Raw genomic sequence first — 57,671 nt, 5'->3', positions numbered from 1 at the left:
CTAAAGAAGATGCTAAAGCGAAAGCTTTAGAAGCTGAAAAAGCTGTTAACGAAGCTCGTATTGCTGCAAAAGCTCCTGTAGTAGATAGCGAAGATGCTGCTACTGAAGAAGGTGGAGATAGCGAAGAGTAAAAAAGTATAACGATAATGCAAACTAAAGATTGTTTTTATCTTGGTAGAATCGTTAAAAAACACAGTTTTAAAGGCGAGGTAATTATTAAGTTAGATACTGATGAACCTCATCTTTATAAAAATTTGGAATCAGTTTTTGTCGAATTAGGCAATAATCTGGTTCCTTTTTTTATAGAAAAATCATCTTTAAGTAAAAGTACGATGTTTCGTGTAAAATTTGAAGATGTGGATTCTGAAGCTGATGCTGATGCGATTATGAAAGCTGGGATTTATTTACCTCTAACTTTACTTCCAAAACTTACTGGAAATAAATTTTATTATCATGAAGTGATTGGTTTTACTATTACCGATAAAAATTTCGGTGACGTTGGAACAATTACAAGTATTAATGATTCAGCTGCACAGCCTTTATTTGAAATTGATAGAGATGGAATAGAAATATTTATTCCAATGATTGACGATTTTATTATTAAGGTAGATCGCGAAAATAAAACTATAGCAGTAGAAACTCCAGAAGGACTTATTGATTTGTATTTAACTGAGTAGTTATAGTTAAAAACTATTTAAGTAATTTAAAATATCATTTAACTGATCATTAGTTAAATGTTTTTTGTCATGCTTTCCATTGGACTGATTAAATCGTTGTCTCAAATACAATACTACCGAATCTTTATCTTCTATTAAACTTTTTTCATCTCTAATAAATTTATACAGCCATTCCTTTGAAACTCTATCAATAACCACGCGAAAAAAACCATCTTTTTTATCTGGTTTATGACAACTATAACAATCTTCTTCTATAAACAATTTCTTTCCTCTTTCAATAGATAACTTTAAAGAAATCGGAATTACATCTTCTTTCTTTTCTTTATAGATACTTAGAGTATTTTGATCCGACTGTATTTGTACCATCCAAAAAATTAAGAACAATAAAACACATGACGTTATTGCTCCAAGAATAAAATTCCTAGTTATTTTCATAGTTCTTTTTTATTTAAATTTCATACAATTCAATAGGTAAATGATCAGGATCATTAAAGAAGAGGAAACGTTTTCCTGTAAACTCATCTACTCTTATATCTTGTACATGTATGTTTTTATTTTCTAAATACAACTTCCAATTTTCTAAATCTTTCACTGCAAATGCAATATGACGAAGTCCGGTTGCTTCAGGAAACGAAGGTCGACTTGGAGGATCTGGAAAAGAAAATAACTCTATCAAATATGTACTATCTAAAGCTAAATCTAATTTATATGATTTTCGTTCTTCTCTATATATTTCTTGCTGAACTGTAAAACCTAATACTTCTGTGTAAAAATACTTAGACACTTCATAATCGGAACAAATAATAGCTATATGATGTAAACGTTCAATTTTCATAATCAAAAAGTAAATTCATAAACACAATCTTTCTCTCCTTCAAAAACAGTTTCTAATCCAACATATTCAAAGCCTAATCTCTTCAATAATTGTTGTGATTTTTCATTCTCTGGAGCTGTAAAAGCTAGTACTTTTTCTTGTTGAAACTTTTTCTTTATATAGTCTATCATTAACAAAGTAGCTTCACTCGCATATCCTTTTCCTCTTGCTTTAGGTAAAAATCCGTAACCTACATCAACAAAATCTAACTTTTCACGCTGAATAGCTGAAGACATTCCTATAAACTCATTTGTTTCTTTCAATAATACCGAAAAGAAACCTAATCCGTTTAGCTTAGCATTCTTTGCTAAAATATCTTTCAAGTATATAGCAGTTTCTTCAACAGATTTCAACCCTTTATCATGAATATATTTAATCCAATCAGGATCGTTAAATAATTCAAAATAAAAAGCGGCTTCACCAACTTCAGCTTCTTTAATAATTAACCGTTTACTTTCTAATGTCATGCTATTATTTTTATCAATAATACGATTTTAAAAAAAGGTTATATCTTAAGAGTCTAATTTTTTTATCATGAAAAAACTACTACTCATCTTTATCGTAATTATTTATTCTTGTGCTACTTCAAATGAAGAACAAGATAAAAAAGAAATAATCACACTTATGAAACATCAAGAATCAGATTGGTCGAGACATGATTTAGATTGTTTTATGTTAGGATATTGGAAATCGGATTCTTTAAAATTTCAAGGTAAAAATGGTGTGACTTATGGATGGAAAAAAACACTAGAAAATTATAAGAAAAGTTATCCATATGCTGAAGATTCGGGTAAACTAAAATTCAAAATTAGAGCGATTTCTAAAATTGAAAGTAATAGTTATTATGTTATGGGAGAATATCACCTTACTAGAGAAGTTGGAAATGCAAATGGTATTTTTATGATCATCTTTAAACGAATAAAAGGCGAATGGAAGATTATTGCCGATACTTCGTGTTAGGTTCATTTTTATATTGAAAACCTATTGTTGAATTGATTTTGTGTGTATTATTTCAAAAGTTTGGATAATACGATTTCATTTAGACACAACTTTATCATAATTGATAATTGATAATTGATAATTGATAATTGATAATTGATAATTGATAATTGATAATTGAAAAAATATATACTTTCGCAAACCTAAAGCGAACCAATGAGTTTATTACAAGAATTACAAGAAAGAAGCGGACATAAATGTGAATTATGTGCAGCTACAACTGATTTAAATATTTACGAAGTTCCACCAATTTCTACTGGAGGTGTAGATGGAAGCATTTTAGCTTGTTCACACTGCATATCTCAAATTAATAATCCAGAAACAACTAATCCAAATCATTGGCGTTGTTTAAATGATAGCATGTGGAGCGAATTTACTCCTGTTAAAGTTGTTGCTTGGAGAATGTTGAATCGTTTAAAAAAAGAAGGTTGGCCTCAAGATTTACTTGACATGATGTATTTAGAAGCTGATGAGCTTCGTTTTGCCGAAGCAACTGGTGAACATTTAGATGAAAGTGAAAAGGTAATTCATAGAGATAGTAATGGAGCCATTTTACAAGCTGGAGATTCTGTAGTATTAATTAAAGATTTAAAAGTTAAAGGATCTAGTATGGTTTGCAAACAAGGTACAGCTGTTAGAAGAATTTCTTTGGATGCTGAAAATGCAGAATATATTGAAGGAAAAGTTGACGGACAAAATATTGTCATCGTGACTAAATATGTAAAAAAATTATAAAATGTCCAAGCAGCAAAAAGAAAAACACTTACAAGCAACAATTTATAAAATTGAAAACATAAAAAGAGAACAGAACTTTATATTAAAACACTTATGGAAAGTAATTATTTTAGGGATCGTATTTTCTTTCTGGGCTCCAACATACAGCGGAAGTGACGCTTTACATAGAAGAAAAGAGTCTCTTTTAGAAAAAGGAGATTACAATTACATCACATTGGTAATAATTTGTGGTTTAGTATACACTATTTTTTGTTTATTATTTCATTTTAACTCAAAATACCAAAACAATAAAAAATTACGCAAATTAAATACTTTAAAAGCAGAATTAGAAAATGAAATAAAAGAATATAACTCATAAAAAAAGCAGCTTTAATAGCTGCTTTTTATTTATTTCTCCGCGTTGTAATACACTTTATAAAACTTCATTTTCTTTTCTTCATCAAAACCTCTTTCTAAATATTCTGAAGCAGCATCTGGTGCATCAATATCTATTTTGATTTGAATATTTGTATCTAGCTTTATTTCCGTTTTAAGTTTTCCTTTTTCTTTCTTTAATACAATATCAGAGACTTCGAAATTATTTCTTACTAATACATCATTTAATTTCTCAAAATGCTTTTTGTAATCTTCAAACATATCTTTATGTTTATCATCTTCAAAAATCTCGTCTTTAAATGTATGATAATCTACACTTTCATGCTCTTTAAAATAATCAACTGTATTTGCTAAAAAGTTTCCTTGTTCGTGCTTACCATACTCAGGCTTAATAATCTCTTCAGAAAAATCTCTACACAACTCTAAATAATGTTGAGTATGTAAATTTCTATCATCAGCATACTTCACATTCAAGAAATTCTTGATCCAATATTGTGCATCGTAATTATTATTATCTACAGATAATACCACAGTTCCTTCAGTATCCGAAGAATTTAAGATTAAACAACCTTTATCTAATTTTTTAGTAGAAATTCCTTTCTGAACAACAACATCAAAACTATCATCATCTAAATATGTTTGAAAGAAATCAACTTTATTTTCAATTTTAAAAACTCCAACAGCTTCTGTTAAAACATCTTTATATTCTAGTCCTTCAAATAACACTACTAAAACATCTCCTGTTTTAATTTGGGCTGAATTTGACTGTTCATACAAATGATTAACTATATTTTTTGAATGCTCGATAAAAGTTTCTTCATCTTCGAAAATCTTTGAAGCATAGTTATTAATTTCATTTAATCGTACATCTGCATGATGATTAAAACGGTAACTCTGTGTTACTGTACCAAATGGTTTCAATAAAAATGGCATTAATAATTCATAGCTTTCTTCATCAAAACGAACTAAACTCTCTGATAATGAATTTTTACCACTATTATACTTATTAGCCACCTTGTGGATAATACACTTTGTTAGTTCTGCACGAGTTCTTTTAATCATTTTTCAAAAAATTAGGTCACAAAAATACGTATTTTAGTGTCGTTTAAAATAGTTGATATATGAAATTATTAGGAATTGGATCTAGAATTAATCATTCTGAATACGGTTTTGGTGTTGTTACTAATGTAGATAGCAAACATTATTGGGTTACTTTTCAAGAAAACGGATTAGAAACAATTGACTTAGATACAGAAATTGAAATTATTGAAGCCGTAGAAGATGAAGTAGATACAATAAGCTTTTACGAAGTAGAAAGTACACTTCGAAATATTTTAAAAAAATGGAGTGATGTTTCTGAAGTTGTGCCTATTGCAGATAAATTTAAAGGAGGAAAACTTATAATTGAACCTGCTGACACGAATTTAGCTTCAAAAGAAATCCCTATCGATACTTTCTTTCATAAAATTGTGATGGTACGTGATAGAATTCGTGTGATGGAACAAAAAATTAATTCGAGTAAAACACTTGATGATCAAGATAAAATTGATTTACAACAATACATTACAAGAATCTATGGAAGTTTAACCACTTTTAATGTGTTATTTAAACTGAAATCAGACAATTTTATTGGTGTAAAATCTAAATAACAACAAAAAAGTGCGATTGAACTTATACATTCATCGCACTTTTTGAGGGAAAAGGGGATTAACCTACGGGCTAATTGCACTGTAAAATTAATCGCTATAAGTAATTACTGTACGTATTTAAAGTTAACAAAAAGTTACCTTTCAAAATCAATTTTCAATTGCTCTGGTAATAAGCGAAATGACTTTCGATGATATGGTGTAGCACCGAACTTCCTTATAGCTTCTCGATGTTCTTTAGTTGGATACCCTTTATTTTTTTTCCAATTATATTCAGGAAACTCTTTATGAATTTTCTCCATAAAATCGTCTCTATATGTTTTTGCTAACACAGAAGCGGCTGCTATACTCATAAATTTTGCGTCTCCTTTTACAATTGTTTCATGAGGAATTTCTTTATACGGTTTAAATTTATTTCCGTCGATAATAATAAATTCAGGCTGGGTCTTTAACTTATCCAATGATCGATGCATTCCAACGATGGAAGATTGTAGAACATTTAACTCGTCAACCTCTTCGTTATCTATAAAACAAACAGCATAAGCAGTTGCATTTTCTTCGATAAAAGGCCGTAAAATGTTTCTCTTTTTCTCAGAGATTTGTTTTGAATCATTTAATAATTCATGATGAAAATCCTCTGGTAAAATAACCGCAGCTGCTACAACAGGGCCTGCTAAACAACCTCTTCCTGCTTCATCTGTTCCTGCTTCTAAAACAAAACCGCTAAAATTCATTTGTAACATAAAACAAATTAACAGTTTTCAAAGATATTATTCACATAAATTTTCGTTTTATTATTTTACATTTGCCCTTATGAAATATATCATTGGTATTCTTTTCGTTATTAGCTCTTTTACTATAAATGCTCAGATAAGATCGTTAGGAAGTGGTGTTGGTGGATTTAATCAAGGTATTAATAGGTTAGATACAATTTCGAATGATGAAATTAATGTAAAACTTAGTGGTAAAACTAAATTTACTGACTATAAAATTATTAGTTTTAAAAAAGATACAAGTTATATAGACACTACTCTAACTATTAGAAAAGATTACAAGTTTAACTTTAGAAGGAAAGATAATTTTGAATTACTTGCTTTTCAAAATCAAGGTCAAACATTTAACAATTTAGGATATAATTTTAGAAACATTTCTCAATTTCCTGACATTGGTTTTACTGGAAAACAATTTAATTACATGCAAATAGAGGATATCGATTACTATCGTGTTCCTACACCTACAACAGTAATTATGTATCGAACTGGACAAGAACAAGGTCAGGTTTTAGACGCTTTATTTACATTTAATCTTTCTAAACGTTTCAACTTAAGTTTTGCTTACCGAGGATTACGTTCTTTAGGACAATATAGACGCTCACTTTCTAGTTCGGGTAATTTTAGATCTACATTAACTTATAGCACTCCAAAAGATCAATATCGTATACGTGCACAAGTCACAACTCAAGATTTTGTAAATCAAGAAAATGGTGGACTTACCACACAAGCATTAGAGAACTTTTTAACTAATGATCCAAATTTTGAAGATAGAGGTCGTTTAGATGTTAATTTAACTGATTCTGAAAGTAACCTAGAAGGAATTCGGGTGTATGCAGATCATAATTTTAAATTATTTTCAAGTAAAGATACTACCAACACTAAAAACTTTACAAATTTAAAAGTTGGTCATATCTTACATTATGAATCTAAAGAATATAGGTTTGGACAGTCGTCTTTAGATACAGACTTTTTTGGTGATGCAAGTAAAAGTTCTGGTGGTATTGATGAGCGAGTAGATTACAACTTAATCAATAATCAGGGTTACTTAGAATTTAACTCAAAATATATTCTTGGTAAATTTAAAGTGAAAGCAAATTACACAACAGTAAACTATGGTTATGATACAATACATAACGGTAATATACTTGTAAATAGAAGTAGATTAAAGGGAAATGCTATTTCGTTAGGAGCAGATTGGAACGGTCGTATTAAAAACTTTAAAGTAAATGCAAGTGCAAATTTAACTCCTGGAAGTGGTTATTTAGCAGGAAACCATTTTAGTGGAGAAGCGATGTACAAAAAAGATAGTCTTTTTACTGTTAAAGGAAGTTTATTACTCACCTCGAAAGCTCCAAGATTTAACACTTTACTATTTCAAAGTGTATATAATGATTATAATTGGGATAATAACTTTACAAATATAGACACTAGAAATATTGGCTTTTCTTTTAATTCTAAATGGGGAAATGCAAGCTTAGACTTCACTAACATTGAAGATTATGTTTACTTTGATTCTGATAATACTCCAAAACAATTTGACGAATCTATAACATACTTAAAAGTAAAAGTTAGTAAAGAGTTTAAATTCTTTAAAAATTTTGCTTTCGATAATACATTAATGTATCAAAATGTTTCTAGTGGAAATGCTGTGTTTAGAGTTCCTGAATTTGTTACTAGAAACACTTTATATTATACTGGCGAATGGTTTAGAGGCAAACCTATTTTAGTACAAATTGGAGGAACTTTTAATTTTTTCACAAAGTATAAAGCAAATGCTTTCAATCCTATAGTAAATGAATTTACAGTTCAAAACGATACAGAAATAGGGTTTCCATCTGTAGATGTATTTTTTAATGCACGTGTAAAAAGAACTCGTATTTTCTTTAAAATAGATAACATAACATCTAGCTTTTTATCAACAAGAAATTACTTCTCAGCTCCTAATTATCCATATAGAGATATGTCTATACGTTTTGGGTTGGTTTGGAATTGGTTTATATAAAACAACTGAAACAATATATAATAAAAGCGCCTTATTTCTCAATAAGGCGCTTTTATTTCTTTTGCTTACGCACATCCACATCTAACATAATAATGATCTGGATAATATCTATTTCGAGAGCAAACTTCTCTACAAAATTCTACCCGAGAAAGTCCTCCATTAAAATTCTTTAATTGATCTTTTTCTAATTTAGTTCCTAAATTTAAAATCTGTTTTTTCATCATTTGATATTTAATAGGTTATTAATTTAAATATACAAATTATGAAAAAGAACTTGATAATTTTATTTAGATGTAATCTGTCTTATTTTGATTCTAAATGCCGCGAAAATTAGTGTCATAAAAGGGCTTAACCAATTAAACATTGCATAAAAGGCATAATCTACAACTGGTACGCCTAAAACTCCAGAATGGTATGCTCCACATGTATTCCATGGAATTAACACCGAAGTTACTGTTCCGCTATCTTCTAGGGTTCTACTCAAGTTTTCAGGAGCTAAACCTTTATCTTTATAAGCCTTGGCATACATTTTACCAGGAACAACTAATGCTAAATATTGATCTGATGCTGTTATATTTAAACCAATACAAGTTGCTACTGTACTTGCAAATAAGCCAAAAACGCTATCAAATAAGCTTAACATAAAACTACTAATCTTAGCTAAAGCTCCAATTGCATCCATTATCCCTCCAAAAACCATTGCACAAATAACTAACCAGATAGTTCCCATCATTTTCTTCATTCCTCCAGCTGTAAACAAATCTTTTAACACTTCGTTATCAGTGGCAACAGAAGTATCAACAGTGATTGCTTTCATAACTCCTTTATATGCTGAATTAAAACCTAAATCTTTTGGATCCACACCTGCTACTTGAGCTACAACATCTGGTTGAAAAATTAAAGCAAAAACACCGCCTAAAAGTGTTCCTCCTAGTAATGCTATTAATGGTGGCGTTTTTTTGATTATTAATATTACAACCGCTACAGGAACAATAAATAATATTGGAGAAATATTAAAAGCTTTATCTATATCTTTTAACATTTGCGCCGTATCTGCATTTCCTGTTGTTGATTGTGTAAATCCTAAAATTAGAAAAAACACAAATGTTACCACAAAAGTAGGAATTGTTGTATAAGTCATGTATTTAATATGCGTAAACAGATCTGTCCCTGCCATTGCAGGGGCTAAATTTGTTGTATCTGACATTGGCGACATTTTATCTCCAAAATATGCTCCAGACAATACAGCTCCTGCTGTCATTCCTAAAGAAATACCAAGTGCATCTCCAATACCAATTAAAGCAATTCCTACAGTAGCAGCAGTAGTCCATGAACTACCTGTCGCTACAGATATTACCGCACATATAATTAAACATGCTACTAAAAATATTGTAGGATTTAAAATTTGTAATCCATAATAAATCATGGAAGGTATTACCCCACTGATTAACCAAGTTCCTGCTAAAGCTCCAACCATTAACAAAACTAAAATTGCACTAGAAGTTGATTTTAAATTCTCTGCAACTTCATCCATCATTAATTGAAAACTAACCTTATTTTTAAATCCGACTAAAGCAGCTACAGCTCCACCTAAAAGAAGAATAAATTGATTACTTCCACTTAATGCATCGTCTCCAAATACATAAACATTGTAGGCTAACATACCAATAAGTGCAATTACTGGAATTAAAGCTTCTAAAATAGATAGATTCGGATTTTTTTGGATTTTTTGATCTTCAATTTTAATTTCAGAATTGTTCTGGTTTTCTTGCATTGATCGATTTTTTTGGTTGTGTAATGTTACGATTTTGTTAAGACTTACGCAAGTGGAAACCGTTTGCTACTTTTGCCTTTATATGGATTCATTAACTCAAATAGTTTTAGGTGCTGCATGTGGTGAAATTGCACTTGGTAAAAAGATTGGAAATAAAGCTTTATTATTTGGTGCTATTGGAGGTACAATTCCTGATTTAGATGTTTTTGTGGGAAGTTTATTCTATTCAAATTCAATTGACGAGCTTATTTTTCACAGAGGGTTTATGCATTCTATTGTATTTGCTTTTTTAGGTGCTTATGTATTTGGGCAAGGAACTTTCAAATTATATAATACCAAAAAGAGAATTGGAACAACAACCTCTAGAGATTGGATTTGGCTATTTTTTTTATCGATTTTTACTCATCCTCTTTTAGATAGTTTTACACCTTATGGCACACAACTATTTCTACCTTTTTCGGATTATCGTGTAGCTTTTAATACAATTGCTGTTGTTGACCCGATATACACAATTCCATTTTTAATTTCTTTAATCATTTTAATGTTCTTTAAGAGAACAAGTAGTAAACGTAGTTTTTGGTTAAAATCTGGCGTGTACTTGAGTTCTGCTTATCTGCTATTTACTATCGGAAATAAAATATACATTGATCGTGTTTTTAAAAATGCGCTTTCTGAATCTAAAATTGAATATGAAAGATATTCGGCCCAACCAACAATTTTCAACAATATACTTTGGTACGCTATTGTAGAAACTAAAGAGGACTATAAAGTGAGCTTTTATTCTCATTTTGACTCACAAAAACCAAAAAATAGTTTTATTAGTTTACCTAAAAATCATGAGCTTTTACCCATGAAACAAAATGCTGATTTAAAGAAATTATCTTGGTTTAGTAATGATTTTTATAATCTTCAACAAATCGATAATAATCGAATTCAATATAATGATTTACGTTACCCATTATTAAATCCTGAAGACAAAAACTCATCTGTTTTTAGTTTTGAGATCAAAAAAAATGGCAATCGCTGGGAAGCAATGCCATTATATGATAAAACTCCTACTAAGGAAGATTTACAAAAGTTTTGGAATAGAGTTTTAGGAAACTAATTCTAAAATTCCTACTTCTCTCATACACTCACTCATGATTTGATAAGTTCTTTCAATATCGTTATCTAAACCGATAGAGAAACGAATTAATCCGTCTGTTAAGCCCATTTCTGCTTGTTCATCTTCTGGAATTTCCGAAGATGTTGAAGTTCCAGGAGCAGAGAATAATGTTTTATAAAAACCTAAACTAACAGCTAAGTATCCTAAGTTTTTGTGTTGCATTAATTCCATTAGCTCATTTGCTTTATCTAAAGATCCAACATCAATAGTGAGCATCCCTCCGTAACCATACTCCTCATTTAACATAGAAGAAAATAATTCGTGTGAAGGATGAGACTCTAAACCTGGATATACTGTTTTTATTCCGTCTGCTTCAAACTTATTTGCTAAATACATTGCATTTTTACTGTGTTGCTTCATACGGATATGTAATGTCCTCAAATTCTTTAATACAGAAGCTGCTCTTAAACTATCCATAGTAGGTCCAAGTAACATGCAAGCGCCATCATTAACATTTCTCAGATTATCGATAAATTCTTGTGTTCCACAAATTACTCCTCCAACAGTATCTGAAGATCCATTAATGAATTTAGTTAAACTATGAATTACAACATCTGCACCTAATTGTGCTGGAGATACTGATAATGGTGAGAATGTATTATCTACTACTAACTTTAAATTATATTTTTTAGCTAAAACAGCTAAACCTTCGATATCTGCAACTTCTAATAATGGATTACTTACAGTTTCACAGTATAAAACTTTGGTGTTTTCTGTAATTGCAGCTTCAACAACAGCTAACTTCGTAGTATCTACAAATGTTGTTTGGATATTAAATTTTGGTGTAAAATTCTTTAAAAAAGCATACGTTCCACCGTAAATAGTTCTACTTGACACGATATGATCTCCTGAACTACATAATTGTAATAAAACTGGTGTGATTGCTCCCATTCCTGAGGCCGTTACAGTAGCAGTTTCAGTTCCTTCCATTTCTGCTAATGCTTCACCTAAATATAAATTTGAAGGTGATGAATGTCTAGAATATAAATAACATCCGTCTGCATTTCCTTCGAATGTATCGAACATTGTTTTTGCTGAAAGGAATGTATATGTTGATGAATCTGAAATCGATGGATTTACACCTCCAAATTCTCCGAAGTACTGTAAATCTTGAATCTTATTAGCTGGCTTAAATTTCATTAGAACTAGTATTTGTTTCCTCAAAACAAAATAAAAACTAAATATTATTCAACACTTTAGATAAAATACAGTTTTAAAAACTATAAAAAACAATTTTAAATGTAAAAAAAACTAAATTAAAACTAAATCAATTAACTTTACTGAAATTTTTTCAAAATGAAATTAGATCATATTGACAATAAACTAATTAACCTTTTACAAGAAGATAGTAAGCGAACAAACAAACAACTTTCTCTACTACTTAACTTATCTGTAACTGCTGTTTATGAAAGAATAAAAAAACTAGAAAAGGAAGGAATTATAACAAACTACGTAGCTAGAATTGATCCTAAGAAAATAGATAAATCATTCTTAGTTTTTTGTCAAGTAAAACTGATTCAACACTCTAGAGAATACCTATCAATTTTTGAAAGCGAGATATTAAAATTAGATGAAGTTGCAGAATGCTTTCATATTAGTGGTGATTACGATTACATTTTGAAAATATATGTAAAAGACATGGAAGAATATCGTGAGTTTATGGTAAACAAACTCACTTCAATAAAATATATTGGTAGCACACAAAGTTCCTTTACAATTGGCGCTATTAAAAACTCAACAAAAATCTCTATATAAAAAGCCACTGCATATGCAATGGCTTTTATGAAACTATTTAAATTGGATATAAGAGGATAATCTATTCTTGTACTTTCTTTATCGCTTGAGCTACTTCTTCTTTTGTACCTTCAACTTTTATCACTTTAGACTCTTTCTTTCCATCTTTAACAACTGTAGTAGTTATCGTTGCTACAGATTTCTCATTATCTTTCAATTCAGATTCAACTTGAACTTCTTTTATTAATTGCGTATTTGAAGCATGTGATTCAGCTGAATGTCCTCCTAAAATTGGCGCAATAACTAAACCAACTAAACATGTAAGTTTAATTAAGATATTCATTGACGGTCCAGAAGTATCTTTAAACGGATCTCCAACAGTATCTCCAGTCACAGCTGCCTTATGTGCATCAGAACCTTTAAAAGTCATTTCTCCATTAATTTCTACGCCAGCTTCAAAAGACTTTTTAGCATTATCCCAAGCTCCTCCAGCATTATTCTGGAAAATCGCCCACATTACACCACTAACACAAACTCCAGCCATATAACCACCTAATGCTTCAGCTTTGAATAAAAGACCAATAATAATCGGTGTAATAATTGTAATTAAACCAGGTAAAATCATTTCTTTTAAAGCAGCTTTAGTAGAAATATCAACACATTTCGCATAATCTGGTGTTCCAGTTCCTTCCATAATCCCTGGAATTTCCTTAAACTGACGACGAACTTCTTGCACCATTTCCATAGCTGCTTTTCCTACAGACTCCATTGCTAAAGCAGAAAAGATTACTGGAATCATTCCTCCAACAAACAACATAGCTAAAACATCTGCTTTAAAAATATTAATCCCATCAATTCCTGTGAAAGTTACGTAAGCCGCGAATAAAGCTAAAGCAGTCAATGCCGCAGAAGCAATTGCAAAACCTTTACCCACTGCTGCAGTTGTATTTCCTACAGAGTCTAAAATATCTGTACGTTCACGCACGTGATCTTCTAATTCACTCATTTCTGCAACTCCACCTGCGTTATCAGCAATTGGACCAAAAGCATCAATAGCTAATTGCATTGCTGTTGTCGCCATCATTGCAGACGCTGCTAAAGCAACTCCATAAAAACCTGCTAAAGCATAAGAACCATAAATTGCGGCAGCAAATAAAATAACTGATAAAAATGTAGATTTCATACCTACGGCTAATCCTGCAATAATATTAGTTGCAGCTCCAGTAGAACTATTTTGAACAATATCTAAGACTGGCTTTTTACCTAAACTTGTATAATATGCCGTTACTGTAGAAATTAAAGCTCCTACTGCTAAACCAATCATTCCTGAATAAAATACATGACGAGAAGGTACTTCTTGTATTCCTTCTCCGAAAAAACTCATTTTTAATGTTTCTGGTAACATCCATTGAATTAAGAACCAACTTGCAATTAAAGTAATAAGTATAGATGTCCAATTTCCTAAATCTAAAGCTTTTTGAACTTCAGCTTCTTTTGCTGAATTATCTTTAATTTTAACTAAGAAAGTCCCGATAATTGAAGCAATAATACCAACACCCGCAATTACTAATGGCAATAAAATTGGCCCCATTCCATTAAAAGCATCTGTAAATTGAGTAGTTGTAGACATATCACGAACAACATAGTTTCCAAGAACCATAGCTGCTAAAACCGTAGCTACATAACTTCCGAATAAATCTGCTCCCATTCCTGCAACATCCCCAACATTATCTCCCACATTATCAGCAATTGTCGCTGGATTTCTCGGATCATCTTCAGGAATACCTGCTTCCACCTTACCTACTAAATCGGCACCAACATCTGCTGCTTTAGTGTAGATACCTCCACCAACTCTTGCGAATAAGGCAATACTTTCAGCTCCTAAAGAAAAACCAGCTAAGGCTTCTAAAGCAACAGTCATTTCCTTATAGAAACTTCCTTCACCTGTGACAAACATAGTTACAAATAAGAAAAAGAAAAGACTTAACCCTAAAACTGCTAAACCTGCAACTCCTAACCCCATTACAGTTCCTCCACCAAAAGAAACTTGTAATGCTTTTGGTAAACTTGTTTTTGCTGCTTCTGTTGTTCTTGCATTTGCATCTGTTGCTATACGCATTCCAATGTTACCAGCTAAAGCTGAGAAAATGGCTCCAATAATAAAAGCTACAACTATAATCCAATGTGTTGTGTCAACAAGTTGAGATATGATAAAAAGTGCTATTGAGGCTATTATCGAAAAAATTAAAAGGAGCTTATATTCTGCATTTAAAAATGCTAAAGCTCCTTCTTTTATACTTTTTGATATTGATTTCATTTTTTCATCACCTGCCTCTTGCTTTTTTACCCAAGACATTTTAATGAACATAAAAACCAAGCCTACCACAGCCAAGATGACTGGTAAAAACACTGTGTTTGATTCCATAATATTTAATTAATTGATTAGTTTATTGCTTTAAATATAACAAAATCAATCTCTAAACAAAAAAAAGCTTGCTACTAAGTAACAAGCTTTGAAATATTTTTAATACTGAGATTATACTTTAAAATCTCCATTTGCTTTGTGTTCGCTGTTTTCGTAACGCTCGATACACTTATCTAAAATTGAATATGCTTCATCAGCATCTCCCCATCCACCTACATCTACTTTCTTTCTTTCTAAGTCTTTGTAAACCTGGAAGAAATGTGTGATTTCTTCTTTTCTATGAGGATTTAAATCAGAAATATCTTTGTATTTGTTCCAAATTGGGTCAGAAATTGGCACACAAACGATTTTTTCATCTGGACCTTTCTCATCTGCCATGTGGAAAACACCAATTGGTCTAACTTCCATCATACACATAGGAAAACATGGCTCAGCTCCTAAAACTAAAACATCTAATGGATCTCCATCTAAAGCTAATGTTTCAGGAATAAAACCGTAATCACCTGGATACATCATTGAAGAGAATAACATTCTATCGAAACGGATTTTCTTTAAATCGAAATCGTATTCATATTTATTTCTACTTCCTTTTGGTATTTCAATTAATACATCAACAGTTTGTTTTTCTTTGGCTGTCATATTTTTTATTTCGTTTCTAAAAATCGGAAAGCAAAACTACATATAAAATGCAGTTCGTGCACGGATTTTAGAAGTTATTTTTAAGTTAAATAATCTTTTATAAATCAGGACGTATCCCTATTCTAATTGCAAACTTCGGAGTAGGTACTGCAATACTATTTGAAGGTGGGGTGTAATTACTTCTCCATATAGCGTCAATTCTAAGAAAACGTAAGTTTCCATACCCAATATTCTCTACACCAAAACCATATTCATAATACACTTGATTTGGTGCATTATAAAGAATATTTTCTGTGTTGCTAGCGTTGCGTAAACCATCATTTATAGCTCTATTTTCGTCTGAAATTGATCCATAAGCAGCTCTAAAGGTTGCTAAACTTCTTAATTTCAATTTTCTTAATAATGGAATACGATTTAAAATGAACCCATTAAAATGATGTTCAAAATGTGTTGAAACATATTGATCGGTTACAAAATCATAAAAATTCAACAATGAAAACGTATTTGGAACTAGTGAAAAAGATTGGTTTGCTGGTACAGCATTTAACAAAGAAGATGGTACAGTTCCAAAAACCTTTCCTCCTTCAATTGTAGTATCTAGTAAACCAAATTTTCCTAATAAAATTGGCTGATTATATTTTATCTGAATTTTATCATACTCATGTGTTCCATTTAAGAAACCTTTATATCCATGACGGTAGTTTATCACAATAGACGGAAAAACATTTCTTCCGAAACGTTGTTCTACTCCTAAACCGTAAACAAAACGACCAGGTGTAAAAGTTAAATAAACATCAGAAGCCACATCTACTACTTTAGATTGTAAATTTCCTAAATCATCTAAATAACTAGCAGAAAAGTTTTCAGGACTAGCAGACTGTATACGTGAATGAGAAAAGTTAAATCCAATATGAAAGTTATTATGTACAGCATAATCAAAATTAGACGCATACTTTTCTACTTTAGACAAGAAAAAGTTATTTCCTCTTGAGAAAAGTGCAGTAGATCCAAAAGTTCTTCCTAACAATTGAGTAGTATTTAACAAAGCACTCCCTAACTGTTCGATATCATTCTGATAAGCAACACTAGTAGAAATTCTTGGTTCGTAAGACAATAAATATTGTGCTTCTAAACCGTATTTTAGTCCTTTATCTTTAAATCCGTACGCTAAATGACCAGATAATCTAAATCGATCATCTTTAGTATTAAAAGTTCTAAAACCTAATCGAGTTCTAAAACCTTCCACTTCATTGCTAGCAAAGGCTGTCCAAAACGGACCAACTTGCATATTTAGAAAAGGTAAATTAACGAAACCACTAGAAATGGTATTGATAAAACCTGTTAGTCGTTTTATTTGTTTTTTTCCTTTTACTGAACTTATTAGTTTATATGTATCTTGATTATCTTCAATATCTTGTTTTGCCCAATATTCATCCGAACGGAAATATTGATCTGGTCTTATCTTTTGAATTTGACCTTTATAAAAATCATCAGCTAGAGGTTTGTCTAAAACATAATCACTATAGTTGATTGTTTTCTTAATTGTTAAACCTTTGTTGGCTTCGTTTTTATCTAAAAATGTAAAATCTCCCTCGTAAGCATTCTTTGTTGGAATATAAATACTATCATTTCGTACTTCGAATTCTTTTTCAAACGTTAAACCTCTTACAAAATTTAAGTTGGCACCTTTAACAACTTCCATACGAAGTTTTTTTAATGTGTAGGCTTTATCTGCAATCCAAAAATTACCTTTAAATGCTAAATCTTGGTCTCTAATTGGGAAGAAATATATGTTATATAACTTTGTATTATTTTGTACAACACTATCATATAAAACGTAATCGTAAGTAGCAAAACCATCCGTAGATAATGGGCTAACAAATGATTTTCTTAATAAAGTGATATTATTTCTAAATACATCTACATTTTGAAATGTCCTAGACATACGGTCGAACACAAAACCTTGAGCTCCTAAACCTTCTGACTTTTCAGCTTCAATATCTTCACGCTCATCATTATTCTTATTATTACCGTAAACTTTAGCAATTTGTTCATTGATATAAATTGGTATATAATAATTGATACCATCAGTATCGTATTTTACTTCTTTAATTGTCTCTTTATAATCTTTTTTGAAGATTTGTTTGATAAACGCTGTATCTAAGTTATTCAGCCCAATTTCTATAGCAGTATGTTTTTTAAATTGGTAATGATCTACCAAATCTATACCATTCTTTCGTTTGCGTTTCCAAACTTCTTTTAAAATTTTGTATGCAGGATTTTCCTTTTTCTTTAATCTCTTTTTAGGTTTCGTTACTAATATTACTTCATCTAAAATATCTGAACCTTCTTTTAAAACAATATTTAAAAATTTTGTTTTAGGAGTAATTGTTATGGTTTGCGTTTGAAAGCCCACAAAAGATATTTCTAAAACTCCTTTTCTCTTTTTTGTTCGAAAAGCAAACCTTCCATCATCATCAGTAGTTGTACCAGTTGTTGTTCCTTGTATAAATACATTCACAAATGGCATTGGGTTATCAAACTCATCCACTACTTTTCCTTTCACTATCAATTGTGCATTTGCTGTTAATCCTAACAAAATTGATAGTATAAAAAATTTAAATCTCATAGGCTCTTTTACACATCAAAATCCTTTTAACACATGGTGCTAAAAGGATTTAAATGGTTGTAATATAGTTTATTATTATTTTATATACATCACTTCTTTGACTGCCTGTATAACATCCCCCGAATTAGGCAACCATTTTTCTAATAAAACTGGAGAATACGGTGCAGGTGTATCTGCAGTAGTAATTCTCTTTATTGGAGCATCTAAATGATCAAATGCTTCATCTTGAACTCTAAATGTAATTTCTGAAGACACACTTCCAAATGGCCATGCTTCTTCTAAAATCACTAATCTATTTGTTTTTTTAACCGACTCTAAAATCGTTTTATGATCCATTGGTCGTACAGTTCTTAAATCAATTACTTCTACAGATATACCTTCTTCTGCTAATTGATCTGCTGCTTTGTACGCTTCTTTTATTATTTTCCCAAATGATACTACAGTAACATCTGTTCCTTCTTTTTTAATTTCTGCTACTCCAATAGGTAATACATATTCACCTTCAGGAATTTCCATCTTATCACCATACATCTGCTCAGACTCCATAAAAATTACTGGATCATCATCTCTAATAGCTGCTTTTAATAATCCTTTCGCATCATACGGATTAGATGGTACAATTACTTTTAGACCAGGACAATTTGCATACCAACTTTCAAAAGCTTGTGAGTGTGTTGCAGCCAATTGACCAGCAGATGCAGTTGGTCCTCTAAATACGATCGGACAATTAAATTGTCCTCCACTCATTTGACGAATCTTAGCTGCATTATTAATAATTTGATCAATCCCAACTAAAGAGAAATTAAAGGTCATGTATTCCACTATAGGTCTGTTTCCATTCATTGCAGATCCTACTGCAATTCCTCCAAAACCTAACTCAGCAATAGGTGTATCTATAACTCGTTTCTCTCCGAATTCATCTAACATACCTTTACTAGCTTTGTAAGCACCATTATATTCTGCTACTTCCTCCCCCATTAAATAGATGCTCTCATCGCGTCGCATCTCTTCGCTCATTGCCTCGCAGATTGCTTCTCTAAATTGAACTGTTTTCATGTGTTTTATTAAGTAGTTGTTGTTTATTGATTTGCAAAAGTATGAAATTCTTTACTAAAGAAATTAATACAATGTTAAAATGTATGTTATTTATCAACAAAATTTATTATGCATGCATAATAAATCAAAAAAAATATGTAAATTCGTAGCACAAATTAAGCGTACAAAAAACAATCCATATGAAAATATTAGTTTGTATCAGTCACGTACCTGATACCACTTCAAAAATTAACTTCACTGATAACGATACTAAGTTTGATACAAATGGAGTTCAGTTTGTTATAAACCCATATGATGAATTCAGTTTAACACGTGCAATGTGGTTTAAAGAAAAACAAGGTGCATCTGTTACTGTAGTAAATGTAGGAGGAGCTGAAACTGAGCCTACTTTACGTAAAGCATTAGCCATAGGAGCTGATGATGCAATTCGTGTTAATGTAGAACCAACTGATGGTTTATTAGTAGCTAAAGAATTAGCTGAAGTTGTAAAATCTGGAGGTTTTGATCTAGTGTTGGCAGGTAAAGAATCTGCTGATTACAACGGTCAAATGGTTCCTGGTATGTTAGCATCATTATTAGATTTCAATTTTGTTAACGGATGTGTTGGAATTGAAGTTGAAGGAAACAATGCTACATTAGAAAGAGAGATCGATGGTGGTGAAGAAAAAGTAGCTGCTAGCCTACCTTTAGTAGTAGCTGGTCAAAAAGGTATTGTTGAGGAGAAAGATCTTAGAATACCTAATATGAGAGGTATCATGATGGCTCGTAAAAAGCCTTTAAATGTTGTTGAAGCAACAGGTAGCAATGCCTCTACAAGCACAAAGAATTTCGAAAAGCCTGCTCCAAAAGGAGAGGTAAAATTAGTTGATAATGTAGATGATTTAATTAATCTTTTACACAACGAGGCTAAAGCAATTTAAATTTAAAATCAATTCTTTTTAATGGGTGTTGAAATATACACCCATTAAAAACTTAAAAAATTAAAAATTATGTCTGTATTAGTTTTTGCCGACTCTTCGGAAGGAAAATTTAAAAAAACAGCTTTTGAAGTTGTATCATACGGAAAAAAAGTAGCTGAACAATTAGGAACTAACTTAGTAACTTTATCTATCAACGGTGGAGATGCTAGTGAATTATACACTTACGGTGCAGATAAAGTAATTGAAGTTAAAAATGACTTAAGTTCTTTTAATGCTAAAGGTTATGCCGCAGTAATAAAACAAGTAGCAGAGGCACAGTCTTCAAATGTTGTTGTTATAGATTCTAGTGTAGATGGTTTAACATTAGCTCCATTAGTAGCTGTAGGCTTAGAAGCAGGATATGCTTCCAATGTAGTTGCATTACCTGACACTTCTAGTTCTTTTGTAGTGAAGCGTAAAGCTTTTTCAAATAAAGGATTTAATAACACTGAAATTTTAACTGAAAATAAGGTTATCGGTGTTGCTAAGAATTCATATGGAGCACATGAAAGTTCTGTTTCTGGTGCAACTGAAAGTTTTGATGCCTCTTTACCAGAATTAGGAGTATCTTCAGTTTCTATAGATAAAGCAACTGGAACTGTTACTATCGCTGATGCTGATGTTGTAGTATCTGCTGGCCGTGGATTAAAAGGTCCTGAAAACTGGGGAATGGTTGAAGAGTTAGCTGGTGTATTAGGCGCAGCTACAGCTTGTTCTAAACCAGTTTCTGATTTAGGATGGAGACCTCACAGCGAACATGTTGGGCAAACTGGAAAGCCTGTAGCTTCTAACTTATATATTGCAATAGGTATTTCTGGAGCTATTCAACACTTAGCAGGAGTTAACGCTTCTAAAGTAAAAGTTGTTATCAATAACGATCCTGAAGCACCTTTCTTTAAAGCTGCTGATTACGGAATCGTTGGAGACGCTTTTGAAGTAGTTCCTCAATTAATTGAAAAATTAAAAGCTTTTAAACAAGCTTAGGAATCAAAAGATATATTTAAAAAAACTCTAGAAATCAATTGTTTTTCTAGAGTTTTTATTTTTTAAAATTAAATCTTTCCGTAGTCATATTTTTTATTAAATTGTGGCACCCTAAAGGCAGTCTAATTAAAGACCGCTTTTTTTGTATGAAGACAGATACATGAGCCTAGTAAGACTAACTATTAAAGGAATTTCATATAGCCAAACACAAAGCGGAGCATATGCTTTAGTGCTTAGCGAAATGGAAGGAACTAGAACTTTACCAATTATTATCGGAGCATTTGAAGCACAATCGATTGCAATCGCATTAGAAAAAGAAATTCGACCTCCAAGACCACTTACCCATGATTTATTTAAATCTTTTGCTGAGCGTTTTAGCATTACTGTAAAACAGATTATTATTCATAAATTAGTAGATGGAGTCTTTTTTTCTAGTTTAATATGCGAACGTGATGGTGTAGAAGAAGTTATTGACACAAGAACTTCTGATGCTATAGCATTAGCCGTTCGTTTTCAAGCTCCAATTTTCACCTACGAAAATATATTAGACAAAGCTGGTATATATTTAAAGACAGAAGAAGAGTTGGGTAGTTCTGATGAAAATGACACTGATGACATCCATATTGAACAAGAAATTGAGTTTACAAGTACAGCTGACTTTTCTGATCTTTCTTTAAATGAACTTGAAGAACAATTGAATGAAGCTGTAAATAATGAAGATTACGAACTAGCTGCTAAAATAAGAGACGAGATTAGCAAGCGTTCATAAAACATAATATTCTTTGAATGAAAAAATTAATCACACTTCTTCTGTGTGTTTTTTCTTTTGCGTTGTTTTCGCAAAATATCGATAAAACATGGAAATTTAAATCTATACATAATAACTCTGGAACATCTTTAGTAGAAATAAATAAAAATGATTATTTCACATTGAATAAAGGGGAATTTTCATACTTCCTATCAGCTAAAGATAGTTTACATGCAACTGGAAATTATATTCATCAAAATAACTTATTAATTTTTAATTATAAGACACCAAAAGATACTGTTAGATATTACAATATTGTAACTCTAAATGATTCTATACTTTCAATTTCCGAAAAGGATGTCTTATATAATTTTTCAATAAAAACCACAATAACAGATCAAGCAACAGAAACTGTTAATACTACTCTTAAAAGTGAAGAAAACAAAATCATAGCTAGTCAAGGCTTCTCTACAAATAGTTTATGGAGAGGTACTTTAGGAATGCTAGTATTATTATTGATCGCTTTTCTTTTTAGTAATAACAAAAAAGCGATAGACTGGAAAACTGTAGGTTTAGGTTTAATTTTTCAACTATTTATTGCTGTTGGTGTTCTTAAAATTCCTCTAATTCAAAAGATTTTTAATGGTGTAGGACAACTTTTTGTAAGTGTTTTAGACTTTACTAGAGCAGGTAGTAAGTTTTTATTCGAAGGCTTAGTTGTGGATATGGATACTTTTGGATTCATCTTTGCCTTTCAAGTTTTACCTACAATAATTTTCTTTTCCGCTTTAACTTCTCTATTATTTTACTTAGGAATTATTCAAAAGGTAGTAAAAGTAATGGCTTGGACACTATCTAAAATCTTAAAAATTTCAGGTGCTGAGAGTTTGTCTGTTGCTGGAAATATATTTTTAGGACAAACAGAAGCGCCACTTTTGATTAAAGCTTACTTAGAAAAGATGACTCGTTCAGAAATTCTATTAGTAATGATTGGTGGTATGGCTACTGTAGCTGGAGCCGTTTTAGCTGCGTATATTGGATTTCTAGGAGGAGATGATCCTGTTTTACGCTTACAATTTGCAAAACATTTATTAGCTGCTTCTGTCATGGCTGCACCTGGAGCTATTGTAATTTCGAAAATTTTGTACCCTCAGACTGAAGAAATTAATACTGATGTTAAAGTATCTTCTGAAAAAATAGGTTCTAACGTTTTAGATGCTATTGCTAATGGTACTACTGAAGGTTTACAATTAGCCATGAATGTAGGAGCTATGCTATTGGTGTTTGTAGCATTTATTGCAATGATAAATGGTATGTTAGGATGGATTGGTGATGTAACGAATTTAAATGTTTGGATGGCCGCTAATACTTCTTACAACGCTTTATCAATAGAAGCAATTTTAGGATATATTTTTGCTCCTTTAATGTGGTTAATTGGAGTTGCAAGTGAAGACACAGCTTTAATGGGACAATTATTAGGTATAAAATTAGCTGCTAGTGAATTTGTTGGATACATTCAATTAGCAGAATTAAAAGATATAAGCAACACTACACATTTAACTTATAATAAATCTGTAATAATGGCAACGTATATGTTGTGTGGTTTTGCTAATTTTGCATCAATTGGTATACAAATTGGAGGAATTGGTTCTCTAGCTCCCGGACAAAGAAAAACATTATCAGAATTTGGTATAAAAGCTTTAATTGGAGGAACTATTGCTTCTTTAATGTCTGCCACAATTGCTGGAATGATAATAGGATAAACTTTAATAAATTAACCTTTTTTAAAATCTGCTTTGGAATCTCTATTTATAATATTGATTGGATTTGCCGTCATTAGTCTATATGACGTAATTAGCTCTATACTATCCAGAGTTTTAAACTTTGAATATGTGTGGTTTGCTTTTGGATCATTTATTATTTATGGAATAACAGCAGTATATTTAAAATTAAATGGAACTTTTGTTTCTGCAATTATAGGTAGTTTTTTACTGGGAGTTTTCGATACTACTGTTGGACTTATTATCGCTAGAGTTTTTAAAGCTAAAATTTCTGATCAAGATAAAGAGTTAGTCAAAATAACTCCAATTTTAATTTTACAAATGGGAGTTATTGCTTCAATTATTGGAGCGATATCAATTATTGCTTTTGCTTAAAATCTCAGGTTAAAATTTATTATTGTAATTAACGTTATATTAGTAGTAATAATACCTAGCTATGAAAAAAACATTAATTCTATTATTTATTTTAATCTCTTACAAAACATATTCACAGACAAAAACTATACATGTATATGTAGCGTTGTGTGATAATGAATTTCAAGGTATAGTTCCAGTACCTAAAAAGTTGGGCAATGGTAAAGATCCTTATAATAACCTATACTGGGGAGCTGCATACGGTGTGAAATCATTTTTAAAATATAAAAGTAAAAACTGGAAGTTAGTCGCTAAACTTTCCACCCAAAATTCCAATATTTTAGAACGAGTTTTATTTAAACATATATCTAAAGACGCTTATTTACTTGCAGATGCTTATGATGGTGAAAAGATAAAAAATTGTACTCAGGATTTTTTATTAGCTTCTAATCAGCAAAAAAAAGAAACTATAAATTTTCAATCTAAAACGCTTTCCTTTGGTGGTACAGCAAATTTAATATCATACATAGGTCATGATGGTTTAATGGAGTTCAATGTAAATTTGAATTATCAGAATACAAGCCCTAAAAAAAATGATGTTATCATTTTAGCTTGTTATAGTAAACACTTTTTCTCTGATCATATAAAAAAAGCTGGTGCTAACCCAATACTTTGGACTACCAATTTAATGGCACCTGAGGCTTATACATTAACTGCTGCTGTAAAAGGTTGGTTGTCGAATGCTCCTGCTAGTACTATTCATGAAAAGGTTGCAAAAGCATATCATAAATATCAAAAATGCGGACTAAAAGGCGCAAGAAATTTATTTTCCGTCAAATTTTAAAATTTATTAATAAAAAGCGTAAAAAATATATAAATCATAAAAAACAATAGCTTTTTTTGTTATATTTACACAACCTCTAAATTAATCAAATAAAAAGAAACCTAATTTCATATTAAAATATGCTCGCATAGTTTAATCATATATTCCATTTAAAAGACGAGTTAATATCTGAATCTCTCTATAATTTCCTATCCTTCTTTTCTATTTATATTAATTTTTGGGTTTACGTTTCACGTAAAATATTAACCAAAACCTATTACATTATGAAAAACTTACTAAAACTAGACGGTGTAAAAATTTTACAACGTGAACAATTACAACAAATTAAAGGATCCATAAGAACGTATTGCAAAGGAAGAAACAGGTGTTGTTTTCAAATAAACGGCACAGAATACTGTGAGCCAGGTCGTTGTTCTATTTATGGCTGTATGTTTTATTAAACTAGAATTCTAATCTTTTTCAACCACAAATAATTTTCAAACCTTCAAAAATCTACAGCTTTATTAAGTTAAAGCTGTAGATTAAATTAAAATCTCATCATACTAAAAACTTAAAAATTTAACCAGATGAAAGAGTATTGTGTAATGCTAAGTAACTTCGAATTCTGAGGCTATAGGTATTGTGTTTGAGACAGATGTATTTGAGCATAACTTTTTTAAAATAAAAAATAACCTAATGATTCGTTTGTTACTTTCTGTCCATTAATTTTTTAATATTCTTTTAAAGTCACTAGTTCCATTTAAAAAATTTACTTTTACAAAATACATGCCTTTAGGTAAATTATTTACATGAATAGTTTGTAAAGTATCTGACTTAAAATTACCCTTAGTCATAGTTTTACCAGTAATATCAATAACCCTCCACTCTAAAGGTATTCTACTACTTTTCACATATAAAACATCATCAACAGGAATGGGATAAAACAGTAACTCATCTGCATTTTCTTTAACTATAATTTCTTCTATATCCTCTAAATATTTTGGAGGAAATACGATAGATTGGTTAGGAATAAACTTAAAATCATCATGATAAACAGTAGAACTAAATGTATTTTCATTATTAACAACTCTATTCATTTGAGAACCTGCTCCAGGATAATTACAAACAATTTCTCCTCTAAATCTATGAGTACTCTCAGTTGGTTTAAAGTAAAATCCATTCTTCATAAATATCGTATTCGAATGTGTTATATCAATATTTTCTTCTGAAGTATAATCAGTATTTAAAACTAAAGGAGCTGCACTACATGGCACATACTCTTCCCCTATCCATTGTGCAAAATACTCTCTAAGTACTTCTTCTTGTGATGGATCTTTTTGAATCAAATTATCTCGCCACTTTTCTAAAGCATGATGTCTTGAACTTTCTAAAGCATAAAAAATTTGATTATGATTAAAACCCGAAACATTATCTACAATAGTACAGGTATTATTACTCTGTTTATTATCCATTAGATCTCGAACTATAAATTTTGGATATAAATCATCTATTCTTTCATCTAAATCATTACACGCATATGGGTGTACTGAATGCAAATTAAATTTAAATTTACTCGCATAATCTGCAATACCATCTGCCCAAGCTTCTGTTGCCATTCTACTCTGCTTATAACGCGTGCTATCTGTTAGTTCCAAAAAGAGATATGCCCAATTTCCAACCCATCTCCAGTGTGCAGCGTGACCTAGTTCGTGAATTACAATATCGTATATATTATGATAAGGTTTATTCTGTTGATCTATATAAATATCACTGAAATCGCCAGGGATTGCAAAACCAAATGACTGATTATCTTGCTGATGAAACATTGGTGCGAATGGTCTTTCTATAAATGGAAAATTAAATGCTGCAATTCTTAATTTATTTGGAGGTGGCAAAATGTCTAAATTAGGAGCATATGTATAATGATAATCATGAACTCCTCTCATGATAGCACCCCATTTGTATGAACTAGTTCCTCGATGCGATCTATATTCCCAATGACCTTCTCTTCTTGGTCCGTCTAAAAAAGCTCCACCATAATATAAATACAAAGGTGAAAAAGGTCCTGGTAAAATACTTGCATGTTGATTCTTATAAATTACACCGAAATTAACTTTTCCTCTAAATTTTTTTGAAACCTGAAAATAGCCATCGTTATCAGTGATTCCTTTAGATATTTTAAACCACTTTCTAACTCTTCCAACAACATTAGGAACTCCGTCATAGCGTTCATTTTCTCTATAAATTGATCCAGAAATAGGATTACTAACTAGTATTTGTCCAGAAGGTCTATATTTTGGAGATCTCGTTGCTGTTACAGAATTTTTAGTCAAAATCAATGATTTTTCTTCTAAATCAGTATAAAAATTTACAGCTGATGAGTTATCTGGAGGTAAAAATAATTCTTCTAAAACTTGATAAGTAATATGTTGTATCGCCTCAGGAATTATATCTTCTATTTTAATAACCGTATAATACCAAGTAGGTCTATCATCAGGTATGCTTGGATCATGATAATAATTACCTTCTTGTTCAATTTCATAATCTAATGGATGATCAAAAAGTTCTAATATGGAAACATTCATTAACTCATGTAGTTCTTTATTATCTTTTGGCAGAAATCTCACATAGAGATGATTTGCAGATATGTATGTTAAAGGACTTTTAGTTTTTTTTTGTTTAGATAAACTATTAAAAGCTTTCTGCATATTCTCTACGGAATATGCATTCACTAATTTCTTTCCAAGTACAATTGGAACAATTTCAACTTTAGTTTCTTGCCCGATTAATGTGTAAAAAGAAAAAAATAAAAGAATATAACTATAAATATTTTTCATTTCTATTGCTTTTTATTTTTTTCCTCTAACGCCTTTATTCTCTTTTCTTGTGCTATTGTATAAAGCGTTAATTCCTCTATTTTTTGGAGTAATAAATTTGTCATTTCACTTACTTTAATCCCTTTTTTTTTCATTTCTTTGGCAGAGGGAACAGACGGTAAATGATGATTTTTCTTAGTGTAATCTTCTACTTCTTTTAAAGTAGGCATGATATAATCTGACTTTAATTTTGATGTGCCTTCGTAATACTTTTCAAATACATAATCGGCCGGAACATTCAAATCTATTTTTACTTCTTCTGCATGAATTTTTCCTTTCACGGTTAATTCTGCATCAGGATTGTATGTACCAATACCTATATTTCCACTAGCGATTAAATTCCCTTCAATGAGACTATTACCATCTTTTACAATAAACTTATAATTGTCTGCTAATAGATAATCTCCAAAACCACCAATTACTATTCTTGAATTTGCTTGTGGCAAATGAACAAATGCTCCAGTAGTTGAAGACTTAGAAGCTTTAAAAAATTCTTGTTGATTTTCATCACTTAACCCTAAATAAGTAGTGTTAGCATGCGAACTAAAATCCATTCTTAAAGTTCCATCAACATTAAAAAAACTATACCCAGAGTAATCGTTACTAGAACCAAAATTAAATAGTCTGTGTTCTGAACTTACAGTTTTCCCCATTTGTAAGAAACGACCTCCGTTAGCAACTGGATTTATAATTAACTTTTTTACTCTAGCATTTCCATTTACATCTAAAAGTTCTTCAGGAGATAATAAACCAATACCTACCTTGTCATTATTAAAAGTTACTCTATTTTTCCAACCAAGATCATTGATATCTTCATTCTTAACTTGCAAAGTTAAAATTGGATTTTGAGATTTATCCGTTCTATTTATAAATCTATAAGAGGATATACCAGATCTGGTTTCTCCATGAATAAATTCAAGTGTTTTACCATATCCCAAATTACTTTTTAAACTATCAAAGTTTACTGTTTGAGAAAATGATAAAGACGTAACGAATAATGTTAGTACAGTAAAAGTTATTGTTTTCATATTTATTTTGTTTTATCAGCTGGTGAAATAAATATTATTCAATTCTTAAAACAATATCAAACTCGTTAACGTCGATGACTATTTCATTAACGTATTGTCAACACTATTTTTATTTTAAATCCTCATAAAACAACTTTTTCACTACAGAATTGCTACAAACATCCACTCAAAACTTTTTATCATCGGTAAAATAAATACTTTACTAAAATCAACTTTAAATCATATTAAACATGAAAAAAATCTCAAACTTAAATGGGGTAAAAATCCTTACAAAAAAAGAATTAAGTACTATTGAAGGCGCGGTATTTGGAGGAACTGTGTGTAGAGGGAACAGATGTTATTTATCATTACCAACTGGTGAATTCTTTGTAGGTTACTGTCGTTTTGGTAGCTGTACTTATGTTTAAAAAATTCAGTTAATAACTTACTGAAAACAATTTTCAAAGCACTAACAAAACATGTTAGTGCTTTTTTATTTTTGCAGTAATAATTTATAAAGTAAATGCAACAATATTTAGATTTAGTTAAACACGTTTTAGAAAACGGAAATGAAAAAGGAGATAGAACAGGAACAGGTACTAAGAGTGTTTTTGGATATCAAATGCGTTTTGATTTAAGTGAAGGTTTTCCGATGGTAACAACTAAAAAACTTCATCTTAAGTCTATTATTTATGAGTTATTATGGTTTATAAAAGGTGATACGAATGTTAAATATTTACAAGATAATGGAGTTCGTATTTGGAATGAATGGGCAGATGAGAATGGAGATTTAGGTCCTGTTTATGGACATCAATGGCGTAACTGGAATAGTGAAGAAATAGATCAGCTTAAGGAGGTTATAGAAACTTTAAAAAAGAACCCTAATAGTAGAAGAATGTTAATTTCTGCTTGGAATCCTAGTGTTATGCCTGATACATCTATTTCATTCTCCGACAATGTTGCTAATGGTAAAGCTGCATTACCTCCATGCCATGCATTTTTTCAATTTTATGTAGCAGATGGTAAGCTTTCTTGTCAGTTATATCAAAGAAGTGCAGATATATTTTTAGGCGTTCCTTTTAACATTGCTAGTTATGCTTTATTTACCATGATGGTTGCACAAGTTTGTGGTTACGAAGCTGGTGAATTTATTCATACTTTTGGTGATGCTCACATTTACAATAACCACAAAGAACAAGTAGAATTACAATTGAGTAGAGATCCTAGACCTCTTCCAAAAATGAAATTAAACCCTTCAATAAAAAATATTGAAGATTTTACCTTCGAAGACTTTGAATTACTGGATTACAACCCGCATCCACACATCAAAGGAAAAGTAGCGGTTTAATTTTTTAACTTTCTTTTATTTATTTTAACCACTTAAGATTTATAAAATCTAATTAAATTAGTAACCTGAACCTATTAAGTTTTAACAAAAATGATAGCAGAAATCGATACTATAAAAGAGGACATCTATGATATAGTTGCTGAAATTGATGATGAAAATGTGTTATTGGCTATTAAAACCATCATACAAAACATACACTCGAACACAAAAGATAATGATGTAACCGATAAAAGAGATTTAGTAGGTTACATTAAAGAATGGGTTAAAAACATGTAAACCCAAAATACATTTATGATTACCTTAATTGCGGCTATAGGCCAGAATAACGAGTTAGGAAAAGACAACGATTTAATTTGGCACTTACCTGAAGATTTGAAACGTTTTAAGAAAGTGACTTCTGGACATCATATCTTAATGGGTAGAAATACTTTTGAAAGTATTGGAAAACCTCTTCCTAATAGAACTAGTATTATAATTACCCGAAATAATGACTATTTTAAAGATGGTTGTTTGATTGCTGATAGTATTGAAAAAGCTATTGAACTTACTGAGGGAAAAAATGCTTTTATTATTGGAGGAGCACAAATTTATGAGCAAACTTTAGAAAAAAGATTAGCCGATCGCTTAGATATCACCCTTATTCATAAAACATTCGATGCTGATGTATTTTTCCCAAAAATTGATACTACAGTATGGAAAGAGGTATCGCGTGAAGATTTTAAAGCAGACGAAAAAAATAAATACGATTATAGTTTCGTTTCTTACGAAAGAAAGTAATGGAATTTATAAAAGTTAGCACTTTACATTATAACGAAATACAATCTTTAAAAGAACTATGGAATGCTGAATATCCTGAGTGTATTCGGTACAATACTACGAATGAGTTTAATAATTATTTAGATTCTTTAATAAAAGTGAATCATGTTCTTGTGAAAGAGAATAACACTATTGTGGGTTGGTATGCTGATTTTGAACGAGAAGAAGAACGTTGGTTTTTGATGATTCTTAATCAGAAAACTCAGGGAAAAGGAATTGGAAAACACCTCATTTCAAATGCCAAACAAAATCATTCTATTTTAAATGGTTGGGTAGTAACCAATAATGATTATAAGAAATCAGATGGAACGTTATATAAATCTCCTATTGGTTTCTATAAAAAATTAGGCTTTACTTTTTTTGAAGATATTACATTAAACTCTTCAGGATTGAAAGCTATTAAAATTCAATTAAAAAGTTAATTATGTCGATTCAACTTTCAGCAATAACGAAAACTTACGGAACACAAAAAGCAGTCAATAATATTTCATTTTCAGCAAAAAGAGGAGAAATTGTTGGTTTTTTAGGCCCTAATGCTGCTGGAAAATCTACTACAATGAAAGTATTAACAGGCTTTTTACAACCAGACGAAGGAACTGTTTTTGTAGATGATATTGACGTGATTAAAAATCCTATTGAAGCTCAAAAAAAAGTTGGATATCTTCCAGAACATAATCCGTTATATTTGGATATGTATGTGAAGGAATATTTACAATTTCACGCTAATATTCATAACATATCAAAAGATTTAATTCCAGACTGTATTACTAAAGTTGGATTAGATAAAGAATCTCATAAAAAGATTGGACAATTATCTAAAGGATATCGTCAACGAGTTGGCCTTGCAGCTGCAATTTTACACAATCCTGCGGTTTTAATTTTAGATGAACCAACTACGGGTTTAGATCCTAATCAGCTAATAGAAATTAGAGCTTTAATTAAAGAATTAGGAAAAGATAAAACTGTATTACTTTCTACACATATCATGCAAGAAGTAGAAGCTGTTTGTGATCGTGTAATTATTATTAATAACGGAGAGATTGTAGTAGACAAAAAACTAACTGAACTCAAAGACAGTAATACACAAACTATAAAGGTTGGTTTTGATTATAAGATTGAAGAGCAATTCTTACAGCGTTTAGCTAATATTACAACGATTAAAAACAATTACGACAACTCTTGGACACTCACATTTGAAACAGAAGAAGATATGCGTCCGAAATTATTTGACTTCGCACAAGAATACGGATTAAAAATCTTAGAATTGAACTCTGAAAATAAAAATTTAGAAACATTATTCAGAGAATTAACAAAGTAATCTATAGAAAATGGTGGATACTGAAAAACCAAAACAGAGTAAGTAATAATACAAAAATTAAATAATGAAAAAAACGCTTGATAGTTTTAAAAAAGAAAACAAAAGTATTCTTAAGAAAAAGTCTTTACACACTGTGTACGGAGGAAACTCTTCTGATAAAGGGAAAAAAGTAGTATTTTGGTACCTTCCTGAAGGATAAAAACACCAAAAAAACACAATAGGAAACGTTAGGGTTTCCTATTGTGTTTTTTATTCGTTTAAAATTAATAATCTCCTTTAAATTAATAGATCAAAAGCTTCTTTCAAATTTTCAAAGACTTGACTACTCCCTGCTGCTTTCATTTCTTCAACTGAATACTTAGAAAGTATTCCAATCGGTTGCATTCCAGCAGATTTTGCCGCTGCAATTCCTGTTAAACTATCTTCAAAAACCCATAAATCTTTGAAATCACCTTCAGCAAAACCTAAAGCTGTAGCTAAAGTTATATAGGCTTCTGGTGCCGGTTTTGGTTTCTTATAATCTTCTACTCCAAAAACTACAGGAAAATTTAAATCTAAATGTTTTATCGATTGTCTCAAGAATAATTTTGTTGCATTACTAGCGATTCCATAAGGAATTTGATTCGTCGATAAATAATCTGTAAAATCAGTAACACCTGGTAATAAATTTGGAACTTTAAAATATAATTCTAAATGTTTATCCTTCAGAAAAAATAAATCTTCAAACTGATCTCCTTTGCCAATTTGTTCACAAAAATACCTTGCTATTTTCCTTGGAGATTTACCAACATGACTTTTCGGATACGGAGCTATTTCTTCATTGAATAATTCCTTAAATGCTGATGACCAAGCAGAATAATGACTTTCAAAACTATTTACTACTACTCCATCAAAATCAAATAAAACTCCTTTAGGCATAGGCATGTTCAACTACTTTTGCATTAAATAAATCTGTTAAATACGGATTTAAAAATTTATTTGTTGGATCTAATGTTTCTCGTAATGCTTTAAAATCATTCCATCTTTCATATACTTTAGAAAGCTCTGCATCTTTTGCTTTAAATCGTTTTCCCCAGTGTGGTCTTCCTCCATATTTTAAGAAAATTCTCTCTACACTTTTAAACGCTTCATAAGAATCGGCAGTTGCAGCATTTCTAGAAACACATCCCATAGTTACAGTATCTTGACCGTAGGCATAACTTAACCAAGATTTGTCTTTGTATACAAAACGAACATCCATAGGAATATGAATAAACGATTTGTTTGACCATTTATTAATTTCTCTTTTTAATTCTTCAAAAACTTTAGGAAAAACATCAAGACTGATGGTCCACTCTGCTAATTCTAAAGTGGAACCTCTAGACTTAGTAACTGTCGCCTGATATAAAGAACCTTTATGTTCTTTGGTAGCTCTAAAAAAGCCTCGATATAATAACTTGTTTGCTACAACGGTAAACCAAGGGAAAATATGAGTATACTTATATAGAATTTTAGAAGCTTTTCTTCTATGTTTTAAATAATCTGGACCCAAATCTTCTTTTATTTCTGTATTTGTATCGATTTTATCTCCTGTGATTACATATCCTTTATCAGTATGTGGTAACCATAACACTCTTAAAAAATCATGTTTCTTTAAACGCTCCTTGATTTTTGGTAACCACTCTGAATCACTTTCTGGATGTTCTTTAACATGAAGTGTGTAAATTTCTTCGCATGAAAAAGTAACGGTAGAAAATACTCCTAAAACTCCTAATGAAACGCGAACAGCATCCATTAACTCTTCACCTTCATTAATCTCTCTTATAGAACCATCGGCTAAGACTAACCTACAATTTGTTACATACTCACTCAATAACTTACCACTTGTACCATGAGTTCCTGTAGCTAAAGCTCCACCTACAGTTACTGTATTAATATCTGGTAAACATGGAATACACCAACCCTTTGCTTCTACTGCTTCTAATAAATCTTTCAGTAATACACCAGACTGTACTGTTATCGTTTTATCAGAATCATTAAATTCTAATATCTTATTGTAGGCAGTAATATCAATTAAGGTTTCTGTTCCTGCTGCAATATCTGCTGAGGATTGCTTACTTCCAAAAAAACGTATTTTTTCGCTTTTGGCAATAACTGTTTGCAACTCCTCTTCTGTTTTAATTGTATATAAAGATTTGTAGTTGTATTTTAAGTTTTCATTCCAACTAACCCAAACTCCGTTTTTATTTTGTTTCATGATTATATAAAAATGTTAAACAAAAATACAATGTTTTATTCTTATAAATGTAAAATTACTGTAAAACCTCAGGAGAATTACACTATTTATAATAAATGCATCTTGACTTTTTCTATTTCATAAAAAAACAGTCAAAATTCATCCATTTTTCTGTCTCTTTTTTCAATTTCTAACTTCATTAATAGGCTAATAGTTAAAACTAAAATTTCAATTTATGTTCATCTCAATAAATCATATTATTCTTTTTTCGCCATAAGGTTGGTAAATGTCAGTTCGAGTGAATTTGACGAATGTTAATGAGAACAAATTTATATCGAGAACCGTTTTGGTTACTATTTCTCGATACAAAACAAACCTTCGCTATGCTTCGATTTATTTCACTTAAAGTGACAAAAAAGCAAAAATCAAGATGGATGATATGATTTGAAAGCTTTTAGTAAACGTTATTCCGAACTCGTTTCGGAATCTTAACAGGTCATTCATTATGAGAATCTGAAACCAGTTTAGGTCTAGGTTAGAAATATAATTTATTAACTTAAACTAATAATCTATAAAACCACTTGGATCAAATTCTGAATCGACTCGAATGAAAAAATTCATATCAAAATAATCATTAACTTCTTCAAAGATTTCTAATAATAAATCAAAAGAACTTTCAAATAAATATTCAACAAAAAAAATAATCTTGAGATGAAAAATTAGATTCTATAGTAAACTTTGATTTTAAGTTTTTAAAGAACTCTGCATTAAAATTCTCTAAAAGAAAAATGTTCCCTTTTAATTGTTCTATGATCTGAATTGCTTTATCAGGCTCTTTTTCTATAAGTTCTAAAATAGTATTATCTATTTCTTCTAGCTTAGTTTTTATCAGATTTCTTGTATTATAACCTTTTTTATTATGAACAGTTCTATTAAATAAAGAAATCCAAAAACTTCTCTTATATAAACTTAAAGAAGAAAAACTATTCCGCATCATTCTTCTGTAACTTCCTTCTGTTGGAATATCTTGATATACTTCTTTTAAAAATGAGATAATAAAATAATAACTATCGTGATCTATTCTATAAGTAAAAAGCTTCTCAAAATCATGATTACATTGGTATGAAGAAAAATTTTTTCCTGTTTCAACTATTATAAGTTCTCTAACAGGAGCCTTTTTATCTGCTTGTAGATACTTCTTTTTTAAAACTAGAACTTGATTTAATAGTAAATCAAAAAATGTAAGTTTTAATAACTTTTTTAAATCTCGTTTTGGATAGATTAAGAATTCTATTTCAGCAGGTTTGAAACTAGCCATAAGTTTCAATGTCTGATCTTCTTCTAATAAATTCATATTCTTTTTTTTCTTTTTCTTTTTCAGATTGCTAATTTAATGGTATTAAAATTTGGGTTTTAGTTCCTTTTCCTTTCTTTGAATTAATTTGTAAATCTCCTTTTAAATTATCAATTCTTAGTTTCAAGTTACTAATTCCAATTCCATCAATCACTGAATCCACATCAAAACCTTTTCCATTGTCTTTTACAATGATTTCTAATGACTCTTTTTCTATTTGATTTATATTTAAATCCACTTTAGTTGCACTAGCATGTTTGATTATATTATTAAGTAATTCATGGATTATTCTATGAATATTTATTTTTATTTCATTAGAAACTTCACTCCAATTTACACTAGGATCAGCTTGAATAATACAATCGAACTTTCCTATTTCTGATTTCTTTTTAATTAAGTCTTTTATCAAATTAGAAAAATCTACATCCTCAACATCAATAGTTAATTTATGAGAGACTTCTCTTATATCTTTTTCTATATGCTGTAACTCAAAGAGTAAATCCTCGAATTTTTTTGACTCCTCTTTTTTAACTTCAAAAAAACCTAAGCCTAAACGGATTCCAAAAAGTTTCCCTAAAATCCCATCATGCAATTCTTTGGATATTCGAGTTCTTTCTTCTTCTTTTATTTTGATTCTTTTTAATTCTTCTGTTAACAATATTTTTTTCTTCTTGACTCTAAACAGTATCAGGCTAAAAACTAATCCTAACAAACTAATAATAGAAAGTAAAACTATAATTATATTTCTTTGTCTTATTTTTTCTATTTCAATCTGTTTTTTTTCTATATCAAACTTAAGTTGTTTGTTTTCTTTTTCTTTTGTTTCCCTATCAAACTTAATTTGTGCAAATTGATTTGTTATTCTTCTTTCTTTTGCTAATAAACTTGCATTAAGTTTAATGTATTCGTATAAATATTTTTTAGATTCTTCTCCTTTGGTTAATTCTGATAATGAAAAAAGAGCTTCTAAATGTCTTTTATTATTTTGAGAAATTTTAGCGTAATACAATGCTTTTTCTGCATTTTGTTTAGCTTTTTTTAGATCATTAAACTTTTTGTAATAATCAGAAATATTAATATAATTAGTTGTTAAGGATTGTAGCTCTCCATTTTTCTTATTTATTTCAACTACCTCGTAGTATTGATTAATGACATTTTTATAATTTCCTATAAAAAAATTACTACAAGCTAAATTCTCTAGCAATAACGCATAATTAGCTGAAAAACGATACTTAATACTGTCGTTTATTTCATTATAAATAGCTAAGCCTTCTTCTAAATATTTTATAGCTTCTTTGTTGAGATCTTGCCGCTGATATGTAAGAGCGACATTATTGTATATATGTAAATTACTTGTAGTTTTCCAAATATAATCTTCATACAGTTGATTTGTTCTCATTGATTTAAAATGAAAATAACGAGATTTATCAAATTGATTTAACTCTCTGTAAGCATTCCCTAAACCATTATAAACAGAGGATAAATATTTATAGGATTTTATGGGTTTTAAATAAAGAATAGCCTCTCTTAAAGCTAATTCACTACCTATAAAATCTTTAACTCTTCTTTGTAGGTTACCAATGCTTAATAACCTTCTTCCTACAGCCAGAGAATCTTTAATTAATTTAGAAATATCTTTAGACTTTACATAATAATAATAAGTACTATCTTGTTTGAATTCTAATTTTGTTTTTAAGGCTTTAAAATGGTAATACTTCGCTAGAGAAAGAGAATCATTATACTTAAGATAATATGTTTTTAACAGTTCTGTTTTTTCTTTTAACAAAACTGTATCCTTACTAAAATAGGCTTGTCTTCCCTTTTGAATAACACTATTTCTAGTCTCTTCATCAAGTTTCTTTATCTTTTCTTGACTAAAAAGAAGAATAGGAATTATTAATATTAGAATTTGTAACTTTTTCATTTAGAAAAAACTAATTCAACTTATAATTGATATGCTCTTCATCAAGCTTTGCTAAAAACTCACTAGTGATATTAATCTTCGTAGTTCTACTAGGTATGTCTATTTCTAATTTTTCTTCTACATCATAAATTACAAAACGTAGCGAATGTGAACCAGAATTTAATACACATAGATGTTGGAAATCTTTTATAAAATCTTCTTTAACATCTTTCAATGCCAATTTTATGGTTAACTTCTTACACATCTTTTCCATAATATCGTGTAAGAGTAAGAACTCTGTAAATCCGACTCTAGGATCTCCTTTTACGCCTTCTTTATTCACCCAACCTGGCTTTACCATAGTTTTTATATACAAGAAAGAATTTGGTACTAAAAAGTGTTTGAAACGTAAATATTCTTCTCCAAAGATCCTAAATTCAAAACTATCGTTATAATCTTCAATAATAAACGAAGCCCAACCTTTTCCTGCTTTAGAAACACGGTGCTGAACATCTGTAAGAATACCTCCAAAGGTTATCGCCATACCTTCATATTTCGCTAAGTCTTTAAAGTAACTCACATTACCATTACAGAACTTTAATTCGTTTTTAAAATCATCTAATGGATGCGCCGAAATATACATTCCTACGACTTCTTTCTCCTTAGCAAGTAATTCCATTGTTCCCCAAGTATCGCACTCAGGAATAATTGGCTCTGGTAAATCTACTTCACTTGCTTCTCCAAATAAAGATACCTGAGAAGAATTCTGATTTTCCTGATATTTATTTCCGAAACGAATCGCTTTTTCTAAAAACGTTTGTTCCTTTTCATCTCTAACATAATATTGCGCTCTGTGTGCATTTGTAAAAGAATCGAATCCTCCAGCTAATACTAATCCTTCGAAAGCTTTTTTATTCGCTACACGTAAATCTACACGTTTTGCAACATCGAAGATTGAATTATAATTTCCGTTTTCTTTTCGTTCATCAATAATTGCTTTTACAGCTGAAGCTCCTACTCCTTTAATAGCTGCCATTCCAAAACGAACTGCTCCTTCTTTGTTTACAGAGAATTTAGAATACGATTCATTTACATCTGGACCCAATACTTCTAATCCCATACGCTTACACTCTTCCATAAAGAACGATACTGTTTTGATATCATTCATGTTATTAGAAAGTACAGCTGCCATGTATTCTGCAGGATAATGTGCTTTTAAATAAGCAGTTTGATAGGCAATCCAAGCATAACATGTAGAGTGCGATTTGTTAAAGGCATACGATGCAAATGCTTCCCAGTCTTTCCAAATCTTCTCTAAAGCTTTTTCATCATGTCCATTTGCTTTTGCCTGATCTACAAACTTCGGTTTCATTTTTGCTAGAACTGCCGCCTGCTTTTTACCCATAGCCTTACGAAGTACATCGGCCTCACCTTTGGTAAAATCTGCTAGTTTTTGCGAAAGTAGCATTACTTGCTCCTGATATACCGTAATTCCGTAAGTCTCTGCTAAATATTCTTCCATTGCAGGAAGGTCATATTCGATTTCTTCATCTCCATGTTTTCTTCGGATAAAAGAAGGAATATATTCTAACGGACCTGGACGATATAATGCGTTCATGGCAATAAGATCGGCAAATACGGTAGGCTTTAATTCACGCATGTATTTTTGCATTCCAGGAGATTCGTACTGGAAAATACCAACGGTTTCCCCTCTTTGGAATAATGCATATGTTTCTTCGTCATCAATAGGAAAATTCTCGGGATCGAGTTCTACTCCATGACGTGCTTTTACAATCTTAACTGTATCTTTAATTAGGGTTAATGTTTTTAACCCCAAGAAATCCATTTTTAGTAATCCTGCACTTTCCACAACCGAGTTATCGAACTGTGTTACGTACATGTCAGAATCTTTAGCTAAAGATACTGGAACGAACTTGGTGATATCATCTGGAGTAATAATTACACCACAGGCATGAATACCTGTATTACGAACCGAACCTTCTAATACAACGGCTTGATTAATTGTATTCGCTTCTAATCCTGCTCCTTGTGCTATAGCTTTTAGCTCGTTTACATTCTCTTTTTCTTCTGCTCTTAAACCAGCTACTTTCCCTTTACTCTTTTCATCTTCACCAAAAATATTTTTTAGCTTGATTCCAGGAACAAGTTTTGCTATTCTATCTGCTTCAAATAAAGGTAAATCTAATACTCTGGCTGTATCACGTAACGAAGATTTCGCCGCCATAGTACCATAAGTAATAATTTGTGCTACCTGATTGGCTCCATACTTTTCGATTACATAATCCATTACACGACCACGACCTTCATCATCAAAGTCAATATCGATATCGGGCATGGATACACGTTCAGGATTTAAGAAACGCTCAAAAAGTAAATCATACTTAATAGGATCTATATTGGTAATCCATAAACAATATGCAACTACAGAACCAGCAGCAGATCCACGACCCGGACCTACGGAAACTCCCATTTCACGTGCTGCGCGAATAAAATCTTCTACAATTAAGAAATAACCAGGATATCCTGTTTTTGCAATTACATCTAACTCAAAATCTAATCGCTCTGTAATCTTTTCAGTAAGTTCACCATAACGAATTTTAGCTCCTTCGTAAGTTAAATGACGTAGATAATTATTCTCTCCTCGTTTACCACCATCCACTTCATCTTGTGCATCTTGAAATTCTTCGCCAATTTCGAAGGCTGGTAATAATACATCACGTGCTAAGGTGAATGCTTCTACTTTATCTACAATTTCTTGAATGTTACTAATTGCTTCAGGAATATCAGCAAAAAGCTTTTTCATTTCTTCAGTAGACTTGAAATAATACTCATCATTAGGTAAACCATAACGATAACCTCTACCTCTACCTTTTGGAGTAGCTTGTTTTTCTCCGTCTTTTACACACAATAAAATATCGTGTGCATTTGCTTCTTCTTTTCCTAAATAATAGGTGTTATTGGTCGCAACAATTTTAATCTCATGTTTTTTGGCAAATTCCAACAACGTACGGTTCACGGCATCTTCATCTTCTTGTCCGTGTCGCATTAACTCTATATACAGATCATCTCCAAACTCTTCTTTCCACCATAACAAAGCTTCCTCAGCCTGTTTTTCACCAACATTTAAAATCTTATTTGGAACTTCACCATATAAGTTTCCTGTTAAAACAATAACATCTTCTTTGTATTGTTTTACAATCTCTTTATCAATTCTAGGCACATAATAAAATCCATCAACAAAAGCCGTTGATGACATTTTAGCTAAGTTATGATACCCTCGTTTATTTTTCGCTAATAAAACAACCTGATAACCATTGTCTTTTCTTGTTTTGTCTTTATGATCTTCACAAATAAAGAACTCACAACCCACAATAGGTTTTAATGGTGTTTCAGCAGATTTATTATGATTGGCTACAGCAGACGTAAAATGGAATGCCGCCATCATATTTCCTGTATCTGTTAAAGCAACTGCACTCATGTTATCTTTTGCAGCCGCAGCAACTAATCCATTAATTTGAATGGTAGATTGTAATACCGAGAATTGAGAGTGGTTATGTAAATGCGCAAACTGAACTCCTTCTAATTGTGCTAAACCTTCTGAAGTCGACTGAGCATTTCCTTCACTTGAAGCAGCAGCTTCACGCTTTCTAATTTTATCACTTTCTGCTTTTAAGTTTAAATGTTTTAAACCAATAAGCTGAATCGGCATTGGATTCGTTTCAGAATACTTTGCGTAGTAATCTTCTGGAACATCTAATACTTCTAACGGATAATGTTTTAAACGTAGTAACTCTAAAAAACAACGTGTTGTTGCTTCAACATCGGCCGTTGCATTGTGCGCTTCGTTAAACCCCACACCAAATAAATGTTGATGTAACTCTGTTAAGGTTGGTAGTTTAAATTTACCTCCTCTACCTCCGGGAATTTGACACATGGAAGCTGTTAACTCGGTACACGTATCTAAAACAGGTAATTCAGTTAAATTATTTTCAACACCTAATCGATGGAATTCACATCCCATAATATTCACATCAAAACCTACATTCTGACCAACAACAAACTTTGCCTTTTTTAAGGCTTCATTAAATAAATCTAATCCTTCTGCAAGACCAATTCCTTGTTCATTGGCTAACTCTGTAGAAATACCATGTATACGTTCTGCATCAAACGGAATATTAAATCCATCGGCTTTAATTAAGAAATCGTTGTGCTCAATTAAATTCCCCATTTCATCATGCAACTGCCAAGCAATTTGTATTGCTCTAGGCCAGTTATCAGTATCAGTAATTGGCGCATTCCAACTCTTAGGTAAACCAGTTGTTTCTGTATCAAAGATTAAATACATTCCGTAAAATTGATGTGATTTTTAGAGTGTAAATTTACGATTTATTTTAGCAATAATTTTTTATTTTATTCACTATGATTTGAAAGAAATCTCATATGTAAAGTTTTTCTCTTATTTTTACTACTCCAAAATAATTATAGCCCTAATCTCATGAAAAAAGTTATTTACTTACTGTGCTCAGCAACTTTATTTTTTTCTTGTAAAAACAACGACTTTGTTAGTTTTTCTGGAAAAATAGAGAATAAGAATTCTGATTCATTAGTAGTAGCAAATCCTCAAAAAGGATATCAAAAAACAATAAAGGTAAATGAAGACGGAACTTTTAAAGATACTTTAAAAGTAAGCAACGGTTTCTTTTCTCTTTACGATGGAACAAATTATGCAACTGCATATTTTAGAAATGGAGATGAAATTACCATGAATATTAATGCTGCCGAGCCTAGAAAATCAATTTTATTTGCTGGTAAAGGAGCAGCTGAAAGCAACTTTTTATCCATCTCAGCTCAAAATCAGATTGAGTTTAATACTGGTGTAAAAGAAATGATAGAATTACCTAAGGATGAATTTGATGCTAAATTGAATACTTACGTTTCTGCATTTAATACTAGATTAGAAAATAAAGTTTTAGATACAGCTTTCGTAAACATTCAAAAGAAAAATATTGAAGGTTTAAAAGCGCAACTAGTAAAAATTCATAGTGACAAACTGTATTTTAAATCAACTTTAGGTAAAGGAAAACCTTCTCCTAAATTTAAAGATTATGAGACACCAGATAGAACGCCTATGTCTTTAGATGATTTTAAAGGAAAATATGTGTATATCGATGTTTGGGCTACTTGGTGTCAACCTTGTTTAGCTCAAATTCCTTCTTTACATAAATTAGAAGAAGAGTACAAAGGAAAAAATATTGAATTTGTAAGTATTTCTATAGACAAGAGAGATGATTATTTTACTTGGAGTGATATGATAGAAGAGAAAAACTTAGGCGGAGTTCAATTATTTGCAAATGAAAATCAAGATTTTACTAAAGCATATCGTATAGATAATATTCCTCGTTTCATTTTAATTGATCCAGAAGGAAACATTGTAAGTTCTGATGCTCCAAGACCATCTAACCCAGCTCTTAAAGATTTATTTGCTGAGAACGGAATTTAAACAACTAATAAAAATACAATATTAACACTCCATTTTTAATGGGGTGTTTTTATTTTAAAACATATTGTATCTTGAGTAATTTTCTGTGCTAATTGGTTTATTGCTTGTGATGTTAGTTGTAAAACTCTTGGATAGCCACCAGTAACTTGACAATCGCGCATTAATACAATTAATTTTCCTGAAGGTGTTAATTGTACTGTTCCTGGTATAACTCCTGACGACAACATAGCTGGAAAATTATTTTCTATTGTTTCTTCCAAGAAATAGCCCATTCTACTGTTATTTGCTGATATTTTAAAGTCTGTTTCTAAGAGTTTTTTTCTTTGTTTTAATGAAAGTAAATCGAATTCAGGTCCTATGTAGCAATTCAATATTGGACTTGTAAAATGAAGTGAGTTTATATTAATTCTTGCATGAGCCTCATAGTTTTCTTCATCACTTTCAAAAAATGGAATTTCATCTCCTTTTTTTAACACGTTTTGCGCTGTTATTCCTTTATAAAAACTTTTACTTCCTAAAACTGTATCCACATCAAAACCATTTGAAACAGCAAAATATGTTCTCAATCCGTATTCTCTTTTCCCGAAGGATAAAACATCACCAGCATTAACTGTAATTCTTTTATTTGTTTCAATAGAACTTTCATTGATTTTTGGATTAAAATCTGCTCCTGTAATACTTATTTGAGTTCGTTTTAAAAATTCAAATTTTGCGCCACCAGAGGTAATTTCAATGGTACTTGCATTCTGATTATTATTTAGAACCGCATTAGCTAATTGATGTGCATATAAATCCATTGCTCCAGAAGTTGGAACTCCATAATGTGCATAACCAAATCTTCCTTGATCTTGAATCGTAGAAAAAAAACCTGGATGTAAAACTTTAAGCATGCCATTCAGTTTTGTGTAGTTCGTAATTTCCTTCTGATATGCTTTGTTCTAGTGAAATAAATTCTTCTTTCGTAATTGACTTAAAACAAATTTTATCTCCCGCTTTTGCAAAACAAGGAATCGTTTTATTTACATTAAAAAAGTTAATCGGAGTTTTTCCTATAATTTGCCAACCTCCAGCACTTTCTTCAGGATATATTCCTGTTTGTTTTCCGCCAATTGCAACTGCTCCTTTTGGAACTTTTAGTAAAGGTGTTGCTTTTCGTTGTATGAAAAGTTTAGTATTCAACCCTCCTAAATATAGGAAACCAGGTAAAAATCCAATAAAATGTACAGTATATAATGTTTTACTATGCATATCGATTAATTCGTCAATTGATATATTTAATTGTTTACTCATTTCTGGTAAATCAAATCCGAAATCGACATGATAACACACGGGAATTTCCCATATAAATTTAATTTCTTTTTTTACTTCCCCTTTTTCAGAATAGATTTTTTGGAGTGCTGCTATTTCAGTAGAAAAATCTATAATTTCATCTTTGTATTTAATAACTAAAGAAGTATAACCTATGATAAAATCTTGAATTTGATCTATTTTTTTATCGAGAATTTCATTTTTAAAACTTGTGATTTCATCTATCAAAGAAGGTTGGACTTTGCTATTCCATTCAATTAAAATTGCTTTTTCTCCTAGTCGTTTAAATATTAAATTATCTTTCAAACTCATTCAACATAGCATTTATGTAAATCAACATTTGAATTGCGTGATCGTTATCTCCATGCACACAAAAAGTATCTGCTTTAATATTTACTACCTCTTCTTGAATTGAAATTACCTCCTCTTTCAGAATCATTCTTTCTAACTGTTCCCAAGCTTTGTTTTTATTTGAAATTAAAGCTCCTGGTAAATTTCTAGACACCAATGATAAATCATTATTATAAGTTCTATCTAAAAATGCTTCAAATTTTACTTTAATATTTCTTTCTTTGGCTAAGTTTAAAATTATAGAATTGTATGGTGCGTACAAAAACGCTTTAGGTAATTTTTTTTCTAAAGCATTTAAAACAATATTAGCATAGTATTCATCTTTAGCTGCGAAATTATATAACGCTCCATGAGGCTTCACATGATGAATTTTTATACATTGTTTTTCTGATCTTTTAATTAATAATTCAAGTTGATCTTCTATACTTTTTTGAAGTTTTTCCTTGGAAATATCCATTAACTTTCTTCCGAAGTTTTCTCGATCAGGAAATGAAGGATGTGCTCCAATTTTCACTTTATACTTTTTTGCTAAAGCAATGACATTATCTATAATTTCAACACTTCCCGCATGAGCATTACAAGCGATATTGCATGAAGAAATTAACGGCATTAATTTATCTTCATTATTTATACCTTCACCTACATCACAATTAATATCTATCATTTTAAAATACCTGAAATACTTTTAAAATACTCTTCAATCCTAAGAAAATAGTAAACGCTAAAATACATAGTCCAATAAAATTTTGGAATTTCGTGTTTTTAAACTTTCCTAAAATATTTTCTTTATTCATTACCCATAATAAGATTCCTGCTATTAGTGGTAATAATAACCCGTTTGCTACTTGTGCTACTTTAATAATTTGAATTGGTTTTACACCTAAAGAAGAAAATAGAACACCTAATATTAGAATGAAAATCCAAACTCCTCTAAACTCTTTCGATTTTAAATCTACATTCCATCCTAAACAACCTTTAGTTACATACGCTGCGGCCAAAGGAGCTGTAATTGCAGAAGTAATTCCGGCAGCAAATAAACCGATCGCTAAAAAGTATTTGGCTAAACTACCATATAAAGGTTCTAAACCTTTTGCTAAATCGGCAGCATTAGTAATTGTATTTGATTGAATTGCCGCAGCAGAAATAATAATGGCCATAGACACTAAGCCTCCTAAAAAAATAGAAATCACAGTGTCTTTTTTAGCAGCTCTAATATCTTCTTTGTTATTCCATTTTTCTTTTACCAAAGAAGCATGTAAAAAAATATTATAAGGAACTACAGTGGTACCAATTAAACCTATAACGGTAAGTAAACCTTTATCTGGAACTTTAAAAAGAAACATTCCTTTTATAATTTCAAGTACATTCGGTTTGGTAATTATTGCTGTTGTAACAAAGGAAATACTCATTAATATCACGAGAGTCACCAAAGCTTTTTCTAAAAACTTATAGTTTCCGATATATAACAGTATGAATGCTATTACACCAATTAAAACACTTATAAAATTAATAGAAAAAGTTCCGCTAGAAAACCTCCATTGCCCTAAAACTGTTTCTAATCCAAGTACACCTCCACTAATATTTCCAGCTTCATATAATGAATTTCCTACAACAATAGCCACAAGAATTAAAGCTATAAGAATATTTTTCACAATAGGATTTTCAATTTCATTTCTAATAACTTCAGATAATCCTTTTTGAGAAATGATTCCTAAACGAGCTGCCATTTCTTGCAAAAAAATAGTTGCTAGAATAGAAATTACCATAGCCCACAATAAGCTAAATCCGAAATTTACACCAGCTATACTACATAAAGTAACTGTTCCTGGACCAATAAAAGCAGCTGCAACTAAAGTACCAGGACCAATATTCTTAAACCATTTTTTAATCATGATTTACGGAGTTTAAAGCATAAATAGCGAAACTACCTAACCAATGTCCGCCTTCATAACTATCTCCAACAAGATTTGGTAATGAATAATCAATATGTTCTTTAATTAATACTTTTAAGTGGTTGTATTCTGGTAAATCTTTAATTATAGTGGATAACGCCCAAGCTCTTGAAAAATTCACACCATCTAAATGTACTAACTTTCCATCTTTTCTATCTGAAACTTCTCCAACTGGAAATTCAAAATTTTCATCTGATAATTGAGGCAGGAATTTCTGTAACCAGTCTTTGAACAAATCTTTAGATAAAACTCGTTTCATAATTGCTGCTTCTTGTAAACATGGTGATAAGAAATCATAACCACTTGGCTCCCATGTTATCGGGCAATTTTGATCTTTTAAATAGAACTCTTTTGCTCTAGTTTCAATTAATAATTTTAATTCAATATTATTTACCGTATTCGCATAATCCCATGCAAAAGTTAATCCGAATGCTGTGTTTGTGTGTTCCCCTACTCGAATTGGATATCTTAATTTTGGTAAAAATTGAATATATTTTTTTACCATTAAATTTGTTAATGGTTGTAAATTTTGTTCTAATTGTTTTGCAACAGGATCATTCCATGTATACAATTCTTCTGCAAGTTTAAGCAGCCAAGCCCAACCATAAGTTCGTTCATAACTCTTATTATATTTACCATCGAAATAAGCTACTTCTTTTTCTATATTTTCTTTGGAAATATTCTGAAGTAATTGTTGTTTGATCGATGCAGCATTTTCTAAATTCGGAAATTGTTTTAATAAAGAAACCAAACTCCAATGTCCATGAACAGAAGAATGCCAATCGAAACAACCATAAAATGCTGGATGTAATTCTTTAGGTGATTTTAAATCGTTATCACTTCCAATTGTTTGATTCAATTTATTAGGATATTCTACATTTATACAGTGAACTGGCAATGTAGCTAACCTGTTTGCTTGATTTAAATTTAATTTAGGTAATTCGACCACTACAGTTGTTTTCTTTTTTGGAATTGCTTCTTTTTTTGTATCACTTTGTGAATTGCACGAAATAAAAATTAAGAAGACACTTAAAATTATGAAGGGTTTCATGTATAATTAATTTGATTGTTATAAATGTACTGAAATCTATTTAGTTTTATTTTAAAATTGATTTCATCTTAAAAAATTAACTACATGTTTTTAATTCATTCGAGAAAAAGAACTTAGACTGAATCTTATTATTTATGGGTAATAACTGGAGTGATTTTTATGGTAACAACTTGAGACATACTAATAAATTATGAGTTACTTATGATTAAATAATAATAACTACTTTAGTATCAGATAAGGTTTTCATTATACTTTAAAACCCAAAAACAAGGTTGATATTAAAATCACTCTTTTTAAATAATTCTCTAGTCCAACGAATTTCTTTATCTATATCTTTAACGATTTGATGTGCAACTCCATCATAACTTTCTCTACCATCATCTCCAAACAAACCTTCTATTCCTTTTTTCTTTTTTTTCCAGTTTTTGAAACTATTAAATAAGCTTTCTTCTATTAAAAGCTTTTGATCAAAAAATATTCTTGAGTAAAATCTTGAACTCGCATTTATATCTTCGCTTTCCGAAGAAGCGTTCAGATTTAATTTTAGTATACCTATTTGACTTATAAATTCTTTATCTGAAGTTGTCACAACAGTTTCTTGCGCAAACAGGAATCCAGCAACAAAAAGATTTATTGAGATATTAAAAAGTAGTTTTTTCATCAACGACATAAAAATCTTTCACCTTTTAAAGCGACGAAGATACCTAGATTACAACTACATATTCTATTAATAAACTCTTAAATAATTTCAACTTTTAATTATTTATTCTAATTCATAAAGAACATGAACCATAAAAAAACCTCACCATTTGGTGAGGTTAAATTTTTATTACTTCTTTAATAATTCTTCTATTTTACTAAGTCTTTCTTTTAATTGTTGATTCTCTTTTTCTATTTTTTTGATTTTATTTTCTTGCTCTTTTAAATCTTTATTTTGCTGAATGGTGTACAATGTTAATTCTTCTATTTTCTGTAATAATTTCGCATCCATTTCTCCTAAAAAGAAACCATCTTTTTTAACCTCTTCTGCTGATGGAATATTAGCCAAATGTCCATTTTCTTTAATCTGATTTTCTACTTCTTGTAGTGTTGGTAAATTGTACTCTTTTTTGAATACATAATCCGGCCAATTTGTCTGCAATTGTACCTTTACTTCCTCAGAAATCACCTTCCCTGCTACAGCTAGTTTATATGCTGATGGAATATCTGTAGTTCCTATGCCTACATTACCACCGTTTTTATTTAGTATAACATCATTCGCTAGTTCATTAATATAAAGAGGTTTTGAGCCATGAGATTGAATCCAAGAATAATCATTATTGACCCCCATTCTTAAATTTGCCCCTCCATCTCCTAGCAATCTTATAGCTCCTATTCCATTAGAATTTTGAGATTTATACTTTACAGTTAATTTTCCTGAAGGAGAAACTGTTCCAATACCAACATTACCATTATTTAAATTCATGACCATTTGATAATCTGTTCCATTTGCAGTTCTGCTTTTATCATAGCCAAAAAAGCCAAAAACATCTCCGATTCCACCAATATTAACAACATGATCACTAGCTGTCTTTTGTCTAATTAGAGTTTGATAATTTCCTTGTTTTTGTTGTGTTGCGTTAATTCCTCTGTAATCTGTTTTTCCCATGATCCATGTGCTTTGACGTGGTTTTAAATTAATCGCATTTTCAAAATTAACTCTACTATTCACTTTAACATAATCTCTAGTTTCATTATTAGGAACAGTCATTGGTGCTGTAACTGAAATATTTTTCGTGTCGTAAGGATGTAAACTCATTCCTTTAACAGTTATATTTAAAACATTCTGCGTAGTTAATAAATGGTAAATAGGAATACGAAGATTTCCATTAACAAATTCAAATTCCCCTATCTTCCATTCATCTCCAACAGGACCAAAATTTGTTGGTACTTCAGATGCTTTTGAAAAGTGACCAGTAGCACCTGGGTTTTTTCCTATTTGAAAACGTTTGGTATACTTACCAGTTGTTAATCTGTAAGAATAACCTCCAGTAATAGTTACTTCCACCCAACCCCAAAGTTTCGGATCTCCAAAATTAACATAGACTACTTGATTTTCTAGTTCATTTCCAAAATATTGAGTTGATGCATTCCACTCAAAATTCTTCTCTTGTCCGTAAAATGTTGTTATTTTGAAAACAAACAACATTAATATTAACAATGACTTTCTCATAAAATAAATTTTAAAATAATTGTAATTAAACATAGCTAAAGAAGGAAATTTCTTTTCCACAATTAGCAATTTACTGCAAAGATAAATACTTATAAATAAAAAACTCGCTAAGTGCGAGTTTTTATCTGATCTTCAATCAATAACAAAATTAATTATGATAATTTTTGCAGTAACAACTAATATGCTAAAAGTAATTCAATGAAATTATTAACTTTTTACTTCCTAGCACTTCGATGTACTCTTAATCATCGTTCTTTTTATTTACTTTCTAATTTCTCTATTCTCTGTTCTAGCTTCTCAATTATAGAAAGTAATTTTTTGTTACTAGAGTTTTGTTTTTTGATTTGCTTCTCTTGCTTCTTCAACTCTTTCTCTTGTTGAATTGTATATAAAGTTAACTCTTCTATTTTTTGTAATAATTTCGCATCCATTTCTCCTAAAAAGAATCCATCCTTTTTCACTTCCTCTGCTGATGGAATATTAGCCAAATGTCCATTTTCTTTAATCTGATTTTCTACTTCTTGTAGTGTTGGTAAATTGTACTCTTTTTTGAATACGTGATCTGGCCAATTTGTCTGCAATTGTACCTTTACTTCCTCAGAAATCAACTTCCCTGCTACAGCTAGTTTATATGCTGATGGAATATCTGTGGTTCCTATGCCTACATTACCATTCTCTTCTATTCTTAACCTTTCAGTTCCTTTCACTTTAAAAAGTAAACTATTATTATACGATGAAAAAGAATTGGTAGTGGTATATACATCTTTATTAAAAATAACTGCTTTTCTATCTGTATAAATATGTGCCCAAGAAGCGTTCTGAGCGCCTAAGTCTAAATAGCCATGATCTGTCTTTACTCTTAAAGCTCCTCCTCCTGAATTTCCTCTTATTGCCCCTATTAAATGTAGTTTTTCTTTTGGAATAGTTGTACCAATACCAACATTCCCTTCATTATTCCAAACTCCTTTAGCAAATTCAACATCTCCTGCAAATTTATTTCTGTAAGGAACGATTACTTCATTTGTCCCTGAAGGTAATTCATCTAATATTGACCAACCTTGAAAATGACTATCTGTTAGTTTAAGTCCTCCTGAATACCCTCTAACAGCAAATCTATTATAATACTGTTTATCATTGATAAAAATAACAACCTTCCCATTTTCATTGTATAACTTTATTTCTGGAGTATATCCTCCATGTGATGAAAGTGTTGGATTATAGAAGTTATTCTTATAAACATACCAATTTAATAGTAACCCGATAGTCCTTTTGCCTCCATATTGATATCCTTCGATAATCAATGTTGGCATTTGAAAACCATTAGCATAAGGAATATTCGTTTTAATTTTAATTCCATTTACTGGAGTTCCATTAAATTCATAGTTAATAATTGGATTGTAATTTTGAGCATGTAACATTAAACCTAAAAGGAATAAAGTAACGGTGAATAACTTCTTCATAAAATAAATTTTAAAATAATTGTAATTAAACATAGCTAAAGAAGGAAATTTCTTTTCTACAATTAACAATTTACTACAAAGTTATACAATTAAAATAAAAAAAACCCCGTCGAATGACGAGGTTTTAGATATATAACGAGCTACTAATTTTTAGTATCTGTAATGTTCTGGTTTGAATGGTCCTTCAACAGTTACACCAATATATTCTGCTTGATCTTTACGTAATTCTGTTAACTCTACTCCGATCTTAGTTAAGTGTAATTTTGCTACTTTTTCATCTAAATGTTTTGGTAACATGTACACATCATTCTTGTAAGCATCAGCATTATTCCATAATTCGATTTGAGCTAATGTTTGGTTTGTGAATGAATTCGACATTACGAAACTTGGATGACCTGTAGCACAACCTAAGTTTACTAAACGTCCTTCAGCTAAAATGATTACGTCGTTTCCGTTGATTGTATATTTATCAACTTGAGGTTTGATTTCAACTTTAGTATTTCCATACTTTTCGTTTAACCAAGCCATATCGATTTCATTATCGAAGTGTCCAATGTTACAAACAATTGCTTTATCTTTTAAAGCTTCGAAGTGTTGACCTTGAACGATATCTTTATTTCCAGTAGTTGTAATTACGATATCTGCATTTCCTACAACAGACTCTAATCTCTTAACTTCAAAACCGTCCATTGCAGCTTGTAAAGCACAAATTGGATCAATTTCAGTAACAGTAACAATAGAACCAGCTCCACGGAAAGAAGCAGCAGTACCTTTACCTACATCTCCATATCCACAAACAACAACTCTTTTTCCTGCTAACATTACATCTGTAGCACGACGAATTGCATCAACAGCAGATTCTTTACATCCGTATTTGTTATCAAACTTAGATTTAGTTACAGAATCATTTACGTTAATTGCAGGCATTGGTAAAGTTCCGTTCTTTACTCTTTCGTATAAACGATGAACTCCAGTTGTAGTTTCTTCAGATAATCCGTTGATTCCTTCAGCTAATTCTGGATATTTATCTAATACCATGTTTGTTAAATCACCTCCATCATCTAAGATCATGTTTAATGGCTTCTTCTCTTCTCCGAAGAATAACGTTTGTTCGATACACCAATCGAATTCCTCTTCGTTCATTCCTTTCCAAGCATAAACTGGAGTACCAGCAGCAGCGATTGCAGCAGCAGCTTGATCTTGAGTAGAGAAAATGTTACAAGAACTCCAAGTAACCTCAGCTCCTAAAGCTTGTAAAGTTTCAATTAAAACCGCAGTTTGAATCGTCATGTGTAAACATCCTGCAATTCTTGCTCCTTTTAAAGGTTGCTCATCTTTATACTCCTCACGTAAACTCATTAAACCTGGCATTTCTGCTTCGGCTAATTCGATTTCTTTTCTTCCCCAATCTGCTAAAGAAATATCTTTAACTTTGTAAGGAACATACGCAGCGGTTTTTGTGCTCATATTTTTGTATCTTTATTTTTCTTGAATTTGAGTCGCAAAATTACAAAATAACTTTCTAAAACATGCCTCTATACAAAACAATAACTGTTAATAATACTGCTAAAGTTTTGATTTGGAAGATTGAAGAGTCTTATGATGACTTATTTCAAGGTACAAATCTTACTTCTCAGAGCTTGAAACGTGTTTCTAATATGAAATCTGATTTACATCAAAGAGGTTTCTTAAGTGTACGTCATTTACTTAGAGAAGTTGGTTATGAGGATCATGATTTATTTTATGATGAGTTTGGTAAACCGCATTTAAAAGACGGAACTCATATTTCTATTACCCATTCTTTTACTTTTTCTGCATTGATTGTTTCTAAAGAAAAAAAAGTAGGTATAGATATCGAAAAACGACGTGATAAGATTGTGAAAATTGCGCATAAGTTTACTCCAATTGAAGAATATAAATCTATTGCAAATCATGATGCTTTGGTTAGCAAATTAACTATTGTTTGGGGAGCTAAAGAGAGTTTGTATAAAATTTATGGAAAGAAAAAATTACTTTTTCTAGATCATATTTATGTAGAGGATTTCTCTTTTGAAAACGATACTACTACTGGAAAAATTCTATATGAAGGAACAACTTCTAACTTTGATATTAACTTCTTAGAGATTGAGGATTTTACTTGTGTGTATGCGTTGTGATTCAGTAATCAGTAATCAGTAATCAGTAATCAGTAATCAGTAATCAGTAATCAAAATTAATATTCTGGTGACTTGGCAAAAATTAAACTAAACTAAATTCTACTGAAGTTTGGTATGCGTTTTGTTTACACGTTACTCATCATTAAAAACTGAATTACTATGAAACTATATTACACATTATTTATTGGGGTAATTTTACTTATTGCTAGTTGTAAACGAGAAAAACTTGAACCTTTTACTCCTAAAAATCACTTAGCAAGTTTTCAAAAAGAAAAATCACAATTCTTTGATTTAGATACAATCTATAATAAGTTTATTGAAGGAAAACATGGAACCAAATTTTACTTCAGAAGAGATTTATTTGATTTAAAGGAAACTGATAAAGTACAATTAGAATTAATAGAATTGTATGATTTCAAAGAAATTTTATATCGTAATATTCAAACCTTGACTACCGATAATCAACTTTTAGAATCTTCGGGAGTTTTAAAAATTAAGTTTACTTCCAACGGAAAAGAACTACAATTAAAAGAAGGAGAGAAATTATTTATTTTTCCTCCAAAAGAAAAATTATTAAATAACGATATCTTTCTTTCTGAATCTGATTCAATTGGAAACATTACGTGGAATATTACCGATCAAAACAACTGTGATATTATACTTCCTGTTGGAGGAGGTATAACAGAACGTACAACGGTAGCCTGTGATTCTGTTCAGTTTTATTTAAACAATTTTAATCTTATAAAAAGAAATGATGAATATTCAACCAAAAATGAAAGTCTGTTCATTCTATATGAATTAGGTGCTCAATGGATTAATATAGATCGTTTCGTTAAAAATGTATCAAAACTTAATTTCTCACTAGTTGAAAAAACTGAACATTTTTCTGGTTTTGATATTTATTTTATTTATGAAAACATGAATTCTTTCACACATGAGGCCAGATTAGAAAATAACTTAAAATTTCAACAAATTCCAATTAGTGGAAAAACTTATGCTCTAGTGGTTGGTTCGTATAAAAATCAGATTTACTATGATAAAATTGAATTGAAAGAAACTACTAATAACAGCGTTTTAAGTATCAATATGAAAAAAACTACTACAAAAGATCTAAAAAGACTATTTGAATAATAGTCTTTACTTTTGTCGGAAATACTATTCAATGAAAATATCAGTAGAGCTAACACTCACTCCGCTACAAGATAACTTTGAGGAACCTATTATTAATTTCATCAAAAAATTAAGAACTTCTGGAATCACAGTTCTAGAAAATCCTTTAAGTACTCAAATTTATGGAGAATACGATACTGTAATGGAGTTATTAACCAAAGAGATTAAAGAAGCTTTTGAACTTCTTGATAATGGTTTACTTCAAATGAAAATTGTTAAATCTGATCGTAGTAATTATGAACCAAATTTTTGATTTTCTTTTCGGTCAATATTATTCGTACAATACATTAGATATTTGTTTAGAAGTTATTGCTGTTATTTTCGGTTTTTTATCTGTTTGGTATTCGAAACAAAATAAAATCTGGGTTTTTCCTACCGGAATGATTAGTACTGCCATTTTCGTATATCTTTTATTAAAATGGGAACTTTTAGGAGATATGATGATTAACGGATATTACTTTATCATGAGTGTTTATGGTTGGTATATTTGGACTCGTAAAGTTTCTGACACAAATGTTACTCCGATTTCTAGAACCACGCCTAATGAAAAGAAAATTAGCGTTGTTATTTTCTTTGCTACATTAATTTTCGTGTATGTTGTATATGCAAGTTTCGACAAATGGAACAACTGGACAGCTTATGTAGATACTGTTACTACTGCCATATTTTTTGTAGGAATGTGGCTTATGGCCAGAAGAAAAATCGAGAACTGGATTTATTGGATTATTGGTGATATTATCTCAGTTCCTTTGTATCTTTATAAAGGTTTTACATTTACTAGTTTTCAATATTTAATTTTTTCAATTATAGCTGTATTAGGATATTTAGTATGGAAAAAAGACTTAGACAACAGGAAAACAGTATAATTAAAGTCGTTTTATTTGGACCCGAAAGTACAGGTAAAACAACTTTATCGCGTCAATTGGCAAAACATTACAATACCAAATGGGTTCCTGAATATGCTAGAGAATACTTACAAGATAAATGGAACAGAGAACAAAAAATTTGTGAGCAAGAAGATATCATTCCTATTGCTGAAGGACAAATCGCTCTAGAAAACAATCTTACTGAAAAAGCTAATAACGTTTTAATTTGCGATACCGATTTATTAGAAACTAAAGTATATTCTGAAGAATATTATGGTGGTTTTGTAGATGCCTTACTTGATAAAGCTGCTATTGAAAATTCCTATGATCTATATTTCTTAACTTATATTGATACTCCTTGGGAAGCTGATGATTTAAGAGACCGGCCAGAACAACGTGAAGAAATGTTTAAAGCTTTTAAAAATGCTTTAGAAAAATACGATCGCCCGTATGTTTTATTAAAAGGAGATAAAGAAACTCGTTTCAAAAAAGCTGTAAAACTTATTGATGAATTACTCCAAAAGAAGGAATTAACTACTTCTGATACTCTAATTGATTTAGATCTTCATTTCTTGCATCATACTACCAACATGGAAAATCATATGTATAATGATTTTTGAGGTTATTAAAAAAGAACTCTTATTTAAAGCTGTAAGAAGTTCTGGTGCTGGCGGACAACATGTAAATAAAGTATCTTCTAAAATAGAACTTAGCTTTTCTTTACAAGATTCAAACGGACTTTCGATTCGAGAAAAAGAATTATTATTACGTAAACTTGATAAGAAACTAACTAAAGAAGGAATTCTGATTTTAACTTGTCAAGAAAGTAGATCACAACACAAAAACAAAGAACTTGTAATTACTCGATTATTTCGATTGCTATCACAAAATCTTATTCAAGAAAAAAAGCGAAGAAATACTAAACCAACTCGTGCTTCAGTAATTAAAAAAGCTAAAAACAAACAACTTCATTCAGCTAAAAAACAACTTCGTAAGAAACCTAAAATAGATTAGTTCTAAATATTATTCGCTATTTAAAAAATCCAACTTAACTTTGCATCGTTCTCATAAAGGGGTGCCTTTTTTTGGAATTATTATTTTGAAAAATTGAGCTGAGATCATACCCATTGAACCTAGAACAGGTAATGCTGTTTAGGGAAAACACACTAGAGCATTAAGGCAAAAAATTATGCCTTTTTACAACGGTGTATATGAATTAATTATTCAAAATTATAAATAGAATAATTACCTCTTTTTATTCTTCATTTAAAATGAAATTTTTAACCATTTGTAAAAGAGTGAAGATATTAGTACCTCTTTTATTTTTTTCAATCTCATTATCAGTTCAAGCTCAATCTGTAGTGTTATCAGGTAAAGTAGTAGACGATGCAAAAAAACCATTAATTGGTGCTACAGTAATTGTTCGTGAACTTAAGAAAGGATCTACAACAGATGCTGATGGAAATTTTAAAATTAAATTACCTGAAGGAAAGTATTTATTTGAAGTTTCTTATTTAGGATACCGAACTATTAAAAAGAAAATCTCTTCTAACACAAAAGATTTAGTTATTCAACTTACTTCAGAAGAAAATGTTTTAGAAGAAGTTTTAGTTTCTTCCATTAGAGCTAAAGCAG

General features: G+C 30.5%; 59 protein-coding genes (2 of these 59 only partly in view). 31 read left to right on the top strand and 28 right to left on the bottom strand.

The window, feature by feature from the left end:
* Together AQ1685_RS04210 and rimM are read left to right on the top strand one after the other, a co-directional pair.
* Positions 1 to 131, top strand: partial view of a 30S ribosomal protein S16 gene (locus AQ1685_RS04210; protein ID WP_095069746.1) — the end only. Its footprint begins 370 nt before the window's first position; the window shows 131 of its 501 coding nt (coding positions 371-501); its start codon lies beyond the left edge, outside the window; the stop codon is at positions 129 to 131.
* Between the two features lie 15 nt (positions 132 to 146).
* Positions 147 to 677 carry a ribosome maturation factor RimM gene (rimM, locus tag AQ1685_RS04205; protein ID WP_095069744.1) on the top strand — a complete coding sequence of 177 codons (531 nt, stop codon included), beginning with the start codon at positions 147 to 149 and terminating at the stop codon, positions 675 to 677.
* Positions 678 to 683: 6 nt separating this feature from the next.
* On the opposite strand, the gene AQ1685_RS04200 is transcribed toward rimM, so the two are convergent.
* The 3 genes from AQ1685_RS04200 to AQ1685_RS04190 are packed head-to-tail and all read right to left on the bottom strand — an operon-like array spanning position 684 to position 2,018.
* Positions 684 to 1,112: a c-type cytochrome gene (locus AQ1685_RS04200; RefSeq protein ID WP_095069742.1), complete on the bottom strand. Its 429-nt coding sequence runs from the start codon at positions 1,110 to 1,112 to the stop codon at positions 684 to 686.
* A 13-nt stretch (positions 1,113 to 1,125) separates the two neighbouring features.
* Entirely contained in the window at positions 1,126 to 1,512 is a 387-nt protein-coding gene (gene gloA2 / locus AQ1685_RS04195) for an SMU1112c/YaeR family gloxylase I-like metalloprotein (protein ID WP_173862341.1), read from the bottom strand.
* A gap of 2 nt (positions 1,513 to 1,514) precedes the next feature.
* Entirely contained in the window at positions 1,515 to 2,018 is a 504-nt protein-coding gene (locus AQ1685_RS04190) for a GNAT family N-acetyltransferase (protein WP_095069740.1), read from the bottom strand.
* Positions 2,019 to 2,085: 67 nt separating this feature from the next.
* On the opposite strand from AQ1685_RS04190, the gene AQ1685_RS04185 reads away from it, so the two are divergent.
* From AQ1685_RS04185 to AQ1685_RS04175, 3 genes are all read left to right on the top strand, one after another.
* Complete coding sequence (locus AQ1685_RS04185; RefSeq protein ID WP_095069738.1) at positions 2,086 to 2,511, top strand: Cif family virulence factor; 426 nt, start codon at positions 2,086 to 2,088, stop codon at positions 2,509 to 2,511.
* A gap of 195 nt (positions 2,512 to 2,706) precedes the next feature.
* The gene (locus tag AQ1685_RS04180) at positions 2,707 to 3,285 is read left to right on the top strand and encodes a PhnA domain-containing protein (protein WP_095069736.1); all 579 of its coding nucleotides are present in this window, start codon (positions 2,707 to 2,709) and stop codon (positions 3,283 to 3,285) included.
* Position 3,286: 1 nt separating this feature from the next.
* The gene (locus AQ1685_RS04175) at positions 3,287 to 3,643 is read left to right on the top strand and encodes a hypothetical protein (protein ID WP_095069734.1); all 357 of its coding nucleotides are present in this window, start codon (positions 3,287 to 3,289) and stop codon (positions 3,641 to 3,643) included.
* A gap of 29 nt (positions 3,644 to 3,672) precedes the next feature.
* Here AQ1685_RS04175 and AQ1685_RS04170 read toward each other — a convergent pair whose 3' ends face one another.
* Entirely contained in the window at positions 3,673 to 4,722 is a 1,050-nt protein-coding gene (locus AQ1685_RS04170; protein WP_095069732.1) for a nucleoid-associated protein, read from the bottom strand.
* 59 nt (positions 4,723 to 4,781) lie between these two features.
* Here AQ1685_RS04170 and AQ1685_RS04165 point away from each other — a divergent pair, with 59 nt between their 5' ends.
* Positions 4,782 to 5,309, top strand: coding sequence for a hypothetical protein (locus tag AQ1685_RS04165; protein WP_095069730.1), 528 nt, complete (start codon positions 4,782 to 4,784; stop codon positions 5,307 to 5,309).
* Between the two features lie 134 nt (positions 5,310 to 5,443).
* Here AQ1685_RS04165 and AQ1685_RS04160 read toward each other — a convergent pair whose 3' ends face one another.
* Positions 5,444 to 6,049 (bottom strand): ribonuclease HII, encoded by a 606-nt coding sequence (locus AQ1685_RS04160; RefSeq protein ID WP_095069728.1) that lies wholly within the window; start codon positions 6,047 to 6,049, stop codon positions 5,444 to 5,446.
* A gap of 70 nt (positions 6,050 to 6,119) precedes the next feature.
* On the opposite strand from AQ1685_RS04160, the gene AQ1685_RS04155 reads away from it, so the two are divergent.
* Positions 6,120 to 8,081, top strand: a complete 1,962-nt coding sequence (locus tag AQ1685_RS04155; RefSeq protein WP_095069727.1) for a putative porin — start codon at positions 6,120 to 6,122, stop codon at positions 8,079 to 8,081.
* A gap of 65 nt (positions 8,082 to 8,146) precedes the next feature.
* On the opposite strand, the gene AQ1685_RS04150 is transcribed toward AQ1685_RS04155, so the two are convergent.
* The gene (locus AQ1685_RS04150) at positions 8,147 to 8,302 is read right to left on the bottom strand and encodes a hypothetical protein (RefSeq protein WP_157730086.1); all 156 of its coding nucleotides are present in this window, start codon (positions 8,300 to 8,302) and stop codon (positions 8,147 to 8,149) included.
* Between the two features lie 62 nt (positions 8,303 to 8,364).
* Complete coding sequence (gene nhaC, locus AQ1685_RS04145; RefSeq protein ID WP_095069726.1) at positions 8,365 to 9,855, bottom strand: Na+/H+ antiporter NhaC; 1,491 nt, start codon at positions 9,853 to 9,855, stop codon at positions 8,365 to 8,367.
* Between the two features lie 82 nt (positions 9,856 to 9,937).
* Here nhaC and AQ1685_RS04140 point away from each other — a divergent pair, with 82 nt between their 5' ends.
* Positions 9,938 to 10,960 carry a metal-dependent hydrolase gene (locus tag AQ1685_RS04140; protein WP_095069724.1) on the top strand — a complete coding sequence of 341 codons (1,023 nt, stop codon included), beginning with the start codon at positions 9,938 to 9,940 and terminating at the stop codon, positions 10,958 to 10,960.
* On the opposite strand, the gene AQ1685_RS04135 is transcribed toward AQ1685_RS04140, so the two are convergent.
* Positions 10,949 to 12,160 (bottom strand): aminotransferase class I/II-fold pyridoxal phosphate-dependent enzyme, encoded by a 1,212-nt coding sequence (locus AQ1685_RS04135; RefSeq protein WP_095069723.1) that lies wholly within the window; start codon positions 12,158 to 12,160, stop codon positions 10,949 to 10,951. The two genes, AQ1685_RS04140 and AQ1685_RS04135, sit on opposite strands and share 12 nt — an antisense overlap.
* 156 nt (positions 12,161 to 12,316) lie before the next feature.
* Between AQ1685_RS04135 and AQ1685_RS04130 the strand changes: the two genes are divergently transcribed.
* Entirely contained in the window at positions 12,317 to 12,775 is a 459-nt protein-coding gene (locus AQ1685_RS04130; RefSeq protein WP_095069722.1) for an Lrp/AsnC family transcriptional regulator, read from the top strand.
* 61 nt (positions 12,776 to 12,836) lie between these two features.
* Here AQ1685_RS04130 and AQ1685_RS04125 read toward each other — a convergent pair whose 3' ends face one another.
* The 4 genes from AQ1685_RS04125 to AQ1685_RS04110 all read right to left on the bottom strand — a co-directional run bounded on the left by AQ1685_RS04125 (position 12,837) and on the right by AQ1685_RS04110 (position 19,503).
* Positions 12,837 to 15,179, bottom strand: a complete 2,343-nt coding sequence (locus tag AQ1685_RS04125) for a sodium-translocating pyrophosphatase (protein ID WP_095069721.1) — start codon at positions 15,177 to 15,179, stop codon at positions 12,837 to 12,839.
* 111 nt (positions 15,180 to 15,290) lie between these two features.
* Positions 15,291 to 15,818, bottom strand: a complete 528-nt coding sequence (locus tag AQ1685_RS04120) for an inorganic diphosphatase (protein ID WP_095069719.1) — start codon at positions 15,816 to 15,818, stop codon at positions 15,291 to 15,293.
* Between the two features lie 97 nt (positions 15,819 to 15,915).
* Positions 15,916 to 18,447, bottom strand: a complete 2,532-nt coding sequence (locus AQ1685_RS04115; protein ID WP_095069718.1) for a DUF5686 family protein — start codon at positions 18,445 to 18,447, stop codon at positions 15,916 to 15,918.
* A 75-nt stretch (positions 18,448 to 18,522) separates the two neighbouring features.
* Positions 18,523 to 19,503, bottom strand: a complete 981-nt coding sequence (locus tag AQ1685_RS04110) for a pyruvate dehydrogenase complex E1 component subunit beta (RefSeq protein ID WP_095069717.1) — start codon at positions 19,501 to 19,503, stop codon at positions 18,523 to 18,525.
* A gap of 179 nt (positions 19,504 to 19,682) precedes the next feature.
* Between AQ1685_RS04110 and AQ1685_RS04105 the strand changes: the two genes are divergently transcribed.
* The 7 genes from AQ1685_RS04105 (at position 19,683) to AQ1685_RS04075 (ending at position 25,613) form a co-directional block, all read left to right on the top strand.
* Positions 19,683 to 20,423, top strand: coding sequence for an electron transfer flavoprotein subunit beta/FixA family protein (locus AQ1685_RS04105; protein ID WP_095069716.1), 741 nt, complete (start codon positions 19,683 to 19,685; stop codon positions 20,421 to 20,423).
* A gap of 69 nt (positions 20,424 to 20,492) precedes the next feature.
* The gene (locus AQ1685_RS04100; protein ID WP_095069713.1) at positions 20,493 to 21,446 is read left to right on the top strand and encodes an electron transfer flavoprotein subunit alpha/FixB family protein; all 954 of its coding nucleotides are present in this window, start codon (positions 20,493 to 20,495) and stop codon (positions 21,444 to 21,446) included.
* A 160-nt stretch (positions 21,447 to 21,606) separates the two neighbouring features.
* Positions 21,607 to 22,215, top strand: coding sequence for a bifunctional nuclease family protein (locus AQ1685_RS04095; protein ID WP_095069712.1), 609 nt, complete (start codon positions 21,607 to 21,609; stop codon positions 22,213 to 22,215).
* 17 nt (positions 22,216 to 22,232) lie between these two features.
* On the top strand, positions 22,233 to 23,957 hold the full coding sequence (locus AQ1685_RS04090) for a NupC/NupG family nucleoside CNT transporter (protein ID WP_095069711.1): 1,725 nt from the start codon (positions 22,233 to 22,235) through the stop codon (positions 23,955 to 23,957).
* Positions 23,958 to 23,990: 33 nt separating this feature from the next.
* Positions 23,991 to 24,350 carry a hypothetical protein gene (locus AQ1685_RS04085; protein ID WP_157730085.1) on the top strand — a complete coding sequence of 120 codons (360 nt, stop codon included), beginning with the start codon at positions 23,991 to 23,993 and terminating at the stop codon, positions 24,348 to 24,350.
* A 61-nt stretch (positions 24,351 to 24,411) separates the two neighbouring features.
* The gene (locus AQ1685_RS04080; protein ID WP_095069709.1) at positions 24,412 to 25,173 is read left to right on the top strand and encodes a hypothetical protein; all 762 of its coding nucleotides are present in this window, start codon (positions 24,412 to 24,414) and stop codon (positions 25,171 to 25,173) included.
* Positions 25,174 to 25,436: 263 nt separating this feature from the next.
* The gene (locus tag AQ1685_RS04075) at positions 25,437 to 25,613 is read left to right on the top strand and encodes a hypothetical protein (RefSeq protein ID WP_157730084.1); all 177 of its coding nucleotides are present in this window, start codon (positions 25,437 to 25,439) and stop codon (positions 25,611 to 25,613) included.
* A 261-nt stretch (positions 25,614 to 25,874) separates the two neighbouring features.
* Here the strand turns inward: AQ1685_RS04075 and AQ1685_RS04070 are convergent, their stop codons facing one another.
* Together AQ1685_RS04070 and AQ1685_RS04065 are read right to left on the bottom strand one after the other, a co-directional pair.
* A complete protein-coding gene (locus tag AQ1685_RS04070; protein ID WP_095069707.1) occupies positions 25,875 to 27,989 on the bottom strand; it encodes a T9SS type A sorting domain-containing protein in 2,115 nt (704 codons plus the stop codon).
* A gap of 2 nt (positions 27,990 to 27,991) precedes the next feature.
* Positions 27,992 to 29,056: a hypothetical protein gene (locus AQ1685_RS04065; RefSeq protein ID WP_095069706.1), complete on the bottom strand. Its 1,065-nt coding sequence runs from the start codon at positions 29,054 to 29,056 to the stop codon at positions 27,992 to 27,994.
* 230 nt (positions 29,057 to 29,286) lie between these two features.
* Here AQ1685_RS04065 and AQ1685_RS04060 point away from each other — a divergent pair, with 230 nt between their 5' ends.
* The 7 genes from AQ1685_RS04060 (at position 29,287) to AQ1685_RS20580 (ending at position 32,716) form a co-directional block, all read left to right on the top strand.
* Positions 29,287 to 29,463 carry a hypothetical protein gene (locus tag AQ1685_RS04060; protein ID WP_157730083.1) on the top strand — a complete coding sequence of 59 codons (177 nt, stop codon included), beginning with the start codon at positions 29,287 to 29,289 and terminating at the stop codon, positions 29,461 to 29,463.
* Between the two features lie 95 nt (positions 29,464 to 29,558).
* Positions 29,559 to 30,383 carry a thymidylate synthase gene (locus tag AQ1685_RS04055; RefSeq protein ID WP_095069704.1) on the top strand — a complete coding sequence of 275 codons (825 nt, stop codon included), beginning with the start codon at positions 29,559 to 29,561 and terminating at the stop codon, positions 30,381 to 30,383.
* Between the two features lie 90 nt (positions 30,384 to 30,473).
* Positions 30,474 to 30,659 carry a hypothetical protein gene (locus tag AQ1685_RS04050; protein ID WP_095069702.1) on the top strand — a complete coding sequence of 62 codons (186 nt, stop codon included), beginning with the start codon at positions 30,474 to 30,476 and terminating at the stop codon, positions 30,657 to 30,659.
* Between the two features lie 15 nt (positions 30,660 to 30,674).
* The gene (locus AQ1685_RS04045; RefSeq protein WP_095069700.1) at positions 30,675 to 31,160 is read left to right on the top strand and encodes a dihydrofolate reductase; all 486 of its coding nucleotides are present in this window, start codon (positions 30,675 to 30,677) and stop codon (positions 31,158 to 31,160) included.
* The gene (locus tag AQ1685_RS04040; protein ID WP_095069698.1) at positions 31,160 to 31,621 is read left to right on the top strand and encodes a GNAT family N-acetyltransferase; all 462 of its coding nucleotides are present in this window, start codon (positions 31,160 to 31,162) and stop codon (positions 31,619 to 31,621) included. The genes AQ1685_RS04045 and AQ1685_RS04040 overlap by 1 nt, the downstream gene beginning before the upstream one ends.
* A 2-nt stretch (positions 31,622 to 31,623) precedes the next feature.
* Positions 31,624 to 32,517 (top strand): gliding motility-associated ABC transporter ATP-binding subunit GldA, encoded by an 894-nt coding sequence (gene gldA / locus AQ1685_RS04035; RefSeq protein WP_095069696.1) that lies wholly within the window; start codon positions 31,624 to 31,626, stop codon positions 32,515 to 32,517.
* Between the two features lie 64 nt (positions 32,518 to 32,581).
* Entirely contained in the window at positions 32,582 to 32,716 is a 135-nt protein-coding gene (locus tag AQ1685_RS20580; RefSeq protein ID WP_262509592.1) for a hypothetical protein, read from the top strand.
* Positions 32,717 to 32,793: 77 nt separating this feature from the next.
* On the opposite strand, the gene AQ1685_RS04030 is transcribed toward AQ1685_RS20580, so the two are convergent.
* From AQ1685_RS04030 to dnaE, 5 genes are all read right to left on the bottom strand, one after another.
* On the bottom strand, positions 32,794 to 33,441 hold the full coding sequence (locus tag AQ1685_RS04030; protein WP_231970247.1) for an HAD family hydrolase: 648 nt from the start codon (positions 33,439 to 33,441) through the stop codon (positions 32,794 to 32,796).
* Positions 33,428 to 34,753: a D-arabinono-1,4-lactone oxidase gene (locus AQ1685_RS04025; RefSeq protein ID WP_095069692.1), complete on the bottom strand. Its 1,326-nt coding sequence runs from the start codon at positions 34,751 to 34,753 to the stop codon at positions 33,428 to 33,430. Before AQ1685_RS04025 ends, AQ1685_RS04030 begins: the two co-directional genes overlap by 14 nt.
* 667 nt (positions 34,754 to 35,420) lie before the next feature.
* A complete protein-coding gene (locus AQ1685_RS04020; protein WP_095069690.1) occupies positions 35,421 to 36,086 on the bottom strand; it encodes a hypothetical protein in 666 nt (221 codons plus the stop codon).
* A gap of 31 nt (positions 36,087 to 36,117) precedes the next feature.
* Complete coding sequence (locus tag AQ1685_RS04015) at positions 36,118 to 38,010, bottom strand: tetratricopeptide repeat-containing sensor histidine kinase (protein ID WP_095069688.1); 1,893 nt, start codon at positions 38,008 to 38,010, stop codon at positions 36,118 to 36,120.
* Between the two features lie 10 nt (positions 38,011 to 38,020).
* Complete coding sequence (dnaE, locus tag AQ1685_RS04010) at positions 38,021 to 42,355, bottom strand: DNA polymerase III subunit alpha (protein WP_095069686.1); 4,335 nt, start codon at positions 42,353 to 42,355, stop codon at positions 38,021 to 38,023.
* A gap of 150 nt (positions 42,356 to 42,505) precedes the next feature.
* Between dnaE and AQ1685_RS04005 the strand changes: the two genes are divergently transcribed.
* Positions 42,506 to 43,510, top strand: a complete 1,005-nt coding sequence (locus AQ1685_RS04005) for a TlpA family protein disulfide reductase (RefSeq protein ID WP_095069684.1) — start codon at positions 42,506 to 42,508, stop codon at positions 43,508 to 43,510.
* Positions 43,511 to 43,545: 35 nt separating this feature from the next.
* Here AQ1685_RS04005 and AQ1685_RS04000 read toward each other — a convergent pair whose 3' ends face one another.
* The 9 genes from AQ1685_RS04000 to ahcY all read right to left on the bottom strand — a co-directional run bounded on the left by AQ1685_RS04000 (position 43,546) and on the right by ahcY (position 53,311).
* Complete coding sequence (locus tag AQ1685_RS04000; RefSeq protein ID WP_095069682.1) at positions 43,546 to 44,400, bottom strand: 5-oxoprolinase subunit C family protein; 855 nt, start codon at positions 44,398 to 44,400, stop codon at positions 43,546 to 43,548.
* The gene (pxpB, locus tag AQ1685_RS03995; protein ID WP_095069680.1) at positions 44,393 to 45,130 is read right to left on the bottom strand and encodes a 5-oxoprolinase subunit PxpB; all 738 of its coding nucleotides are present in this window, start codon (positions 45,128 to 45,130) and stop codon (positions 44,393 to 44,395) included. Before pxpB ends, AQ1685_RS04000 begins: the two co-directional genes overlap by 8 nt.
* Entirely contained in the window at positions 45,114 to 45,833 is a 720-nt protein-coding gene (gene pxpA / locus AQ1685_RS03990) for a 5-oxoprolinase subunit PxpA (protein ID WP_095069678.1), read from the bottom strand. Before pxpA ends, pxpB begins: the two co-directional genes overlap by 17 nt.
* A 1-nt stretch (position 45,834) precedes the next feature.
* Positions 45,835 to 47,061 (bottom strand): Nramp family divalent metal transporter, encoded by a 1,227-nt coding sequence (locus AQ1685_RS03985; RefSeq protein ID WP_095069676.1) that lies wholly within the window; start codon positions 47,059 to 47,061, stop codon positions 45,835 to 45,837.
* Complete coding sequence (locus tag AQ1685_RS03980) at positions 47,054 to 48,172, bottom strand: DUF2891 domain-containing protein (protein WP_095069674.1); 1,119 nt, start codon at positions 48,170 to 48,172, stop codon at positions 47,054 to 47,056. The genes AQ1685_RS03985 and AQ1685_RS03980 overlap by 8 nt, the downstream gene beginning before the upstream one ends.
* A gap of 253 nt (positions 48,173 to 48,425) precedes the next feature.
* Positions 48,426 to 48,833 carry a hypothetical protein gene (locus AQ1685_RS03975; RefSeq protein WP_095069672.1) on the bottom strand — a complete coding sequence of 136 codons (408 nt, stop codon included), beginning with the start codon at positions 48,831 to 48,833 and terminating at the stop codon, positions 48,426 to 48,428.
* Positions 48,834 to 49,001: 168 nt separating this feature from the next.
* Complete coding sequence (locus tag AQ1685_RS03970) at positions 49,002 to 50,384, bottom strand: hypothetical protein (protein WP_157730082.1); 1,383 nt, start codon at positions 50,382 to 50,384, stop codon at positions 49,002 to 49,004.
* Positions 50,385 to 50,641: 257 nt separating this feature from the next.
* Positions 50,642 to 51,844, bottom strand: a complete 1,203-nt coding sequence (locus AQ1685_RS03965) for a hypothetical protein (protein ID WP_157730081.1) — start codon at positions 51,842 to 51,844, stop codon at positions 50,642 to 50,644.
* A gap of 150 nt (positions 51,845 to 51,994) precedes the next feature.
* A complete protein-coding gene (gene ahcY, locus AQ1685_RS03960) occupies positions 51,995 to 53,311 on the bottom strand; it encodes an adenosylhomocysteinase (RefSeq protein ID WP_095069666.1) in 1,317 nt (438 codons plus the stop codon).
* A gap of 62 nt (positions 53,312 to 53,373) precedes the next feature.
* Between ahcY and AQ1685_RS03955 the strand changes: the two genes are divergently transcribed.
* From AQ1685_RS03955 to AQ1685_RS03925, 7 genes are all read left to right on the top strand, one after another.
* Positions 53,374 to 54,000, top strand: a complete 627-nt coding sequence (locus tag AQ1685_RS03955; RefSeq protein WP_095069664.1) for a 4'-phosphopantetheinyl transferase family protein — start codon at positions 53,374 to 53,376, stop codon at positions 53,998 to 54,000.
* 159 nt (positions 54,001 to 54,159) lie between these two features.
* Complete coding sequence (locus AQ1685_RS03950; RefSeq protein WP_095069662.1) at positions 54,160 to 55,131, top strand: hypothetical protein; 972 nt, start codon at positions 54,160 to 54,162, stop codon at positions 55,129 to 55,131.
* Between the two features lie 31 nt (positions 55,132 to 55,162).
* Entirely contained in the window at positions 55,163 to 55,423 is a 261-nt protein-coding gene (locus AQ1685_RS03945) for a thiamine-binding protein (RefSeq protein ID WP_095069660.1), read from the top strand.
* Entirely contained in the window at positions 55,407 to 56,036 is a 630-nt protein-coding gene (gene pnuC / locus AQ1685_RS03940; protein ID WP_095069658.1) for a nicotinamide riboside transporter PnuC, read from the top strand. Before AQ1685_RS03945 ends, pnuC begins: the two co-directional genes overlap by 17 nt.
* Positions 56,000 to 56,656 carry an AAA family ATPase gene (locus AQ1685_RS03935; RefSeq protein WP_095069656.1) on the top strand — a complete coding sequence of 219 codons (657 nt, stop codon included), beginning with the start codon at positions 56,000 to 56,002 and terminating at the stop codon, positions 56,654 to 56,656. Before pnuC ends, AQ1685_RS03935 begins: the two co-directional genes overlap by 37 nt.
* Positions 56,646 to 57,050: an alternative ribosome rescue aminoacyl-tRNA hydrolase ArfB gene (gene arfB / locus AQ1685_RS03930; protein ID WP_095069654.1), complete on the top strand. Its 405-nt coding sequence runs from the start codon at positions 56,646 to 56,648 to the stop codon at positions 57,048 to 57,050. Before AQ1685_RS03935 ends, arfB begins: the two co-directional genes overlap by 11 nt.
* A gap of 284 nt (positions 57,051 to 57,334) precedes the next feature.
* Positions 57,335 to 57,671, top strand: partial view of a TonB-dependent receptor gene (locus AQ1685_RS03925; RefSeq protein ID WP_394341871.1) — the start only. It continues 2,078 nt past the right edge of the window; only the first 337 of its 2,415 coding nucleotides appear in the window; it begins with the start codon at positions 57,335 to 57,337; the stop codon falls past the right edge of the window.

It is taken from the genome of Tenacibaculum jejuense (genome assembly GCF_900198195.1).
GTDB classification, from domain to species: domain Bacteria; phylum Bacteroidota; class Bacteroidia; order Flavobacteriales; family Flavobacteriaceae; genus Polaribacter; species Polaribacter jejuensis.
This window is presented reverse-complemented; position numbering and strand designations above follow the sequence as displayed.

Excerpts from the sequence above, each read along its gene's own strand:
- rimM (WP_095069744.1), top strand. The coding sequence starts at position 147 with ATGCAAACTAAAGATTGTTTTTATCTTGGTAGAATCGTTAAAAAACAC.
- AQ1685_RS04200 (WP_095069742.1), bottom strand. The coding sequence starts at position 1,112 with ATGAAAATAACTAGGAATTTTATTCTTGGAGCAATAACGTCATGTGTT.
- gloA2 (WP_173862341.1), bottom strand. The coding sequence starts at position 1,512 with ATGAAAATTGAACGTTTACATCATATAGCTATTATTTGTTCCGATTAT.
- AQ1685_RS04190 (WP_095069740.1), bottom strand. The coding sequence starts at position 2,018 with ATGACATTAGAAAGTAAACGGTTAATTATTAAAGAAGCTGAAGTTGGT.
- AQ1685_RS04185 (WP_095069738.1), top strand. The coding sequence starts at position 2,086 with ATGAAAAAACTACTACTCATCTTTATCGTAATTATTTATTCTTGTGCT.
- AQ1685_RS04180 (WP_095069736.1), top strand. The coding sequence starts at position 2,707 with ATGAGTTTATTACAAGAATTACAAGAAAGAAGCGGACATAAATGTGAA.
- AQ1685_RS04175 (WP_095069734.1), top strand. The coding sequence starts at position 3,287 with ATGTCCAAGCAGCAAAAAGAAAAACACTTACAAGCAACAATTTATAAA.
- AQ1685_RS04170 (WP_095069732.1), bottom strand. The coding sequence starts at position 4,722 with ATGATTAAAAGAACTCGTGCAGAACTAACAAAGTGTATTATCCACAAG.
- AQ1685_RS04165 (WP_095069730.1), top strand. The coding sequence starts at position 4,782 with ATGAAATTATTAGGAATTGGATCTAGAATTAATCATTCTGAATACGGT.
- AQ1685_RS04160 (WP_095069728.1), bottom strand. The coding sequence starts at position 6,049 with ATGTTACAAATGAATTTTAGCGGTTTTGTTTTAGAAGCAGGAACAGAT.
- AQ1685_RS04155 (WP_095069727.1), top strand. The coding sequence starts at position 6,120 with ATGAAATATATCATTGGTATTCTTTTCGTTATTAGCTCTTTTACTATA.
- AQ1685_RS04150 (WP_157730086.1), bottom strand. The coding sequence starts at position 8,302 with ATGAAAAAACAGATTTTAAATTTAGGAACTAAATTAGAAAAAGATCAA.
- nhaC (WP_095069726.1), bottom strand. The coding sequence starts at position 9,855 with ATGCAAGAAAACCAGAACAATTCTGAAATTAAAATTGAAGATCAAAAA.
- AQ1685_RS04140 (WP_095069724.1), top strand. The coding sequence starts at position 9,938 with ATGGATTCATTAACTCAAATAGTTTTAGGTGCTGCATGTGGTGAAATT.
- AQ1685_RS04135 (WP_095069723.1), bottom strand. The coding sequence starts at position 12,160 with ATGAAATTTAAGCCAGCTAATAAGATTCAAGATTTACAGTACTTCGGA.
- AQ1685_RS04130 (WP_095069722.1), top strand. The coding sequence starts at position 12,317 with ATGAAATTAGATCATATTGACAATAAACTAATTAACCTTTTACAAGAA.
- AQ1685_RS04125 (WP_095069721.1), bottom strand. The coding sequence starts at position 15,179 with ATGGAATCAAACACAGTGTTTTTACCAGTCATCTTGGCTGTGGTAGGC.
- AQ1685_RS04120 (WP_095069719.1), bottom strand. The coding sequence starts at position 15,818 with ATGACAGCCAAAGAAAAACAAACTGTTGATGTATTAATTGAAATACCA.
- AQ1685_RS04115 (WP_095069718.1), bottom strand. The coding sequence starts at position 18,447 with ATGAGATTTAAATTTTTTATACTATCAATTTTGTTAGGATTAACAGCA.
- AQ1685_RS04110 (WP_095069717.1), bottom strand. The coding sequence starts at position 19,503 with ATGAAAACAGTTCAATTTAGAGAAGCAATCTGCGAGGCAATGAGCGAA.
- AQ1685_RS04105 (WP_095069716.1), top strand. The coding sequence starts at position 19,683 with ATGAAAATATTAGTTTGTATCAGTCACGTACCTGATACCACTTCAAAA.
- AQ1685_RS04100 (WP_095069713.1), top strand. The coding sequence starts at position 20,493 with ATGTCTGTATTAGTTTTTGCCGACTCTTCGGAAGGAAAATTTAAAAAA.
- AQ1685_RS04095 (WP_095069712.1), top strand. The coding sequence starts at position 21,607 with ATGAGCCTAGTAAGACTAACTATTAAAGGAATTTCATATAGCCAAACA.
- AQ1685_RS04090 (WP_095069711.1), top strand. The coding sequence starts at position 22,233 with ATGAAAAAATTAATCACACTTCTTCTGTGTGTTTTTTCTTTTGCGTTG.
- AQ1685_RS04080 (WP_095069709.1), top strand. The coding sequence starts at position 24,412 with ATGAAAAAAACATTAATTCTATTATTTATTTTAATCTCTTACAAAACA.
- AQ1685_RS04075 (WP_157730084.1), top strand. The coding sequence starts at position 25,437 with ATGAAAAACTTACTAAAACTAGACGGTGTAAAAATTTTACAACGTGAA.
- AQ1685_RS04070 (WP_095069707.1), bottom strand. The coding sequence starts at position 27,989 with ATGAAAAATATTTATAGTTATATTCTTTTATTTTTTTCTTTTTACACA.
- AQ1685_RS04065 (WP_095069706.1), bottom strand. The coding sequence starts at position 29,056 with ATGAAAACAATAACTTTTACTGTACTAACATTATTCGTTACGTCTTTA.
- AQ1685_RS04060 (WP_157730083.1), top strand. The coding sequence starts at position 29,287 with ATGAAAAAAATCTCAAACTTAAATGGGGTAAAAATCCTTACAAAAAAA.
- AQ1685_RS04055 (WP_095069704.1), top strand. The coding sequence starts at position 29,559 with ATGCAACAATATTTAGATTTAGTTAAACACGTTTTAGAAAACGGAAAT.
- AQ1685_RS04050 (WP_095069702.1), top strand. The coding sequence starts at position 30,474 with ATGATAGCAGAAATCGATACTATAAAAGAGGACATCTATGATATAGTT.
- AQ1685_RS04045 (WP_095069700.1), top strand. The coding sequence starts at position 30,675 with ATGATTACCTTAATTGCGGCTATAGGCCAGAATAACGAGTTAGGAAAA.
- AQ1685_RS04040 (WP_095069698.1), top strand. The coding sequence starts at position 31,160 with ATGGAATTTATAAAAGTTAGCACTTTACATTATAACGAAATACAATCT.
- gldA (WP_095069696.1), top strand. The coding sequence starts at position 31,624 with ATGTCGATTCAACTTTCAGCAATAACGAAAACTTACGGAACACAAAAA.
- AQ1685_RS20580 (WP_262509592.1), top strand. The coding sequence starts at position 32,582 with ATGAAAAAAACGCTTGATAGTTTTAAAAAAGAAAACAAAAGTATTCTT.
- AQ1685_RS04030 (WP_231970247.1), bottom strand. The coding sequence starts at position 33,441 with ATGCCTATGCCTAAAGGAGTTTTATTTGATTTTGATGGAGTAGTAGTA.
- AQ1685_RS04025 (WP_095069692.1), bottom strand. The coding sequence starts at position 34,753 with ATGAAACAAAATAAAAACGGAGTTTGGGTTAGTTGGAATGAAAACTTA.
- AQ1685_RS04020 (WP_095069690.1), bottom strand. The coding sequence starts at position 36,086 with ATGAATTTATTAGAAGAAGATCAGACATTGAAACTTATGGCTAGTTTC.
- AQ1685_RS04015 (WP_095069688.1), bottom strand. The coding sequence starts at position 38,010 with ATGAAAAAGTTACAAATTCTAATATTAATAATTCCTATTCTTCTTTTT.
- dnaE (WP_095069686.1), bottom strand. The coding sequence starts at position 42,355 with ATGTATTTAATCTTTGATACAGAAACAACTGGTTTACCTAAGAGTTGG.
- AQ1685_RS04005 (WP_095069684.1), top strand. The coding sequence starts at position 42,506 with ATGAAAAAAGTTATTTACTTACTGTGCTCAGCAACTTTATTTTTTTCT.
- AQ1685_RS04000 (WP_095069682.1), bottom strand. The coding sequence starts at position 44,400 with ATGCTTAAAGTTTTACATCCAGGTTTTTTTTCTACGATTCAAGATCAA.
- pxpB (WP_095069680.1), bottom strand. The coding sequence starts at position 45,130 with ATGAGTTTGAAAGATAATTTAATATTTAAACGACTAGGAGAAAAAGCA.
- pxpA (WP_095069678.1), bottom strand. The coding sequence starts at position 45,833 with ATGATAGATATTAATTGTGATGTAGGTGAAGGTATAAATAATGAAGAT.
- AQ1685_RS03985 (WP_095069676.1), bottom strand. The coding sequence starts at position 47,061 with ATGATTAAAAAATGGTTTAAGAATATTGGTCCTGGTACTTTAGTTGCA.
- AQ1685_RS03980 (WP_095069674.1), bottom strand. The coding sequence starts at position 48,172 with ATGAAACCCTTCATAATTTTAAGTGTCTTCTTAATTTTTATTTCGTGC.
- AQ1685_RS03975 (WP_095069672.1), bottom strand. The coding sequence starts at position 48,833 with ATGAAAAAACTACTTTTTAATATCTCAATAAATCTTTTTGTTGCTGGA.
- AQ1685_RS03970 (WP_157730082.1), bottom strand. The coding sequence starts at position 50,384 with ATGAGAAAGTCATTGTTAATATTAATGTTGTTTGTTTTCAAAATAACA.
- AQ1685_RS03965 (WP_157730081.1), bottom strand. The coding sequence starts at position 51,844 with ATGAAGAAGTTATTCACCGTTACTTTATTCCTTTTAGGTTTAATGTTA.
- ahcY (WP_095069666.1), bottom strand. The coding sequence starts at position 53,311 with ATGAGCACAAAAACCGCTGCGTATGTTCCTTACAAAGTTAAAGATATT.
- AQ1685_RS03955 (WP_095069664.1), top strand. The coding sequence starts at position 53,374 with ATGCCTCTATACAAAACAATAACTGTTAATAATACTGCTAAAGTTTTG.
- AQ1685_RS03950 (WP_095069662.1), top strand. The coding sequence starts at position 54,160 with ATGAAACTATATTACACATTATTTATTGGGGTAATTTTACTTATTGCT.
- AQ1685_RS03945 (WP_095069660.1), top strand. The coding sequence starts at position 55,163 with ATGAAAATATCAGTAGAGCTAACACTCACTCCGCTACAAGATAACTTT.
- pnuC (WP_095069658.1), top strand. The coding sequence starts at position 55,407 with ATGAACCAAATTTTTGATTTTCTTTTCGGTCAATATTATTCGTACAAT.
- AQ1685_RS03935 (WP_095069656.1), top strand. The coding sequence starts at position 56,000 with ATGGAAAAAAGACTTAGACAACAGGAAAACAGTATAATTAAAGTCGTT.
- arfB (WP_095069654.1), top strand. The coding sequence starts at position 56,646 with ATGATTTTTGAGGTTATTAAAAAAGAACTCTTATTTAAAGCTGTAAGA.